The sequence below is a fragment of the Bacteroidota bacterium genome, assembly GCA_035506275.1.
Classification (GTDB): Bacteria; Bacteroidota; Ignavibacteria; order UBA10030; family UBA8401; genus JAGVPT01.
In genome coordinates this window covers 346,029-403,699 of sequence record DATJPT010000008.1, presented here as the reverse complement: position 1 = coordinate 403,699, position 57,671 = coordinate 346,029, and the positions used below count along the sequence as shown (strand labels likewise).

Below are 57,671 nucleotides of genomic sequence, written 5' to 3'. Positions count from 1 at the left end.
CCCCAGCACTCTGTACCCTTTCGGAGAGGAAAAGATTCGGCTCAGCTCCCGCGGGTTGGGGGAGAGCGGAGCCTTGCCGGGAGAATGGCAGGCAGTGCATGCTTCAGCGGTCATGTCGACGTTTGTGCCAACTTCCCCCGGAACGGTCGAAAGAGTTATTTCTCCTTTTTTGTTGTAAATGCGGATCGCCTCGATGCCCGGTTCGTTGCCGATCGTGTTGATGATCTGATGAATATCCTCCCGTCGGTTCAGCATCATACTGTAGTTCGTCGAGCGTTTGATGACATCGCCGATCCGATTTGCGCCGACAATAGCGTCGCGCAGATATTGCTCGGCTTGATGGTCGATGCTGAGTTTTGTGAGGACCGCCGTTCCGACAAGCATGACAAAGAGGATGATCAAGAACACGCGGAAAGCGAGCAGGTTCAGAACTTTCATAGTTTTCTCTCCCCAAAGGAAGACAAGTACCGTGCCATTTCTACTTTTTGGGAAAAGCTGGCGGAAAGGCTTAAAAAACGGGGGGAGTGGGAGGGGAATTTTACGCAAAAATGCGAAATAATCCACGCGATTTTTGCTTTTCGAGAGAGAACGGCGGCGTGAGATTATTTCATGCCTTTGAAAAAATCCTGCTTATGATTTCAAAATATTTCTTCCGTCCAAGTATTTCATGAATGCTGATGACGGGTTCGCCCCCGTCGTACATTGTTGCTCCAACACCGGGCTGCAATCTGCCGTATGCTGCGGAAAATCTCTCTTTCATCGCTGCGATTTCCTTATTGACAAGCTGAGAGAATTCATCCGCGTTCAGGAGTGCGGCGTCCGATGGTGCCGTGTCGGCAATACGCAGGATCCATCCTGATGAATACGGATCGTCGAGAAGAAGATAAGGATGGTCGACGAGGTCTGTGTTGGCATCGATTCCGGCGCCCGAAACCGCCGGCCGGAGGGCGATCGTTCCTTCGCGCATGGCGAGCCATGCGCACGGTGAATTGTGTTCGACGCGGCAGGGAGTTTGCGGCAGCACAATGCTGACAACCGGCCGCAAGAAATAAGCGCCGATGTGGTCGAGGCCTATTGTCGCTGTCGTTGCAGAATCATTTTTTATCCAAAGATGCCCTTTGTTGTATCGTCTGTCGTTAGGCAGCGGGATCTCTAACAACGGCCGGAAGAATTCTTCCAAGCTTTGCTGGAAATGATTGTGTGGAGCGTTCACGTTTTCCATGGAGTCATCCGCAAAAGTGTTATGAAATAGTTCGGTCGGAAACTTTCCGGCTGCATCATCTGGGTTTGTGCAGCCGGAGTTCATGACGACAGCAATGCTTGTTTGATCCTGCCGAAATCCATCCGTCGTATCGCAGGAAGGCTATTGTATCACCGCCCCTTCGATGCCACTTCCAGGTCTTTCATCCATACGCGGTCGGCCGATTGAGCCTCCGCGTGTCTTTCATGATCGACGAAGACAGGGAAGTTTTTCGCCACATAATAGAACGCGACAAATCCAGCCGTGCCCAGCGCAACCGTAATCGAAACCTCCTGCCATGACGGAAGGTACGTCCGCTGCGGCCAGTGTTCCATACTGGTGACCGCAGTGTTCATCCTGTTCGCTACGAATCCGAGTATGACAAGGATCGACGTATAGAACAGCCCCTTCTGGCTCATCCTGACCTTCCGGAAGAGAAGGAGGACAACAGGGACGATCACGCCGACCGTAATTTCAAGAAGAAACAGCGCGCTTTGGTAGGTCGGCTGGAAAACGTATCGGAGCGCATCACGGCTCATCAGGTCCTGGACCCGGACCGTGAACAATAATGCAAGCACGACGGTCAACACACGGGCCAGTTCCGAGAAGAGCGGCATCTCGATCCGGCGTCCGAATGCGCGCGCCGACATGAACGACGAGAATATCACCATGGAAATGCCGGCCGCCACGCACGAAATGAAGAACAGAAACGGTACGATATCCGAAAACCAGAGAGGATGCATTCGTTCCGGAACGACAAGGTACAACGAACCGAACGACGATTGATGCAGTGTCGAGAGGACGACGCCGGCGACGACCACCGGCAGGGAAATGGTCCGCAGCACTTTGATCGGAGCGTGCAAATGGAATTTTTCCAGTACCACCGGGGCGAATTCGAGAGTGAGCACGGTGGTGTAGAGAATGATGCACCAGGTGATCTCGAACATCACCGAATGCGGATTCCACATGACCAGCGGATGCCAGAAATTTTGCGGACGCCCGAGGTCGACGACCAGGACCATCACCACCAGCATGTAGCCGATGTACGCGGTGAGAATCGACGGGCGGACAATCGGTTCAAACCGTTCGGCATTCAGAATATGCACGGTTGCAGCGATGGTAAATCCCGCCGCCGCGAGTCCGACACCGATAAAGTCGAATCCGATCCAGAACCCCCAGGGGAATTGATCGCTCAGGTGCGTTGTTGCGCCGAGCCCCATCGTGAACCGCTGAACCGCGGCAACGGCCCCGACCGCCATCAGCATGATCGCGGCGGCCTTCCAAAACGTCACCTTGTGAAAAAGAAATGTTTTCATAATAATTTCGCCCTCTCTCCGTTTCGCTTTGATTCCAGTAGTTTTTGTTTTTCCTCCGCTTCGAACCGTGCAACCTCTGTACGGCGCGCTGTGATCCAGTGGATGCCGAACAGAACAACGCCTGCCGCGACGGAATACTTTGGAACTTGCGAAAGGACCTTCCACGAGAGCTGCGGGATAGGATTATTCGGGAGGTTCATCGGGAGTCCGAGCTTCTCGAACGGAATGCTGGAGATATACAAGACCGATGTTCCGCCCGCTTCGGTAAGCCCGTAGATATAGTTCACGTACGTCGCGGGGCTGGCGTCGATCCGTTTCCGCGCCTCTTTGATCATGTCATCTCTGTCGCCGAAGACTGTTGCGTCGAACATGCATGCTTCTGCGCACGCGGTCTTCCCGCCTGCGGCGATGCGCTCATAGCACATTTTGCATTTCTGGACGCGCGGTGAAACGCTTCCCCATTCGTACCGGGGGACTTCAAAAGGACATGCCTGCATGCAATAGCGGCAGCCGATACATTTGGTCTCGTCATACACGACGGCGCCGGTGTCCGTTTTCTTGAACGCTCCGACGAGACAAACGGAAACGCATGTCGGCTCGTTGCAGTGCATGCACAATTTGCGGACAAAATTCTGGTCATCATTGAGGCTTTGAACGACGGTGTAATGCGTTGCCGAAAGTTCTGCGGCCTCTTCCTGGGGAAGGTGGTTTGCTTCCGCGCAGGCGCGTGCGCATTCCCGGCATCCGACGCACTTCGAAACATCGATCAATAGCGCTTTCCTGCTCATCATGGTCATCTCCGCCAGCGTTATTGGACATTAAGAAATTGGTGTTCGAATTTTTCACACTGTTCAGGCGTGAAGTCATTAAACAGACCGTCAACCGGTGCGCCGCCGTCCTGCAGAAGAACAGGGGAGAGCGAGCCTGCCTGCATCGATTCGGCGATAAAGTCTTTCAGCCGTCCGAGTTCCTGCTGAATCCAAGCGCGGCTCCGTTCGCCGAGCAGAAATTGCGTCAATTCCGATGCCCGCTGCGGCTTCATGGTGTATGCCCAGCCGTTGACAAAAAGCTCTTCCTTCATTTTTTCCGGTTCCTGTTGAAGGTCTTCATTCACCGCGACGACTTCTCCGTCGATCGGTGATTGAACCGTGAGCGTTCTCGTCCCTTCCTGCAGCCGGAAGAGAGCTTCCCCCTTTTTCGCCGACGAACCGGGAGCTTTGAGAAACGAGATCGCGGGTTTTTTCATCATCCGCAAAACAAAATCATCGGCACCCACGCGGACATTACCGGAGGGGAAGAGATTGAGCCACGTATGCGACGGCGCGAAGAAAATTCCGGCCGGCACACGCATCGGCGATGGCGTGAGGGGTGCTTGAGCCGCGGCGAGAGCGGTTTTCTTTTTCCGTTGGACGACATAATCGATTCCGAGGAAAAGGATGATCATCGTTAGAAATAATAGGACTGTCATAGGAGTTGCCTTTTTCAAGTATTGAGTGTTGATTGATCGTTGTTAGGGAAAAATTCTTCAATTAAGATCCGCCATTCTGCGCTGCTCGTCATATCGCTGACGCTGTCGATAATTTCGCCGCCGTCCTGCATTACGATGCCGAGACGGGGGGAGAACCAATGAACGAGATGAGCGCGGGTTGCTTCCTGCCATCGGTCGGCCGTGACCCCCTTAAACAGCCCCTTCAACTCGACTCCCAGGTTTTGCGGAGCGATCTTTGCAATCCATCCCCTTTCCAACGGGGAGTTGTTGACGATTGAAGGGGTGCCGGCAAGGTGTTTGTTGATCGCAACGATCGTTCCGGAGATCGGGGCAATGGCGGGGAGTGATTTATCGCCGTGTTTCAGGGTGGCGAGAACTTCACCCTGACGAATTATCGATCCGGCCTGAGGAAGTTCAATGTTGTTGATGTTCCCGATGAACCTCTGGGAAAAGTCGTCCACTCCTGCAATCACATCGCACGAAGGTTGAACGAGCGCCCACATGTGCCCGCGGTGGAAGTAGCGTTCTACGGTCTCGGTTGCAACCGGTAAACCGGCTTTCACGGTGGCCGATGATTCGGCGGAAATTTTCTTTGAAAAGGAGAGGTACTCCGCTGTCAGGAGTATAACCACCATCAAGATGAAGAGTATGGCGACCATTTCAATTCCTCTTTCGATGTTTTTCTGCCAAAAGTAATTGAAATAATCATGCCAAGAAACATCATCATTAGATGAGATTCTCTAACACTGTTTGAATCAGCGGCTTAACGGAGATGAGGCGGAAGGTTGTAGAGATTTGGGAGGGAGTAAATGTATATAAATTCAACAACCGTTTATCTATACATTGAGTAAATACACCAATTTTTGCAACAATAGGGAAAAAGAAATTGTAGAAATACAAAACACTATACGTTGAATATTTCAACAAATACTACGGCTAATCTTTTTCCCAGAGCGAATCGAGCATGTTGGGGTCACTAATAAACAATTTTGCGCAAAATTCACCGGCGAATTTACCGCTCTTCTTGCACTGTGCTAGAGTCTTTTTGATCGATTCTGCATCTTCTATTCCGCTTGAAAAACAATAGTTCTCCAGGGAAGTACTGCATTCAGTGCAGAAAATTGTTTTTGATGATTGACTCTCTCCTTTGTTGTCGGTTTTAGACATAAAAATGCAACTGTTCTGTTTGTTGATCTTTCTTCTTCCCCAGTCCGACTGCAACTAACAAAATTTTGCCGTCAGAGTCAATCAAAGCGTGCGTCTGCCGCAAGTCGCTTGAAGATCACGAAATGTTCTCCAAACGGGATCGGTTCCGTATACCCGTCCCCTTTAAGCGCCGTAAGAACCCGCTTCACGCTTTCCCCGTATCGCGAAATGTCCACCTGGCCTAATTGGCCGTGGTTTTCTTTCGATTTCGATATTGAAAAGCTGGAGACAAGCGAATCGAAATTTCCTCCGGCCTGAAGCATTGCAAACACTGAATCGGCAACTTCGGCGGTTTCGCACTCTATTTCCGCCAGCCCGATGTAGACAGGGATCTCAAATTTCACATGCGCGTGGAAATTGATCCACATTGCGATCGGTTTCCCATTATGAATTGCCGGAGAAAACTTCCATTGTTTCATCCGTTCGCCGGCAAGCGAATCCCATACTGCATCATTGGTCGGGTTCATCAATTGAGCTCTAAGCACCGAACCATCCGCGGCGATCAGGATCCTAAGGTCGAGCTCGGAATGGCTTAGAAAAAGCGCTTCGCTCATAGGGGGAAAAGGCTCCTGTTCTATTAGCCGCGGCAATATTTCCGGCATATCGACCGACCCGGTCGAACCACATCCCCATAACAGGAAACAGGCGAGAAAATACAACCCTGCAAGTTTCATATGGCACCTCCTAAAATAAAAAAACCTCATTCGTCCATGATCGCTGGAGTTCCGAGGTTCTTTATTTTTTCATCGCCGATTCCATGCCTCCTCCTTATGGAGTTGGAATCATATGGACAATCATCAGAAGTGTGCACTAGCGGGCACACGCCCAAACTCTAGCGGAAAGATGGAGATCTTTCCGGACAATGTCAAGAGACCGTTGGCCATGCCGCCGGCCCGCTCCAGGAAAGTTATTTCTTCCTTTCGCCAAATTTTACTACAAACTCTTCAATTCCTTTTTCGATCTGACCTGCAATCCGTGACCTGAAATTGTCGTCGAGCAAAAGCATCTCGTCCTCTGGGTTCGACATGAACGCAGTTTCCACCAGCGCGTTGGGAGTTTGGGTCAGCGAATTAAGGTTGAAATTAAAGCTGCCGACGACTCCAAACTGGTCGAGCCCGAGCTCCAGCATTTTGCCGTACAGGATCTCCGCCAAGGGGGCGAAACCGATATGACGATAATATGCGCTTGTCCCCTTAGAAATATCGGGGTCTGCAGACGCGCTCGCCGAGTTTGCATGAATGCTGACCAGCAGCTGCGCCCCGGAGCTGAGGATCTTTTCGGTCCGGTCCGTCATCGAAACAGTTTCGTCGGTTGTTCGTGTCATAACGACCTTCGCTCCTTTTTGACGCAAAAGCGTATCGAGATGCTGGGCGACGGAGAGCGTTATTTCCTTTTCCTTTCTTCCCGTTGCGCCGATGGCGCCATCATTGTCCCCGCCGTGACCGGCATCGACCGCGATGATCAATCCGGCGATGGCGGAGTCGGCGGAATGGATCACCGGGGGGCGGCGGACCGAAATTCGCATCGTAGAACCGTTGTCGTAATTGATGTCATATCCCCAATGCTGCTGGTAGTTCAACGCAATGGTAAGGCGGTATTGACCCGACGCGGCCTGGCTCCATGTCACGTTCTTTATGCCGCTTCCCGAAAGTTGATGCGTGATCCAATTGGTGTTCGAGGTCGCTCCGAAAATGTCGACGACGATCGCTGCCGGGTCAACAAGCTGCTGGCTGAGGTAAGGGAGGCGCTGGTCGAGCGCGACGGTGACGATGTCTTCCTTATCATTGCCCGAAATGGAAAGGGCCCCGATGAGGGAACGCGGGCGAGGCGTTTCAAGCGGAAGAAGCTGTGCAAACTCTTCAGGAAGCCACCCCTCCATTTCGTCCCCGAGTTTCACCTGATATTGGTCCCCGAGCTTTCCAGTGACGACGACTCTGATGCCGGGCTTGAGGAATCCCAGTTTCGCGCCTCCCAGTCTATCGGTCCCGACGCTGGCATTTAAGTACGGCCGTTTGCCGATCAGCTCTGCCACGCGGGGAAGTTCTTTGGGGAGGATGGTTACCTTTCCTTTCGAATATCCTTTTTCGCTTGAGAATATATTTTTGGGAATCCGAAATTTTATCTGCACTCCTCTTGCCTCGTCATCGTCTTTCACTTTGTAGCTGCCGGCATAGATCCCCCCCACTCCGCCGGCTTTCGAGACGGGAAGCTCGGACATCGCAATGCCCGACTCCACTCCCGGAATGTCGAAGTATGCTTTGTGCCCGGGACTTCCCTTGAATTTGACCTCAAGGATTCCGTCCTTTCCCAGCCAAATATCCTCGGAGGGTTCCATCATGATTGTATCGATGGAAATCGGCTCCTTCGGCGATGTCTTCGGCGGCTCCGGTCTTTGCATGAAAATATTTTCCGCAGCCGAATCCCCGTTCGCCGAACGAACGACGAGCCTGAGGACGGAGGATCCGACCGGAACGTTGACGATACCGCAGAACGCCCCGCTGGCGTACACCCGGGTTTCTTTGCCGTTGATGAATGCCTTTGCATTCGGAAGAGTGGAGGCCGCAATGCGCTGGCGCGGAGCGGTCGTCACCAAAGCGCTGCTGTCGGGGACGACGACGCGGAGGAAGAGGGAGTCACCTGTCTGGGCATTCTGCGCATAGCCGATGCATGCCGGGAGAAGAACGAGTATGACCGAGTTGACGAGAGATCGAAGGTTATTACGCATCAGCATGCTTTCTTCCGTTTGTAAACAGCAATAACATCGGGTTCAAAAAATGTAATATAATAGAGCGTGAGGAGATTTGCACCACAGTTCTTTGGGAAGTATATTTGGAAAATTTTTCGTGGCCGATAAGGCCGAAAAGACCTTGGCGTGCGTCGCGCGGCGCAACTTTTCGCTCCCGGCGCCGTATACATGAAATCCCCCAAACTTCGTTCACTCTTACAAAGGTGCCGTTATGAGAAAAATGTGTTTGATGGTCCTTTTTACCGCCGCGGTGACCGCGGGCGTGTTCTCCCAGCAAGAAGCGCGGTTGCTGAGATTCCCCGCCATTCACGGCGATAAGATCGTATTTACCTATGCCGGAGATCTCTATACCGTCTCCTCGGCAGGCGGTGTTGCCCGGAAGTTGACGAACGATGTGGGATATGAAATGTTCGCTCGATTTTCTCCCGACGGTAAATGGATGGCGTTCACCGGACAGTATGACGGAAATACCGAGGTCTATCTGATGCCCGCAGAAGGGGGCGTTCCGAAACGATTGACGTTCACCGCAACGCTCGACCGCGACGACGTATCCGATAGAATGGGGCCGAACAATATCGTCATGGCATGGAAAGATAATTCTCATATCGTCTTTCGCTCGCGAATGAACGAACCGAATGACTTTAAGGGGCAGCTGTTCACGGTGTCAATCGACGGAGGGCTTCCGGAACAACTGCCGCTTCCCCGCGGGGGATTTTGCTCGTTCTCTCCGGACGGGAAAAAAATGGTCTACAACAGAGTGTTCAGAGAGTTCCGGACGTGGAAACGATACCGCGGCGGACAGGCGGACGACGTCTGGCTGTACGATTTCGACACAAAGACGACGACCGATCTTACCAACAACCCCGCGCAGGATATTATCCCGATGTGGAGCGGGAATAAGATCTACTTCACCTCCGACCGTGATGAGAACAAACGGCTCAATCTCTATTCGTATGACCTGACCTCGAAAGAAACGAAACAACTGACAAGCTTCGCCGATTTCGACGTGAAATTCCCTTCGCTCGGGGACAACGCGATCGTCTTCGAAAACGGCGGTTTTATTTATCGGTTCGACCTCGCCACAGAAAAGGCCGAGAAGGTAAGCATCTTCCTCGATGAGGATCTCGCCATCGGCCGGACAAGCGTTGTGGATGCGAGCAAGAGCATTGCAAATTACGAAATCTCGCCCGACGGGAACCGCGCTCTTTTTGGCGCCCGCGGAGAGATATTCACGGTGCCGGCGAAATACGGCAACACCCGCAACCTCACGAATACTTCCGGCGTGCATGAACGCAATTCAAAATGGTCCCCCGACGGGAAATGGATCGCCTACATTTCGGACGCCTCGGGAGAAGACGAGATCTATATGATGCCGCAGGATGGAAGCGCTCCGGGAACACAATTGACAAAGAACGGCGACACCTACAAATACCAGTGCTACTGGTCCCCCGACAGCAAAAAGATCATGTGGGCCGATAAGAAACTCCGGTTGCAGTACGTCGATATCGAGTCGAAGAAAGTCACACCGGTCGCTCAAGCCTCGGCATGGGAGTTCACCGATTATGCCTGGTCGCCGGACTGCAAATGGATCGCCTTCGCCAAGCCCGAAGACTCATCGATGACGAATATTTATCTTTACTCGCTGGAAAAGAAGGAAGCTGTCGCCGTCACCGATGGATGGTATTCTTCGTATGACCCCGCATTCAGCTCGGACGGAAAATTTCTCTACTTTGTTTCCGACAGAAGCTTCAACCCGACGCTCGGGCAGACAGAATTAGACCACGTCTACAACGACATGGCGAAGATCTATTTCGTAACGCTCTCGAAGGAGACGAAATCCCCCTTCGAGCCCAAAAGCGACGAAGTGAAGATCAAGGAAGCCGGCAAAGATCCGGAAAAATCGGATAAGAAAAAGGACGATAAGGAAGAATCGAAGCCTCAGGTGAAGGTCGATATCGACGGCCTGCAGCAGCGCATCGCGGGGATTCCGGTGACCGCGGCAAATTATGGGAACCTGACTTCATCGGGCGACAAACTGTACTATATCCGCAACGGAAGCAAAGATGAAAAGGCGAAATTCCTTTTCTATGATTTTGAAAAGCTGAAGGAAACCGAGCTCGGCGAATTCAACGGCTTTGAGATCTCGGCCGACGGGAAGAAGGCGATCGTCGGTCAGGATGGTTCGTATGCGATCATCGATGTGCCGACCTCGAAGATCGAGATCAAGGAAAAATTGAATCTTTCCGACATGAAGGTGAAGGTCGATCACCATGCCGAATGGAATCAGATCTTCAACGAGGCATGGCGGCAGATGCGCGATTTTTATTTTGCACCGAACATGAGCGGAGTCGATTGGGAAAAGGTCCGCAGGAACTATGCGCAGTTGGTGCCGTACGTGAACCACCGCGCGGACTTGACCTATATTCTCGGCGAGATGATCGGCGAGCTGAGCACCGGCCATACCTACGTCGGGGGAGGCGAGATGCCGCACGCGGAGCGGATCAAAACAGGTCTTCTCGGCGCAAAGATCGAACGGGATCCCGTGTCGAAATACTATCGGATCGTAAAGATTCTTCGCGGGCAGAACTGGGACAACACGCTCCGGTCCCCGCTGACGGAAATCGGCGTGAATGCGAAGGAAGGGGATTATATCATCGCCGTGAACGGGAAACCGGCTACGGAGATCAACAATATTTATGAGTCTCTTGTCGGCACGGTCGGCAAGCAGGTCACGCTGACGCTCAACGGCGAACCGAAGGAAGAAGGGAGCCACGAGACCGTCGTTGTACCGACCGGCGACGAGCACGAGCTGTATTATTTCAATTGGGTTCAAACGAACATCGATAAGGTATCGAAAGCCACGAACGGAAGGGTCGGGTACGTGCACATTCCCGATATGGGATTCCACGGCTTGAATGAGTTCGTGAAGTACTATTATCCCCAATTGACCAAGGAGGCGCTGATCGTGGACGTCCGCGGCAACGGCGGCGGGTTTGTTTCGCCGATGATCATCGAGAGGCTCGATCGGAAGATCGCAATGATCGACATCGCGCGCAATACTTCGTTCAGCGCTGACCCGTCTGGGACCATGGTCGGCCCGAAGGTCATGCTCCTCGACGAATTTTCCGCGTCGGACGGAGACATCGTTGCCTACCGGTTCAAGCAGTATAAAATCGGACCGGTGATCGGAAAGCGTTCCTGGGGCGGCGTCGTCGGTATCCGCGGAACGCTTCCTTTCCTTGACGGCGGTTTCCTGAACAAACCGGAGTTTTCGCGGTACGATATTGAAGGGAAGGAATGGATCATGGAAGGGCACGGCGTTGATCCGGATATTGTCGTCGACAACGATCCTGCGAAGGAATATATCGGCATCGACGAACAGCTTAACAAGGCGATCGAAGTGATCCAGGAGCAAATGAAAACCCACCCGGCAAAACTTGCTCCTCCGCCGCCGTATCCCGACAAGCACAAATAGCCAAGACGTTCTTCAGCGAGCTCCAGAGTCTTTTTTGATCTGGAGCTTTCTTTTTATACAGTGTTAGTCCCCGCGGTTGGATTGATTTTCCCTCGAATTGTTTGTATCGTGTGTGGAACAGGATTGTCATGGCCGTACAGCATTCAAAATTTGAAACCGAGCTCCAGGTCCGCCCCGACGACATCGACATGAACAATCATGTTCATAATACCCGTTATCTGGATTATGTCCTTGCGGCCCGCTATGACCAGATGGACCGCTGCTATAAAATGAACATGGACGAGTTTCTCAAACTCGGCTACAGCTGGGTTGTCAACACGACCCATGTTGAACATAAACGCCCGCTCAAACTTGGGGAAAAAATTATTGTGCGGACCTGGATCGAAGACCTGGTGAAAGACGGCGTCAAAGTTTGTTTTGAGATATTCAAGAAAGAAAACAACAAGCTTTCTTGCGAAGGGTATATCCATTACACGATGGTGAACCGGAAAACGGGGCGGGGGGAAATCATCCCTGAATGGATCGTTGCAAAGTATTCAATTTGAATACAGCAGAGGGACGGATCAACAGGTTTTGTACGTCAGCCAAGGGGGATGAAGATGCAGCCATCGATATCCAAACTTTTCCCGGTTTGGATATTTTGTTTTAGAAACTTTTATCGCCGATTTTATTTCTCAGCGACGCCGCATGGCTTCCGGTCGAAATGACAGATCAGAGTTCCGTTTGCCGGCCGTGACAGTTCTTACTGCCTCCGCCGGCGCTGGGAAGACGTATGCCCTGACGCATCGGTATGTCCGGCTGCTCCTGAGTAATTCGGTCCCTCATCATGCGCTCCAAAATGTCCTTGCAATAACGTTCACCAATAATGCGGCAGCGGAAATGAAGCAGCGGATCCTCACGCTGCTGAAGCTTGCGGCCTTGGGCGACACAAAGACACTCGAGGATCTCGGCGAAAGCCTTTCGAGCGAGCCGGGGGAGATTCAATCGAAAGCGGCTTGGCTCGTCGATTCCATCCTCGATAATTTTTCCGATTTTCAGGTGAAGACGATCGACAGTTTCATGTCGACCGTGTTCAAATCCTCTTCGCTCGATTACGGCTATCATCCCGATTTCGAGATCCTGCTCGACGCGGACCGCATTTTTGACCTTGCGTTCTCTCAGTTCTCAAAAGAGGTGAAAGAAGATACTGCGCAGGCGCGCGTCGTCGAAAATATCGTCAGACTTGTTTTGGAGAACAGGAGGGGAGACGGAAATTTTGTTTGGAATCCTTATCGCGATATCGTTTCTCAGGTAAAGAACATCTACAGGGCGATCAACGGGAAGGCAAAACCTCTTGTCGCGGGGAGCGTATCGGCCTCGACTCCATCGCTGTCGAATGAAATAGAAAAGCAGGCCAAGAAGGTCGAAAGGCTCATTCGCGCTTCCGGTGTTTCCATCAATGCGCTGTTTGCAGCCGACCTCGCGCTTATCAACTCCGGCAATATTCACGCGTTGATCGAAAGGAAACTGAGGCCGACGCCGGTCAACAAGCCGAAGGGAAAGGGAGAAACCGCCGCGTATGGAAAATGGATCGGTGAAATCGAAACGGAACATCAGCAATTGAACGAACTGCTTCGCCGGTTCATCAAGTCCTATGCTGAAGAGTACTATCGTCCCTATGCAGAAGCTTTTGCGATGATGCAGCCGGCCGTTGAGAAGCTGAAGAAGCAGGAGGGGCAGATCTTCATCGACGATGTCTCCCGAACGCTTGCACAGCATCTCACGGATCAGGCCGTCCCCGAAATCTATTTCAAGATCGGCGAGACGATCTATCATTACCTGATCGACGAATTCCAGGACACGTCACAGATCCAGTGGAATAATTTGTTCCCGCTCGTCGAGGAGTCGCTTTCGAAAGGGGGAAGCCTTTTCGTGGTCGGGGACACCAAGCAATCGATCTACGGCTTTCGTGATGCGGATTGGCAGATCATGAAGGATCTTGCCGAAAAGAACCCCTTTCCTTCGGCCTTCCACGAAGTGAAATCGCTCGAAATGAACTACCGGAGCTTCGAGAAGGTCGTCTCGTTCACGAAAGACGTATTTCATGCAGCCATTCCCGCCGCGGGTTACGGGCCCGAAGCTGCGGCGAGCGGCTTATCGTCGTTTCGACAACGGGTGACCGAAGAACATTCCGGCAAGGGGTATGTTGAGGTTGATATTGTTGACAACGTGGAAGACAATCCCTACGAGCGAGAATCGCTTTATGAGATCGTCCGGGATTGCAGGTCGCGGGGATACCGGTACAGCGACATCGCCGTTCTTACGCCGACAAACGCCCACGTCATTGAAGTGAGCGGATGGTTGAACGAAAAAAAGATCCCGATCATTTCCCATTCGACGCTCGATGTCCGCCGCCGCAAAAGCGCCGGCGAGTTCATCGCCCTGCTGCGGTTCCTCGATTCGCCTGTTGACGACCTCTCGTTTGCGACGTTCCTTCTCGGCGATGTGTTCCGCCATTCTTTGGCAAAAAAGGGGTCTCTTCATTCGCACGATGAGTTCGCGCACGTCATCGCTGAAGCGAGAATGCATAACCGCAGCCCGCTCTACACGGAATTCCGCGCTCAATTCGGGCATCTCTGGGACGAATATTTCGAGCATCTTTTCAACGTCGTCGGCTATTTCCCCTTGTATGATCTCTTGTCCGAGGCATTCAAGATCTTCGACGTTTTCCACTCGTCGCCCGACGAGGAAGCCTCGCTCGTCAAGCTCCTCGAAGTCGTGAAGACGTTCGAGCAGCAGGGGATGAATACGATGAAGCATTTTCTCGACTTTTCCTTGGATGATTCGGCAGACGATGTCTGGAAGATCACCGTCCCGAAAGATCTCGACGCACTGCAGGTGATGACGGTTCACAAGGCGAAAGGGATCGAATTCCCGGTGGTCATCGTTCTGTTGTACGACCGCTCCCCAAGAGGAAAAAGCTTCGTCCTGCGGGAGAATGAAGATTCAATCTCGATCGTACGAGTCAATAAAAAGATCGCAGAGAACGTTGACGATCTCCGCGCGCTGGTCGAAAAGGAGGATTTCAGGGACAGGGTCGACGCGTTCAATCAATTGTATGTCGCTTTTACCAGGGCAGAGGAAGAAATGTACGTGATCGGCGTGTATAAAAAAGAGCCCAAGGAGCCGACAAGCTTTCTTCCCCAAACAGGGTACCGGCCGGGACCAAAACCGTCCGTCGCAATGAAGACATTCAGCCCCGAAAATGCCGTTCCATCGTTTCATCACACGATACGGAAAGCGCTCGACGTTCAGTCGTACCGAAGCTTTGGCGCCGCAGAAACGAAGAGAGGGGATTTTGTCCACCGCATTTTCTCTTTGATTGAGTTTATTGATAACGACGTCGACAGACAGCTTGACGCGCTTCTTGCCCGCGCCGGCAGAGAAATGACCCTGCAAATCTCGCCCGATGAAATACGGCCGCTCATCCTCGAATGCCTGCGAGACGGCACGATGCGAGAATGGTTTGTCAAAAAAGAGGGGCGGCGGGTCTTGCGGGAGCAGGATCTCGCGAACCGGGACGGGGTTCTCTATCGTGCCGATCGGATCGTCATCGACCCGAACGCGGTGACGGTCATCGATTTTAAGACGGGAGGGGACGAATCCGAGGACGAGTATATTGTTCAGGTCAGGAATTACATGGGAATGTTGAAGGAGATTTATCCTGCGAAGGACGTCCGTGGAAACCTTCTCTATGTCGATCTCAAAAGAGTCAGGAGTGTCTCATGAGCGAAGTGCTCCTGATCTCTGCTCAGGCGGATATTATCTCCGAAGTCGCGTCGCGCCTCGTCGCCGACGGAAAGGACCTTTCAAGGAACATTGTCGTTTTTCCGGGGAAGCGTCCGGCACACGCATTGCGAAGGGCATTATCGAAAACGACCGGGACCGGATTTCTCCCTCCTCAAATCTATTCCATCGACAATTTTGTCGATGCTGTGTGGAAGGATAAACTTGCCCGTTCTGAGAAGACGTTAGAAGCGTTGGATGCGGCGGTGCTGCTTCATGAGATTCACGTCAATGACGCGCGGCGGATCGGCGGAAACAATTTCACTTCACTCGATTCCTTTCTGCCCCTCGGGATGAAGATCTTTGGAGAGCTTGAGGAGGTATGGATCGCGGACATTCCGATTTCAAAAGTGCGGGAAGCGCTCACCGGAATCGAGTACAGCGGGGTCACGTCTCTCCTGGTGTTTTACGAACAATTTTATGCTCTCGCTGCTGAGCGGGGGTTTGCCAGCCGTTCAACGAAGTACCGGGCGGTGGCCGAAAAGATCGGGACCCTGGATTTTGCAGAATGTTCGAAGATCGTCTTTGCGGGTTTCTTCGCGCTCACGACCTCCGAGCGGGCCATTCTGCAGCACATGAGCCGGCTTGATGCAGTAGTGCAGATCTTCCAGAACGGTCCGGGCATTGCAGGCCGTTTGAAGGAGCTCGGAGTATCGCCGGAACTCCCGGCGCATCCATCGCACGCTCCCTCGTTCCATTTCTACCAGAGCGCCGATGCGCACGGCGAAGCCTTTGCCCTCACGAAGAAAATCGATGAGGCGAGGCGGGGGAACGGCTTCTCGCCCGAACGGACCGCTATCGTGCTCCCCGCGCCGGAAAATCTCTTCCCTGTTTTTCATCAAACGCTCGCGCTCATTCCCGACGACGACTATAATATCTCTCTCGGGTACCCGGTCATCCGGACGCCGGTTTACGGATTTCTGGAAACGCTGCTCCAATTGAGAGGGTCGAAGTACGAGGATCGTTACGCATCATCGGAGTATATCAATTTTGTCCTTCATCCGTACACGAAGAACATTCAGTATGAAAAGCGGTCGGATATTTCCCGCATCTTGTTCAACACGATCGAAGAGTTTTTTGTCAAGGAACACCGTGCTGATTTTTTTTCACTGGATGAACTGGAAGACAATGCTCCACTCTTCGAGCGCGCTGCTAAGCGCGTCGCCGCTCTTGGCGAGGGCATTTCGGCCCAATCGTTGAAAGAGCATCTCGCGTCGATCCACGCGCATACCCTTCGGGCATACGACACCGTCGAGAATATCGGCGCGTTTGCCGCCAGTACGGTGGACCTTCTCACCTACATCAATACTCACAGCACGGCGCAGCTCCATCCTTTTTTCCATCCTTTCGCCGAAGCGGTGGTTGAATTCCTGGAGAGTCTTTCAACATCCCTCCTTGCCGGCCGGCATTTTGATGAATTCACGGAATACAGCTCTTTCCTTCGGAATGCAATAAGGGCTGCCGATGTTCCTTTTACGGGTACGCCGCTGCATGGACTGCAGGTGCTCGGGTTCTTGGAAACACGCAACCTGCAATTTGACACCGTCTTTATTCTCGATGCCAATGACGATGTCCTTCCGGGGAACAAAGGGCAGGATGTCCTCCTGCCGGTACGGCTGCGCGAGTCGCTCGGGCTGTCGACATTCCGGGAGAGAGAACGGATGGCTGAATACTATTTCAGCTGCCTCATTCAGGGGGCGAAAGAAGTGCACCTCTTTTTCGTCCAGGACGGGAAGCGGGAGAAAAGCAGGTATGTGGAAAAGTTGCTATGGGAAAAAGAACAGAAAGAAAAACAGATTCAACCGACCGAATCGATTCAAACGCTCCGGTACAAGATCGCCCTTGCAAATACAACCCCCGCCGCGGTTCCCAAGACTGAAGCGATTGCCGCTTCCCTGAAAGATTTTGTCTTCAGCGCGACTGCGCTGGATATGTATTTGAAATGTCCGTTGAAATTTTATTATTCGTATGTCCTGCGCCTGCACGAACGGGAGGAGGTTTCGGGAGAACTGGAGTCTTCGGATGTCGGCGTCATCGTTCATCGCGCGCTGGCCGAATATTTCCGTCCGCTCAAAAACAAGCTGTTGGAAAGTAAAGATCTCTCCGTTGCCGCCCTTGAACATGCTATCGATGTTCTTTTCACAACAATGTACGGCGGCAGCATTTTTGGACCCGTCTACCTGCTGAAAAAGCAGGTGACCGCGCACCTGGAGAGTTTTCTTACGGCATATCAACTTCCTTCCCTGGCGAAGAAGATCGAACTGATCGAACTCGAACTTCCGCTTGAATCGCCGATCGGACCGTATCAGTTCAAAGGGAAGCTGGATCGGGTGGAGCGGCGGGGGGGGAACGTCTATATCCTTGACTATAAGACCGGCGGCAGCGAAAAATACTCGCACATCAATTTCAAAAAGCTCGTCCTTGATGACCGGGATACGTGGAGCGACGCCATCGGCTCGCTTCAGCTTCCCCTTTACGCAATGCTGTACGCGACGGCCTCGGGGATCCCCGTTCAAGAGATCGTTCCCGCATATCTTTTTCTCGGCCGTCACGATATTGATGAGACGATCGAGGCGCCGCTCGTTGACGGGTCCGCTTCATCCGCCGAGTCGTTCGCGGTCGCGGGGAAAATTATCGAGAGGTTGGCCGGGGAGATTGCAGACGTTGAACGGCCGTTCGCGCCGACAAAACATTTTGAACGCGAATGCCGGGCGTGTGCTTTTAAGTACATGTGCGGCACGCAATGGGCAGTCAACAGCAAACAGTGAACAATGAGCAATCAACAATGAACAGATGAACTAGAATAATTGTTGTGCAGAAGTACTGATCTTATTTACTATTGGAGGTCGTTCAGGATGGCGAAAGCGCGGAAATCAAAGATCGACTGGAACAAGGCCTTCCAGCCGGTCATCAAGAAGTACAAAAGGAAGAAGCATCCGTTGGACTACAAGAACCGGTACGAATTGCTGGTGATGGTGGTACTTTCTGCCCGGGATTCCGATAAACACATCAATGAGATCGCGCCCGCGTTGTTCAAAGCCTTCCCCTCCATGAAAGACCTGGCAAAAGCGAAAGCCGGCACATTGCGTAAATATATCGGCCGAGTCCGGAATTACGCCAACAAGACGAAGTGGCTGATGACGCTTTCAAAAGCTGTCGGAAGCGATGATAAGATCCCCACTACCCTGAAGGAGCTGACATCCCTTCCCGGCATCGGAAGAAAGTCTGCCAACGTCATTATTAGGGAATCGGGGGGTAGGGCTGAGGGCATCATTGTCGACCTCCACGTACTTCGCGTCGCGCCGCGGATCGGCGCCGCCGCGGGATCGGATCCGAAAAAAATCGAAGCGCAGCTCATGGAAAAAGTCGACCAACGATCATGGAACGACATCGGCATGGCGCTCTCTTTTCTCGGGAGAGAAACATGCCGTCCGACCAATCCCCATTGTGAAGAGTGTCCGGTGAACTCGGTTTGCGCCTTTTATAGGTCTATGAAATGACGCAAGGGGGTAAAGAACGTTCTCCAGCGGTTCCCGGCATCGGTCCATCCTTTTCTCTTTTCTGACCGCAGTACGCCTGTCGCGGGGTCTTGTGCTTTGAGCGGCACATACCGCTAAAGTTCGCGCTGATCCCGCCACAAAGTGCGGCAGAATCGGAGTGCTGCACGTTGCCCTGTTTTCTTCGCTCCGTTCGGCGTTTCAAAAAAACACACTGATTCGAACTCCCGGCTTGCTTTTGTCCCTTTTTTCGACTATTTTACCAATACAGTCGAAAGGACGATTTTGACGGAACAGCTGACAACGGATAAAGAAGAGATCATTTTGCGTTCCGCGCAGCGGAGGTTCGCCTCGTACGGCTATTCCAAAGTGACCATGGACGAGATCGCGGAGGATGTCGGGATGGCGAAAGCCTCCCTGTACTACTACTTTCCGACGAAAGAGGCCATTTTCCGGTCCGTCGTCCAGCACGAGCAGAGGGAATTTCTGACGCAGACCCTGAGAACCCTTGAACAGCGGCCGACGGCAGGCCAGAAGCTCATCGAATATGTCCAGCTCAGGATGAAGTTGATCGAGCGCCTCACCAGCATCGGCCATTTTCACCAGCAGGGATGGCATGACGTGAAGCCGATCGTCAAGGACGTCTTCGCGAGTTTTGCGGAACAGGAAATTCGCTGCGTGACGCACATTCTTCAGGAAGGAAAGAAAGCCGGAGAATTCCACATAGATCATCCGCAAAAGACCGCGGGGATGATCCTCCACGCCGTGCAGGGCTTCCATATGCGTTTCTCTCGCGTGTATGATTTACAAACGGTGACGGCGTCCGACCGTGAATCCTTCGAACAAGAAGTGTTTCTTTTTGTAAATACCGTTCTCCGCGGTATTTGCAGGAACAAGTAATTTTATGTGATGAAAGGGAACAGGTAATGCCACAGCAAGACGAGCAAGCGCTCAAACAGAAACAGCCTGCCGCCGACCAGCCGTCAAAGAACGGCAACGGTGATGCAGAAGAGATCGACTCCATGCCTTTATACCGGAATTTCAAGATCGTCATTCCGTTGTTCATCGTTCTCTTCGGCCTCGCCTTCGTAACATGGCAGTATTATATCAACACGCGGGACTATGTATCGACGGACGATGCGTACATCGACGGGAACAGGATTTCCATCAGCTCCAAGATCCTCGGGCGGATCGACCAATTGATGGTCGACGAGGGGGACACAGTGAAGGAAGGCGAGGTCCTTGTCAAGCTCGACGACAGCGACCTCCGTTCGCAGGAGGAGCAGGCAAAAGCTTCGCTGGCCCTTGCCGAACAGAATATCACCCTTGCCGACGTCAACCTCGACAAGGCGCAGACAGATTTCGACCGCGCCTCGGCCCAGTTTAAGGAGAACATCATTCCGAAGGAACAATTCGACCATGCAAAGAGCGAGCTTGAATCAGCGAAGGCGCGGAAAGGGATCGCGGGCGCGCAAGCGGTCGCCGCGCGAGCGCAGCTCGGAATCATCGAAACGCAGCTGAACAACACGGTGATCACTTCCTCGATGAACGGCGTTGTCTCCAAGCGATGGGCGCTTGTCGGCGATGTGGTGCAGGCGGGACAGTCGATCTTCTCGGTGTACGACCTGAAAAATATCTGGGTGACGGCGAACCTGGAAGAGACAAGTCTCGAGGCGCTCCGTTCGAGCGACAAAGTGGAGATCACGGTCGATTCGTATCCGGACATCAAATTCTCGGGAAGCGTCTTCCAGATCGGGTCGAACACCGCGTCGCAATTCTCGCTCATCCCGCCGAACAACGCGTCGGGAAATTTCACAAAGGTCACCCAGCGTGTTCCCGTAAAGATTTCCATTATGCGGGATGGTGCCGTCGATCCGCGGCGGCCGATCGATCTTTTGCCGGGAATGTCCGTCGAGATAAAGGTTAAGGTGCGCTGACCGTGGCCATGAAGTTGCATCATCAGATGAGGCAGGGGGTCGTCCGGCGCGTTCCGTCCCTCCACCATGAACATGAGACGTACAAGTGGTGGGTGCTGGCGAACGTCATGATCGGGACCTTCATGGCCGTGCTCGACGCCACGATCGTGGACGTCTCGATGGCGAAGATCATGTCGTCGTTCGGGATCACGGTCGACAAAGCGGAGTGGGTGATCACCGCCTACATGCTTGTCTTCGCTGTCATGCTGCCGACGTCGGGATGGATCGCGGATCATTTTGGGTTTAAGAGAACGTATTTTCTGGCCCTCTCGTTGTTCACGGTGGGATCATTCCTTTGCGGCATGGCATGGAACGAGAACGCGCTCATCACCTTCCGCATCATTCAGGCGAGCGGGGCGGGGTTGCTGATGCCGACGGGAATGTCGATCGTCACGAGGGAATTTCCCCCCGAACAACGGGGCGTCGCGCTCGGATTCTGGTCGATCGCCGCTGCCGCATCGGTCTCGCTCGGGCCGATGATCGGCGGGTACCTGATCGACAACATCAACTGGAATGCGATCTTCAACGTCAATGTGCCGGTCGGGATCATCGGCCTGACCGCAACGTACGTCATCCAGCGGGAATACAAGACGGAGCGTGCACGGTCGTTCGATGTCGTCGGATTCATCTCGATGGCGGTTTTTCTTTGCTCGCTGCTTCTCGCATTGACGGACGGGAATGCCTCATGGAATACGGGGGGCTGGTCGTCGCCGTTCATTATTTCATGTTTCATCCTTTCCGCGTTTTCGTTCACCCTCTTTTTGGTGACGGAGCTCACGATCGAGCATCCGCTCGTGGATCTTCGCTTGTTGAAGGATTTTAATTTCAGCATCGCCAACGGCATCCTGTTTATTTTTGGGTTCGGGATGTTCGGCAGCACGTTTTTGCTCCCGCTGTATCTCCAAACATCTCTTGGGTACACGGCGTTTCAGGCGGGCTCGCTCTTTCTGCCGGTCGGCCTTCTTCAGGCCTTCACCGCGCCGATCTCAGGAATGCTTGCGGACAAGATCAACCCCAAGGTACCTGCCGTCATCGGCATCACCCTGCTGGCATCGAGTCTGTTCATCAACAGCTCGCTTTCCCTGTATTCTGAGCACCATCAGATCATGCTCGCGCTGTACATCCGGGGGTTTGCAATGGGGTTGATGTTCACGCCGCTCAGCATGGCGGCGCTTTCAAATATCCCGAGGCATAAAGTCGGACAGGCCTCAGGGCTTTTCAACGTGATACGGCAGCTCGGGGGAAGCTTTGGCATTGCATTCATGAGCACGATGCTTTTGCGTCGGACCATCTATCACATGTCGACGTACGGCCAGGCAACGAACCCGCAATCGGACGCGTATCACCAGGTCGCCGGGCATTTGACGAGATTCAGCATGGACGCGGTCGGAGGGAATCAAGCAATGGCGGCGATGCGGGCCAATGCGTTGATCGCTGCGCATATTTCAACTCAGGCCTTTATCCGGGCGGTCTGCGACGATTTTTTGATAGCCTCGGTTATCACCATCGCAGCGCTCGCCCCGATCATGTTCCTCCGGGTGAAGAAAAAGAAGAAGACCTCCGATCATGTTGTTGCCATGGACTAAACATTCTTAACAGTGACGAACGCACCACAAGGACGAAGTATGACGAATAGCGTAACGTTGGTATTGTTGTCCCTCATGATTGCCAGCGCTTCAACGGCCGGACAGGATTCATTGACGGTGGACCGGGCGGTGCAGCGGGTTCTACAAACCCACCCGGCGCTCGACCAGGCTCGGGCAAATATCCGGGCCGCCGAAGCGCGCACGCTGCAGGCCTCAAGCGCAAAATTGCCAGACGTGACTACGGAAGCCACGTACGCCCATATCGGGCCCGTTCCGGCGTTCAGTTTTCCTGTTTTCGGCACCATCGTGCTGGCGCCGCAGGACAACTACAACGCGCACGTCGCCGGACAGTACACCGTGTATGACTTCGGCAAGACCAGCAGCGCTGTCGATGTGAGCAAGTCGCGCGAGCAGTCATTCCGCGATGTTCTTGAATTGACGAAAACGAATCTGGCGCTGCAAACGATTCGCGTATTCTATACGATCGTTCTGCTGCAGAAAAGCATGAAGGTGCAGGATGAACAGATCGACGCCCTCAACCAGCATCTTTCAATGACGCAAAAACGGGTCGCGGCCGGGACCGCGACGAATTTTGACGTGCTGACCACACAGGTCCGGGTCGCTGCGGCGCAAAATCAAAAGGTCGACATTCAGAACTCCCTTCAAAAGCAGGAAGCGATGCTGTGTCAGCTGCTCGGCATCGCAACGCAGGATCTACCGGAGGTTCGAGGATCGTTCCAGGAAACCGAGCTGCAGCTCAACATCGATTCGCTCTATGCTCTCGCCCTGCAGCAGCGGACCGAATTGAAGATCGCACGCGACGCCGAACGATCGGCGGAACGCCAGAAGGCGATGAGTTCGCTCGGCAATATGCCGACGCTCAAGTTGAACGCGGTCTATGCGCTCAACAACGGGTACGAGCCGAACATCTATCCTCTGCGGGGCAACTGGGTATGGGGAGCGCAGGCGCAATTTCCGATCTTTGACGGCGGCAAGGTTGGTCATCAGGAAGAAGAAGCGCAGGCCGCCGTGGAGGCGGAACAGGCGCACAGCCGCGATATCGAAGCGCAGGTCCGTTCCGATGTGGAACAGGTTGCCGCCGATGTGCAGGCGGCGGAATCGAAAGTAAAGATTTCAGAACTGCAGCTGCGGCAATCTCACGATGCGGTCATCATCGCGCGGACGCAATATGAAACAGGCTCGATCACAAACCTCGACCTTCTCGACGCTGAGACTGCCGAATCCGCTGCAAAGCTGACGAACCTCCAGGCCCTGTACCGCTTTGTCATCAGCAAATATGAGCTTGAGCGGGCCGTCGGCGCCCCGCTTGTTGACTGATGCCTGAAGATCTTGGCGATAAAAAAGCCTGACGATGTTCTCGTCAGGCTTTTCTTTTGTCCGTTGTCGTGAATCGACCGGAATTCATTCCTGCAGTACGGCTTCTTTTTCCTGTTCCTTTCCGTTCGTCGGCCACACAAAGAGTCCTCGCTTGGTATAGGTTGTATGAAGGAGATGGTGCGACATTTCCCCCAACGGTTCCTTCAGGAATTCCTTGTACAGAACCGCGACCTGCTGGTTCTCATGCGATTTCCGGACCGGTTTGCCGGCGTCTTCCTTGTAGATCGACTCCGCCCTCTTTTTCCTGATATCCCATGTTGTCGGAATCGGCTGGCCGCCGCCGCCGAGGCATCCGCCGGGACACGTCATGATCTCAATGAACGCGTACGGCGATTCTTTCCGCTCGATCTGCTCGAGGAGGATGCGCGCGTTCTTGAGCGTATGAGCGACCGCCACTTTTAGCTTCAGGCCGTTCAAGTCGACCTCCGCTTCCTTGATCCCTTCCATACCCCGCACAGCGACAAAGTTGATGTCCGGCAGACTTTTTCCTGTAACAACTTCATACGCCGTCCTCAATGCGGCCTCCATGACTCCGCCGGTGGCGCCGAAGATCACCCCGGCTCCCGTCGACTCGCCGAGAGGGCTGTCGAAATCCTCGGGTTGCAGTTTAGCGAACCGAATACCGGTCTGTTTGAACATCCGCGCCAGCTCTCGCGTGGTCAATACGTAATCGACATCGTAGAATGCGTCGGCGTTGGACCAGCCCTTCTTTTCCTTCCAGTATTCGAAGGCGCCCATCATTTCCGGCCTTTTTGCCTCGTATTTTTTGGCCGTGCACGGCATGACGGAGACGACGACGATCTTTCTCGGATCGATCCCCATCTTTGCTGCGTAGTATGTTTTCGCCAATGAACCGAACATCTGCTGCGGCGATTTGCACGTGGAGAGATGCGGGAGCGAGTTAGGGAAAAAATGCTCCGCAAATTTTATCCATCCGGGAGAGCATGACGTGATCATCGGAAGCACTCCTTTCGACGTGAGCCGTTTGATCAGTTCATGTCCTTCCTCGAGGATGGTGAGGTCGGCGGTGAATTGGGTATCGAAGACCTTCGAGAAGCCGAGCCTCCGCAGCCCTGCGACCATTTGCCCGGTCACGAGGCTGCCCGGGTCCATCCCCATCGCTTCGCCGATGCCGACGCGGATGGCCGGCGCCGTTTGCACCAGCACCACCTTCTCCGGGTCGGCGATCTCCTCAAAGACCATTGCGGTATCGTCCCGTTCGACGATGGCGCCAGTGGGACAGACGAGGGCGCATTGTCCGCAATTCGTGCATGCAACGTTGCCGAGGCCTTTCTCCATGTAGGTCGAGATCTTCGTGCGAATGCCCCTCTGGGATAAGCCGATCGCCGAAACGGTCTGTATATTCTGACAGACGGCGATACATCTGCCGCAGAGGATGCATTTATTCGGATCCCGGGTGAGGGATACGGATGTTGTGTCCAGCGGCTCCTTCTTTTTCGTCCGCACAAAACCGTTGTCTTTGATGCCGAGGTCGCCGGCGAGCGATTGCAGTTCGCAATTCTGGTTGCGCAGGCACGAGAGGCAATCTTTAGGGTGGTTGGCGAGGATGAGTTCGACGCTCGTTTTCCGCGCATCGCGAATGCGGGCGGAGTTTGTGATGATCTCGATCCCTTCCCGAACGCACGACGAGCAGGAGCGGACCAGCGACCGCGCCCCTTTCACTTCGACGACACAGACGGCGCACGATGCGTTTGTGGCAACGTCTTCGAGGTAGCAGAGTGTCGGAATTGAGATCCCCGCACGTTTGCACGCGTCGAGAATTGTCACGTTCTGCGGGACCTGGAAATCGTTCCCGTTGATCTTTATGTTGACCATTGCGTTAGTCATTGAGTTCTCCTTGGCCTAGTTCTTCGTGGCATTTAACGTCGCAGCGCAAACAACGGGTCGCTTCGAGCAGAGCTTCTTCGCCGGTGAATCCGGAAAGGACTTCCTGGAAGCTCGAGATCCGTTCCTTCACCGGAATTTTCTTCGGGTCGATTTTCGGGATCGCTTCCGGTTCCGGCGCTATTTCGTCCTTATAGTTGAAATCGCGGAACAGCTTGCTGAAGCGTTTCTCTTTCATCAGGTCCCGGTCGATCGCTTCCGCCGCCTGCCGGGCAATGCCCATCGCCTCGGCGACCGTCGCCGGGCCGGTCACGGCGTCCCCTCCGGCGTAGATATTCGGGAGGTTCGTCCGGTAACTCGGATGATGCACTTTGATCGATCCGCTCGCGCGGAGTTCAAGGCCGATCTCTTTCGCCTGGGTGAATTCCACTTTTTCGCCGACCGCTAAGATGACGGTGCTGCATTCGATGACCGCCGTTTCACCCGTCTCGACAGGTTTCTTTCTCCCGGCGTTGTCGACGCCGTCAAACTTCATCTTGTGAATTTCCAGCCCCGTGACTTTTCCGTTGAGATCGCCGAGAATGCGGCTCGGTGCGGAAAGATACATGAAGTTGATCATCTCATCCGTCGCGTCCTTTATTTCCTGGGCATTTGCTGGCATCTCATCCTTGTCGCGGCGATAGACGATCGTAACATCGGCGCCGAGCCGGAGGCACGAACGGGCCGCATCGATCGCGACGTTGCCCGCGCCGACAACGACGACCTTCTTTCCGATGCGGAGTTTTTTCCCGAGGGCAAATTCCTCGAGAAACTCATAACCGCGAAGGACGCCGATCAGCCCTTTGCCCGGAATGTCGAGCTCGATGTCCTTTTGCGCGCCGACGGCGATGAAGACCGCATCGGCCTTTTTGGAAAGGGCTTTCAACGAAATGTCGCTTCCGATGCGCGTGTTGAAGACGAATTTCACTCCGAGCTTCTTGAAGAGCTCGAGTTCTTTGTTGAGACCGTCTTTCGGCAGCCGGTATGCCGGGATTCCGTACTGAAGGATGCCGCCTGCCTTGGCATGGCTGTCGTAGACCGTCACGCTGTGGCCGAGGCGAACAAGATAATACGCCGCGGTCAGCCCCGACGGTCCTGCCCCGATAATGGCAACGTGTTTGCCGGTGGGGGAGAGTTTCTCTTTGATCAGGCGCTCGTAGATCATTCTCTCTTTTCCCATTTTGTACATGATGTCCGCGAGGTAGCGGTGGATCTCCCCCTGATTCACCGGCTCGTCGACCATTTCCCTGCGGCAGCGCATCTGGCAGTGGAAATAACAGATCCTCCCCACGGTTCCCGGAATGGGGTTGTCGCGCAGCGTGAGTTCGAACGCTTCCTCGATCCTTCCTTCTTTTAAGAGCTGCAGGTATCCGGGAATGTTCATATGGAGCGGACAGCTGTTCTCGCACAGTGCAACGAAAAGGTTCTCGCAGACGCCCGCTTTGCACCGCTTGTCCAGGATATGCCTTTCATACTCGTCGCGGAAATAGCGGAGAGTGGTTAGCACCGGATTGGCGCTAGTTTGCCCTAACCCGCAGAGCGACGAATCTCTGATGACGTAGGCAAGCCGTTCAAGTTCGTCAAGGTCGTTCATCGTTCCTTCGCCATGGGTGATCTTGTTCAGCAGCGCGAGGGCCTGGGCCAATCCTTCGCGGCACGGCGTGCATTTTCCGCATGATTCTTTCGACGTCACCTCGACGAAATATCGCGCGACGTCCACCATGCAGTTATCCTGATCCATCACTACCATGCCGCCGGACCCCATGATCGTGCCGAGCTTTGTGAGCGATTCGTAGTCGACGGGCGTATTGAAATACTCGACCGGAACGCATCCTCCGGACGGGCCGCCCGTCTGGACGGCACGGATTCTCTTTTTATTTCCGGTACCTTCCCCCATTTGAAAGATGATATTCTGCAGCGGCGTGCCGAGAGGAAGTTCAACGAGGCCGGTATTCTTGATCTTACCGACAAGTGAGAAGACCTTTGTTCCGGTGCTGTTCTGCGTGCCGAATTTTGCAAATTCATTCCCGCCGATCGTGACGATGACGGGGATGTTGAACCATGTCTCAACGTTGTTGATGTTCGTCGGTCTTCCCCAAAGGCCCTTCTGAGCGGGGTACGGGGGACGTGGGATCGGCCGCCCGGCTTTTCCTTCTATCGAGACGATGAGAGCAGTTTCTTCCCCGCAGACAAACGCTCCGGCCCCTTCCACGTGGGATAGTGTGAAGTTGAACGACGAGCCGAAAATGCCCTCGCCGAGGATGCCGAATTGTTTCGCAGCTGCGACAGCTTTCTTAAAGCGCTCGACAGCGAGGGGGTACTCGGCGCGGACATACATGATCCCTTCCGGCGCCCCCATCACGAACGCGCCGATCAGCATTCCTTCGATGAGCGAATGCGGGTCGCTTTCGATCTCGTTCCGGTTCATGTATGCGCCCGGGTCGCCTTCATCCGCGTTGCAAATGATGTATTTTTTATCGGTCTCAACTTTCTTCATCATTTCCCACTTGATCGCCGTCGGGAAACCGGCTCCGCCGCGTCCGCGAAGTTTCGATCTTTTGATTTCTTCGAGTACGGAGTCCGACGTCATTTCTGTGAGCACCTTCATGAGAGAGCTGTAGCCGCCGACGGCGAAATAATCTTCGATATTCTCCGGGTCGATCAACCCCGATTCGCGAAGGACGATCTTCTTCTGTCCCTTGAAGAAGGGGATCTCATTCCACAATGGAACACCGGGAAGCCCCGTCCCGAACTCCATCTTCGACGTGAAAAAATCCCATCGCTCGATCTTGCACAGCGCCTTCCGGACTGGCATGATGCCTTTCGCGAGGCACGACACGATATTGTCGGCGTCCTTTGGCAGGACCTTGTGGAGGATCAGGAGTGGCATTCCGGGAATGTAACAGTTCACGAGAACCTCTTCGGCGCAGAATCCGAAGCATCCCGTCATGCTCAGCTGGATGGCAGCGTTCTTCGATTTGATCGTCTTTTGGAGGTTTTCATAAACTTCTTTTGCACCGTTGCCGATGCCGCATGTCCCCATTCCGACAAAGATCTTCGGTACGTCGGGGTACAATTTCTTCATTCCTTTTTTTCGGAGGTCGGCAAGCATTGCCGGATCGATTGTCTTCATGATCATTTCCTCCCTTTTGAAGCTTTGTTGACGAGCTTTTGGAGCTTCGACGTGCTCATGTTGCTGTAAATAACCTCGTCGAGCGCAATGACCGGGGCGAGCGCGCACTGACCGAAACACGCCACGGTGGAAATAGTGAATTGCCTGTCCGGCGTGGTGAAATACGGCTCTCCTTCCTGAAGTTCTTTGCTGCATCCGAGCATCAATCCCAGATCGTCGTGAAGGGCCTTTGAACCTTTGGTATGGCAGGCAGTACCGCGGCAAACCGTGATCGTGTGTTTCCCTTGCGGTTTGAGGTTGAAGAATGAATAAAAGGTCACAACGTTATAGACTCTGGAGAGAGGGACTCCGGTCTTCAGCGCGACATGATTCAAAGCCTCCTCGGAGAGATACTTGTGTTCGTTGAGAAGCTGAGTCTCTTCGAGAATGCCTAACAATTCTCCATGTTTGCCTTTATGTTCCTGGACTACGGCATCAATTTTTTGCAGCTCAAGCGGTGAGACATGAGTTTGATCCATAACTGCTCCTATTCGGGAATGGAAAGAAATCAGAACGGAAACATTTCAAAGGATTAAGGGGGTCGCGGAAACGAACTGAGGCAAAGCCCGCCGCGGTGTTGTTGCGTCGGAGGCTGTAGAATAAACTTTTTGTGATGAACGTGCTGACCGGAGGCATATCAACGATCCTATGCCCGGCACTTAGGGAAGTAAAGCGGCTGATCATTCATACCGCAGTCCCATGCTGCTGCAGTTCTGCGGCGACCGTGAAGAGAAGAAATGTCGGTCAGAAACTATCTAACCCGTGATACCACTCGTAACTTTTTTGCTGAACATCAAGTGGAAGTTATCTCAAAAATATCACACACCGCCAGGGAGAAAGTTCAAAGTTGCATTAACATGGATTCTTCACTTCCCTTCGCTCCGTTCAGAATGACAATGAGCTGGCTGCGTTCATTCAGAATGACATCCTGAATAGTTTCTGAGATAGCGTCTGAATATTCGAAAGCAAAACCACATCCGTGTAACAACTCTTAAAGACTGATGGGACGAGTAGCTGAATTTTCAATGATGTCGCTTTCAGATCAGAAAGTGCCGTAAGGCACTCATCAAATATAGAAAACAATTCCGCGAAAAACATCAGACATCAAAAAAAAATTTCCTTGAAGTTCGATAGTACGTTCTCTTGCCTTTGGATCAATTGTTGAATAACTTTGTGCCGTCGTTCAGACCACGCTCGCTGGAGATCGAACAAACACGACCTCTCACCGAACCGCCTTCTGAAAAGCGGGGACAAGCCGAATGGATCTTTTTACTTACCTTTCGGCATGAGACTGACAAAATTTCTCATTCTGCTTTATTGAAGCGCGCCTGATATCGTTATTCCAATGAGTGTATGCGGCCAAAGCGAATGCCTTGATATCAACAGCGTTGAATTTTTAAAGATAATTTTATGAAAGCTTGTTGTGGATATTTTCAACAAATTTGTATCATGATTATTTGCTTCCCATTCTGCTTATTTCCAGCTCAATCGCAGACAGTCTCTCTTGTAGGGAAAGTTGTGGACGCGTCATCTCTCCAACCGGTGACAAACGCGGTCGTTGTCGTTCTGGAGCTTGGCGAAAGGAAGAATACCGCTGGCGCAGGGCGGTTTTATTTTGAGCAGCTGGCCCCCGGGAGATACACGATTTCTGTGCATCACATTGCCTACGCAGTTGCCGAAAAGACCATCTTTCTGGCTGCGGGGATTGCCGATAGCGTGGTGATCGAACTGCAGCCGGCCTTGCTCGAATCGGATGAAGTGGTTGTCAGAAGCACGCGGACGTCGGCCACGGCGCAGGGCATATCATATCCATACAGTGTGGAGATGAGCGAGGAGATCGTTCAGCTGCCGAGTGTGACGGTCCCCGACGTGTTGAAAGGATCTCCCGGCGTGACGCTTGTGAGGGACGGATCGTGGGAAACGGACATCTCCATCCGCGGGATGGCCCGGTCGAATATCGTCACGATGGTTGACAACACGCGGATCGAGACGGCCACCGATATAGCCGGGGGCCTTTCGCTTTTCGATGTTCATGACCTTGAGAGGGTCGAGGTCGTCAAGTCTCCCGGCTCTGTCCTGTTCGGAACCGGCGCCTTCGGCGGAGTTCTTCACATGATCACAAAACGAAATTCGTTCACCGAAGAACCGATGATGAATGCTGAAACGACGAACGATGTTTCAAGCGTCGATGGAAAGGTTTCTCAATATGCGGCATTTGAAGGCTCGTCCGACAACTACGCGATGCGTTTCAGCGGAAGTTACCGGCATGCGGGGAATACGATGACGCCGGATGGAGAAATCCCTAATTCGCAATACCACGATTTTAATCTTAACGGTTCCGTCGGTGTAAAGACCTTCGGAGACCAGTCTCTCTTTGTCTCGTATCAGCGCTCTCAGGCCGAAGACACCGGCATTCCGGGCGGATCGCAGTTGTCGGCAGCGGCTGCCGCCCGCTACACTCTCGCCAAGCGCGAATTGTTTGGGTTGGAATATACAATTCCTAACGTCAGCCCGGATGTCCCATTGGTGACGTTTCGTTTTTCGAGGCAAGATATCGATCGTGCGGTCGAAGTTATCCAGAATCCGACGCTGACGTTCACTCCTGAAGCGACGCATTTGACCACGAGCGGACAGGCCGAAGCGAAATTAACGCTGCCGGCAAATCAGCTCATTACTGTCGGAACAGAAGTGTGGCAGCGGGATTTAGACAGCAGGAGGGAACGCGTCAATTCCGCCACGGCCCAGATCGTCGGAGACCGTCCGGTACCGGAGTCGTATTTTTTCAGCGCGGGAATTTACGCGCAGGACGAATGGCCAATCATCCCCGATAAAATAACTCTGACACTCGGCGCCCGGTACGATTGGATCCGTGTCAGCAATGACGAAACGTTGAATCCTCTGTACATCATCAGCGGCGGTGTTTTGCAGACAAACCCGCCGGGGCAAAGCATTCTGTGGAATCAAATGTCCGTGCGCGATAAGTCATGGAGTGCGAACGGCGGCTTGTCGTACGCAGTGACGTCCGAATTCGAGCTGACAGCGCTCGTCTCATCCGCGTTCCGTGCGCCGTCGCTCGAAGAACGCTATGAGTACATTAATTTGGGGAGCATTATCAGGGCGGGAAATCCGAACCTTCAGCCTGAAAAAAGCACATGCGCAAATGCCGGATTCCGTATTCATGCCGGCGGCCTGCAAATTCAGTCCGATCTGTTCTTCAACCATTTGACCGACCTGGTCGCATTCGTTCCGGGGATGTTTGAAGGGGCCAGTGCATTTGTCGAGCAAAATATCGGCGAGGCGAAATTGTACGGTTACGAAATTTCCGTCGAGCAGCGTCTTGCGGAATGGGATGCGCTGAAATATTACGCTGCCTACGTGAGGGGGGAGGATACGTACGATCACACCGATCTCGCTCAGATCGCCCCGTTGAACGGACGCATCGAATCGACCACGATCCTTCGGTCAGCGGGAACGATCATGATCGCCGCTACGGCCTATGCCGAACAGAAGAATCTCGGCGCCGGCGAGATCAGGACTCCCGGGTATGTTATCATTGACGCCGACATTGTCAGCATTCCCATCGTCATTGATCATCTGTCGCTGACCTTCAGGGGAGGGGTCCAAAATATTCTCAACAAGCTTTACGAGGATCATCTTTCGACCTTGCGCGGACTTGTTGTTTACGAGCCGGGCCGGAACTTTTTTCTCTCGACAACAATTGCAATATAAAACTGCTAAAGGAGCGTGATGGAAAGCGAAAATAGAAATACAGGGCCGGTCATCGGCGAATACCAGGGGAAACCGATCATCCGTATCCCGGTTGTTGACAATCCGAATCCGGAGACGACCTGGCATTGGCTTTCGTTCGGCAAGAACAAAGCGAGAGCGATCATCAAATACTACGACGAGATAAAGAAATTCGCAGAGGAATAGGATGTACAGAAGCAACGCGCTTAAATATTGAGTTGCAGTTTCTCAATTCGTCAATTATGGACGAAAAGAGCCACCCTGCTGTTAGCGGTGGCTCGTTCCATTATCTGACGTATCTATGGCTGAGTGTCACGAAGCAATTGGATGACATGAAAGCAATGAAGGCTTCGACCGATCTTAAGTTGATTTATTCTCAGGGCTTTAGTTTTTGGTGTGCTGCGAAGTATCTGCTTAAAAAATACCAAAAAGTTTATGAGGGTAATATTAATGAATCAACTGGAGAGATATACGATATGTGGGTTGGAAGGTATTGGGGCGCTTCTCGGAGCGTAAAGAATGAAAGGCTATACGTTTCGACAAACCCGAAAATTATTAGGTTGTTTCGTAATTGGTTTAGAAACATTATCAGAAAAAGAAAACGATTCAGAATGCGGTTGATATTGAATCCTGAAGAGGCAAGTAGATTATCGGTCTTCTGCCATGATTTAGATAGGGCAAAATATGAAAAATGAGGGAGTTTGTATTATGAACAATTACAATGATTCAAGTTGAGCATGCACAGTAATTTGTTTAAATTCTATAAACGATTTAGGGGTCTCTCCTATGAAGGTTGGGATGACGAAACGGGTTAGGATCAATCTTTTTCTAGCTCTATTATTTCTTTCTTCGGTAACTCTTGCACAGCGACCATTCTACCCCGTCGAGTACTGGAGAGTAAGTGGATCCGGCATGGCGTTCAATGTCGAGGCATTTGACATTAACAAAGACGGAAAGAAGGATATCGTTGTAGGAAATTGGAATGACACATACGTGTATTTTGGTGGTAAGGGAATTCTTGACTCTACGCCCAACGTCATCTACAAAGGGAGGCTGCTTGCCATCTGTGACTACAACGGTGACGGCATAAAGGACATGATTACTATGCACTTCACCAACTATGACAGCACCAGGCATGACTATGATGGTGAGATTCTATTTTACTGGGGGAGCGACACCACAACACTGGCGATCGATACGATACCTGACTACTCGATCCCATTGCCAACTCAATACCCAGTAAGGGATGGATTCTCAGTCGGTGAACCCAAACCTGGTGTGCAGTATGGTGATTTCAACGGGGATGGAAAAGCAGATTTAGTTATAAACTCGCTGGATGCTGCGCCGGGTGTTGGTGTGGTTTCTATTTACATGGGAAGCACCGTTCCTTCCGATACACCAACGTACGTTGTTCGCGGGAGAAGTTACGTTCCCGGAAAGCCGCCAATCGTAACATACGGAACCTTTTTTGAGGTAGGCGACATAAATGCGGATGGATATGATGATTTGTTATTAAGTTATCTTGTGCAAGGTGTGCCCCCCAATGGACAAGACAGCTTAGATGTAATAGACCTCTATCTTGGCGGGAAGAATTTTTCTTTCACCGAGGATGGCGAATCAATGAGGTATGAGTCGAGAGTAAACCCCATGAAGCCAAACACGTCTTATGGATGGGTTAAGAAAGAATTTTCGCTAGGAGACGTAAACGGGGATGGAATTCCGGACCTGATAATAGACCAGTACTATAAGGATTCGACAGAGCATGTTCATTTTGGTTCTGTCAATGGCATTGATACTATTCCGTCGTTTTATCTTGCTGCTCCCGACACGACGAGGTCAGATGTGTATGTAGGAGGTACATGCTTTAACATAGGAGATTTTAATAATGATGGTTATAATGATCTCATCTTAGCTGGTTCATACTTCAATTCGTTCTCTCTACATTTAGGCGGACCACACTTAAGCAATAGAAATCCGTATGGCTTGAGGGGGCTACTAGGACCAGCTTACTTTCCAACGAAAGCAATCAGCTGTGGAGATCAAAACGGTGACGGGGTTGACGATTTCATTGCATTAGGTAGCGCAATCTCTCCTCAAGACGTAGGTTACGCTTTGATATTCCTTGGAGACCCAACAATTGTAGCGGATGTAAATTCGAAAGTATTCGGAGGACCAGAAACATTCCAACTTTTTCAAAACTACCCAAATCCATTTAATCCGAGCACAAAAATTAGTTATCAGTTATCAGCAAATAATTTTGTCACACTAAAGATTTATGACCTGCTCGGCCGTGAAGTCGCTACGCTAGAGAACGGCAATCAAGAACAGGGCCGATATGCCGCTGTCTTTGATGCATCCCGGCTTTCGAGCGGCATCTATTTCTATGAGTTGAGGGCTGGAAATTACAGATCAGTAAAGAAGATGGTGTTGATGAAATAACATACAGGAAAGACGCCATAGCTAATCTGTCGGTCAATTTGATGGAGAAAGAGAATTATTGCAATTTGTAGATTGTTGGGTTACATTTGTAATGTAAATTAATAGTTTTTGTTCCATATTTGTGCCACGCGGTAAGGACGGAGCCTAAATTCTTCAAAAACATTAGTTTTTTTCGCTAAACGACAAGCGGGAGTAATTCAGTGGTACGGAGTCGAACTAATTTTAAGGAGAACATAAGATGACATAAAGTAAGAAATGTTCTTTTTTCTCTTGTTTTTGGCTGGTTGGCAACAAAAGCCAACATGTGGTTGTATGGAGTTGTCTGGTTTTGGCACAAATTTGTTCCGCTAATGTGCCGCAAATTGTTGGCTGATTTTTGCTCGGCTTGGTGCTGAGCTACAACACAAAAACAAGGAAAGAAGAACGCAATGAGTGTTATTCTGCGTAAAAGAACCCATCGTAATGGTAAGGTCGAATATCGCCTCGATATTTACCAGTTTGGCAAAAGACGATTTGAAAGTCTTGGCCTGTTCCTCACCGGCGATAAATTCCAAAACCGCGAAACGTTAAAAGTTGCTGAAGTTGCTCGTGCAAAGAGAGAATTAGAAATTCAATCTTCTCGGTATGGTATATTCCCTGAGTCGAGAAAGAGTGAAAGTTTCAGTTCTTTCGTTGAGCAAATCGGCTCTCAGAAATTCGCTGAAGAAACAAAAAGAAATTATAGGAATGCCGTAAGCCATTTAAGAAAATATGGAAGGGGTGAAGTGTTGTTTATTGAATTGAAGAAATCATTCTTCGAGGGATTTAGAGATTACCTTCTCAAAGAGCTAACACAAAACAGTGCCTGGAAGTATCTGGCAATTATAAAAGGGGCTGTACTGGAGGCGCAGAGAGAAGGGCTAATACCTAATAATCCGGCGCATGACGTTAGAATAAAAAAGGTAGATACACTTCCGAAGTTTTTGACGCTTGAGGAAGTGCGTCTTATGGCGAAAACTGACTGCGAGAACACGAGCGTAAAAAATGCGTTCTTGTTTTCGTGTTTTTCCGGTCTTCGTTATTCCGATGTTGTTAATTTACGGTGGAATAATATCGAGAACGGATGCTTAACATTCACTCAGCAAAAGACTCGCATGGCTGAAAGAATGTTTCTTTCGAAGCAAGCTCTAAAGATTCTAGAGAGTCAGCGGTCAGTAGCACAAAGCGAACGGATTGACAAGGGATTCTGCGAAGGTACGGTGTTTTATCTTCCAAGAAGGTCAACGATCAATAAGGCGGTTCAACGTTGGGCTTCGAGGGCTGGAGTGAAGAAAAGCATTTCGTTCCACTGTGCAAGGCATACATTTGCTACGTTGTCGCTTACAAGCAATATCGACATTTATACGGTGTCGAAGTTACTAGGTCATAGAAATCTGGTGACGACGTTAATCTATGCGAAAGTCATCGACGAAAAAAAGAGAGAAGCGGTTGACTTGTTGCCGATGATTTAGATTCTCAATGTTAAGCTATGTTTGGCTTTTGTTATCACAATAGAAAAATAAGTTGCGTCAAATGTTGAGAAATCATAGTTTTGGAAAAACAATTGGAGGAAATATGACATAACGATAAATGCCTCAGTTAGAATCTCTTTGAGATTTGGTGTTGTATGGTGGTGTTAGGTGTATGTTGGCGGGTGCTGCCCGCGTGATGGTTTATGACGGTGTTGAGGTTGGTCTCGGATATGATCGAGACCAGACTCAGCGGTGTGGGTATACCAAACTTAAAGAATCTAACAATCTGTATTTACAGAACGAGGGATTTATTAAAATGAAAACTGAATTAGAAGAGATTAATAGAAAGCTGGATGTATTACTAAATCTGATTAAAGAAAAACTGCCGCAACCTCTCCCCTTTAAAGAAGCCGCAAAATATTTAAGCATCTCTGAGAGTTACCTTTACAAGCTCGTTAGTAAGGGTCAAATCACGGGACATCAACCTGGTGGGAAACGTCTGTTCTTTCGAGCTCAGGAGTTGAATGCGTGGGCTTTCAGCAATGAAAAAAAGACGTTGGAGGAAATAAAAAAATGCGCTTAGCCAGGAGGAGCGTCCTATATCAGAGGCGTCGTCGTTCACGCTTGTTATATTTAAACATATCTCATCATCAAAGGGGCGAAGGTCGTGCGGTGCGGTCTTCGGTTGTATGGGTTCCTTTGTTGAAGTAAATAAGCGTTCGGTTGTTGTTCGGACTGAGAATAGGTATTTGAAGAGATTGGGACTTACTCATAAGAGGAGAGGAGAGATAAAGGAATTTTCAACGGGTTCACAACGAAGGCTAGCTCGGCTATTGGTAAATAATGCAGAGCAGTTCAAATATTTCTTTACACTTACATATGGAAGGAACAATCGTAATTGTAAAATATCGAAACGCCATCTTGATTACTTCTTGACACGGTTTAGAAAAAGTAACGGCAAAAATGTCGGCTACGTTTGGGTGCTGGAGTTTCAAAAACTTGGTGCGGTTCACTTTCATATTTGGTTTGAAGATATAAAGACCGAAGGTTTTACGGATTGGCAATTGGTCCAAGTTAGAAAACAAATACAACTGCGTTTTAAGGACTCTGTTGAAGACTTAAATCGGTTTAAGTATCTAACATATCTTTGGTTGCTCGTTACTGAACAATTGGGTGACTTGAAAACGATGAAAGCATCGACGGATTTGAAAGCTATTTATTCAAAGGGCTTTGCCTGTTCCTATGCAACGAAATATCTGACGAAGAAAGAACAAAAGGTATATCCGGGGAACGTGAATGAAGAAACCGGTGAAATATGTGATCCGTGGATTGGTAGATATCGGGGAGCATCCGGTAGTGTAAAAAATGAGAAGGTGTATTGGTCAACGAATCCCAAAACTGTGCGGATATTTCGTAATTGGTATAAAAAACAGCTTGGGTATAAGAAGTTCTCTGGGTTACGCCTGATGTTTAAGGATTCGGAAGTTGCTAAAGTGTCGACTTTATGTGATGATTTGGATAGAGCAAAAATTGAGTGTGGTCGGGAGGGAAAGCCCCCTATTCCTAGGGACGTATTGAATTATGAATAAATAATAGATAAATTAAACATCACGGTTTAGGTTAGCATTAATCGGCATACTTAAAAGGTGAAACAATGGCTGAAAAAGAAGTGCCAGATGCGATTTGGAAAGCTATCTTTTTTTTAGCGGATTTGCCTCAAGATCAGATGAATTCTCTGATTAGCGAATTTGAGAAGCCGACTCAATATATATCGCATAACGCGATTGCTAGGGCGATGTCAAAAAAGATCGGTCTACCTCGCGAAGACCTGAATCTGGTTTTAACATTTGTGCTTACATTCTCAGGAATACAACAAGAAAAGTCTTTAGACGTTAATGGGATTTTGGAGCCCATGATTAAGTCTCTATCAGAAGAGAAGAAACTAACACCTGAACAATTGGGAAGGCTTAGAGAAAGAATTCCGAAACTTTTGGAGATTAAAACTGTAGAAGTTATAAATGAAGGGCTTAAAGCACATTCCAATCAGGCCTTGATATTGCGAAGGGCTGAGATTAGATCGAAAATATTGCCGATGACAAGTGATGTGAACTCAGGATTGGTCTTACATGAACTCAAAATAATGTATAAAGAATCTAACATTGATAAAGATATATATTTTACTTTGGGTTCGTATGACATAAGGAAGCTAATAGACCTATTGACTGGCGCTGAACGTAAGAACGAGCTTACAAGAAAGAACTTAAAGGACAAAGGTTTTGAACTAATAGACTATAGATGACCATATGAAAGTTGACCCATCTGGATTACTAGTCGAAGCAGAAGAGGATGGAAATGTCCAAGACATTTTGAAATCCTCAAGTAAGGGAAAACCTAAGGACACATCTTCGTTCGCAAGGTATATTAGAAGCCTTTCGGAAGAATTATCATCTTTATCTGAAAAGGTTGACGAAGACAAGGAAAATGAGCTAAAGAATTGGAGCAAGTCGCGATTCGAAAGCGGCGTTGTAAATGCGTATTTATTTAATCTTCAAAAGCTGTTTGATGTAAGCAAGCTTTCTAGCTGGTCTCCAAAAATGAAAATTGAATCCTTAGATGACTTCATAAAGGAAATATCCAGCTTTGAGAGAGAAAAAAACATTCGAATAAAATTGGATGATATTACTTCGATTGAGATTTCGCGTGAGTTAAAGGGTATTGCAGAGGAAATTGAACGGTCCAGGTATGTTTACTCGTTGAAAGATAATTTTGATGAGGACGGAGGTAAAGGTTATTTGAGAGAAACGTGGGGACGTGCGATCAGGTTTCTCTGCTGGTACGCTGAGGAAATATATGGCAAGTCTGCGACAATTCTGCGTACTCCTGACATATCGGGAGGTCCAGGTGGGAGTATTGATATATGGTGGAAGTTAAAGGATTTTCGATTGCTGATTAATATTCCAGAGAACGTTAATGACAAGCCGTCGTTTTATGGCGATGACAGAGGGGAAAGTGAGATAAAGGGAAAATTCGAATTGGATAGAATAAATGTGGGATTGTTAATGTGTTTGGCGAACTTAAGATGAAGACGGAAGATTGGCTTGTAGAAATAATACCGGATGGAGATTTGCTGTATATGCGAATACATGCTGATTTCGTAGAGCGGAATTCTGGGGATGTTAGGCCGGGGGCGTTTAGAGATCACGGAAATGGGATGTCGACGAATTGGAATAAGTATGCGGGTCCTGAAGAAACAAGAAATCGAGGGGTTCGGGAACCGGAAAAAAACGGCGTAATATCATTCAATGTCGGTCGAACTAGAGCGATAAATAGTCTAATTGTCACTCATTCACCAGATGTACTAAAGGGCAATAGGGCACATACAGATGTGATTGGTGAAAAGAGTGTACAAGTGAGGTTAATGCTGAGTGAAATTTATACATGGGAAATTAGAACACCATAACAGATTCTAAATTTTGTTAATGACTTTAGAATTTGTTCCGCTAATGTGCCGCAAGGCGGAAATCAAGAGAGAAAACCTTATAATTAGTTGGATTTATTGGTGATTTTTGACTGCGGGAGTAATTCAGTGGTAGAATGCCAGCTTCCCAAGCTGGACGTCGCGGGTTCGAGTCCCGTCTCCCGCTCAACTAAATCGACGCTTAGCTCAGTCCCCCCGAAGGGGCTTCGCTGGAGGATTTACAAAGTTTAATACAGGACGCTTAGCTCAGTCCCCCCGAGGGGACTTCGCTGGAGGAGCTACAAAGTTTGTTATGGACGCTTAGCTCAGTCCCCCGAGGGGACTTCGCTGGAGGATTCACAAAGTTTAATACAGGACGCTTAGCTCAGTCCCCCGGAGGGACTTCGCTGGAGGAGTTACAAAGTTTAATACAGGACGCTTAGCTCAGTCCCCCGGAGGGACTTCGCTGGAGGAGTTACAAAGTTTAATACAGGACGCTTAGCTCAGTTGGTTTAGAGCGATGCCCTTACAAGGCATAGGTCGTAGGTTCGAGCCCTACAGCGTCCACAACTTGGTCGCGATATTTTGTCGAATCGTCATGGTTCGATCTCATATCACAAACTTTCATAGCATCACTAAGTATTTTCATTCGTCTTAACAGCCCCCCCGTTAACATGCATTCTCCAATGGGAAAGCTGCAGCGCATTGGTTTTTAGGTCTATTAAACTTTCGAGGCTGACTGGTGTCGGACATGACAGTGCATCAAAGCCTTTTGAAGGAAATATCTATGCGCGTGTATTACCTCTCCCTTCTATTGATCGTTTCCTATGCCGGTTGCGATTCGAACGCGGGCGTACCGAATAACGGCCTCACCACCACTACGACGGGGCCGGCACCGACAGTTATTTGGACTGACCCGCTTCCGGGTGCGGTCGGACCGAACATCATTTCCAACAACACGGTGAGAATGAGTTTCAGTACGCTGATGGATACGCGGTCAGTAATTCGCGGCGTCGCAATTTCGCCGTTGAACGAAGGGGTGTTCATAGACACCAATGCGGCGACGCCGTTGGATGGATACACATTCTGGTTTCCGCTCACGCCGACCCCTGCATGGCTGGTTTATGCGACCGATACCTCTCTCAATTCTCGTTTTCCGTCTGGCCATCGAACGTTTACTCCGTACTACAAAGTAGGACAGCAATACACGATCACGCTGGATTCACTTATCCACGACATCTATGGGGATTACTTTGTGCCCGCCAGTTTTTATTTTACCCCGGAACCGAGTTTGCGGGTAATGGACACATATCCGGAGAGCGGCGACACCGCCGTTTCGCCGGGCATTTCGTACATCTCGATCCGCTTTAATTCGCCGATCGACTCGACTTCTGCGCGAAATTCCTTCGTTCTTTCTCCGCCGGTCGCAGGAACTGCAAACGTCTATTATAGCACGTGGGGATTGTCCTGGTCCCCACCTTCCGGTGTCAAACTGGCTTCTGCAACGGTATACACGGGGACGATCGCCGCATCGGTACAAGACGTATACGGAAATGTCCTTTCATCGCCGTACTCTTTTTCGTTTACAACAGGAAATTAATCTGAGTGCAATTCCGGCCGCCGATCTTCCTTCTCTTTTTTTTTACCGCCGCTCCATTGTTCCCGCAAATACCCGAATGGGCCTCATCTCATCAAGACCCAAGCTATCCCGAAAGCGAGTTTCTGATCGGTATAGGCGTTGCCCCCGGCAGCCGGGGGGAAGAATCTGCAAGGCGCGGGGCACGATCCGACATCGCCGCACAGCTCCGCGCAAAACTGCAGTTGGAGTCTAAGAATATCCGACAGGTCTACAATCTGGAGCAGAACCAGGAATTGTACGCTGATTTTAAGATCATGGTCTCATCGGTTGCCGACGAGGAGCTCGGGTGGATTGAGATCGCCAGGACAGCCCTCGACACTTCCACAAATACAACGTACGTCCTAGCGACGCTGCCGAAGAAGAAGATCGCCGACACGATTGCGGCCGGATTGTCGGCCGGCTGGGGAGACGTGAGAGCATTACGCCGTGGGGCGAGGTCGCTGCTCGAAAAAGGGAGGCTTGCGGCGTCCGTCCGGAATCTCTCCGATGCGAGAACAGCTGCGACAGGTCTCCTTCCAAAGCAGGCGCTTTATGACGCGCTTGCTCGCGGTCATTTTCCCGGAGACCTCTCGCTCGGACCAGTTCAATTGACAGCGGACATTCTGGAGATCCTCTCCGATGTGCATGTCGAAAAGATCAGAGGAGACAAACAAAAAGGGAAGATCGGAGAAAAATTTTTAGAACCGTTTGTCGTTCGGGTCACGATCACGATAAACGGAAAATCGACGCCCGTCGACGGCGCATCGGTCGTTTTCCTGAATTTGTCCGGCGAGGAATATGGCGAAGCTGTGACCGACGCCGGAGGGATCGCCTCCTGTGTGATCCAGGCCCGGGGACGCATCGGGCGGCAGCTTCGCGCACGGCTTTCGCTCCCCCTCGCCGGCAGGGAATTTTCTTCCTCTCTTAATTCCGCCTCCGCCGTATTTGAATGCACTCCGCTTGAAGCCGATGCTGCGTTCAGCCTGAAAGTATATGGATCTTCCTCGACGGTCGGCGATCTTCTCCGAAACCGGATGGCCGATGCCGTAAGCCGCGCAGGCTATCGCATTGTGGATATGTCCCGTTTTGTCCTGAGGGTGGAGATTCAATCCACCCGGCCCGAACTCGTTGAAGGGAACGACGAACCTGTCTACAGCGTTTCATCAAACATCACCATTACTTTGATAGACAAAGCATCGAATACAACGCTCGGCTCGCTGACCGTGAAATCTGCAAGAAAGTCGAAATCACAAAGTGCAGCGCTTGAAGAATCGGTCCGCGGGTCAAACTTCGATGAAATTCAGCTCACCTCGTTGCTGGAAAAAGCCAGGAATTGAGCCGCCGGGAGCATTGCTTTTCCTTATTGTTGAGATGCTTATCAGAAAAAGTTTCTGGGTTTCTTCTTTGGGCACAAGAATATTCCCCCCACTCTCATCTGTCGTAACACTACTGACGAATTGATATCCTGAAGGCATGACCGACCGTCACCATGATCCATACGCAGCATTACGCTTCGGAGAATTCCGCGACCTCGTTCTTTCATCATTTTTGCTGACGATCGCGTTGATGATGCAGGAGGTGGCGATCGGCTACGAGCTTTACCGGATCACCCACGACCCGCTGGCGCTGGGGATGATCGGCCTCATCGAAGCAGTTCCCTTCATCTCCTTCTCGCTGTTTGGGGGACATTTTGCCGACCGATACAGCAAACGAAAGATCCTGTTGTGGAGCGTCGGCTGTATCGCGCTTTGTTCGACGATCCTGCAATTCTTCTCCCGGGACCAGGGATCACAATCATCGGCCGGGCTGCTGTTCACCATTTACGCGACCATTTTCGTCATCGGCGTTTGCCGTGCATTCCAATCGCCAACGGCAACGTCGCTTCGCGCCATTCTTGTCCCGTTCGAACATTATGAGAACGCTGCAACATGGAGCAGCTCTGCCTGGCAAATCGGCGCTGTTGTCGGACCGGTGATATCGGGATTTTCATACGCGTGGTTCGGGTTCTCGAACACACTGCTCGTCGTTGTCGCCTTAGTCATCGCCACGTTTTATCTGTATTCGAGGATCGGCGACAGACCGGTGCCGGCGAAAAAAGAAGAGATCAATCTGGCCGAGAGCATCAAAGAAGGGATCGGGTTCGTCCTTAAAACAAAGGTCATCCTGTATTCGATCTCTCTCGACCTATTCTCAGTGTTGTTTGGGGGAGTGATGGCGATCCTTCCCATCTATGCTCAGGATATCCTGCGCGTCGGGCCGCAGGGACTTGGTATTCTGCGGGGGGCTCCGTCGCTCGGCGCCGTCATCACTCTTCTGATCCTTGCGCGAGTCTCCGCCATGGAACACCCGTGGAGAAACTTATTGATCGCTGTGACAGGCTTCGGCGTGTGCATTGTCGCCTTTGCCGTATCGCCATGGATGCTGTTGTCGGTCATCATGCTCTTCTTCAGCGGAGCATTCGACAGCGTCAGCGTCGTGATACGCCACACGCTGCTTCAGACCCTGACTCCCGACGAGCTGCGGGGGAGAGTGATGGCCGTGAACGGGATCTTTCTTGCCGCTTCGAACGAGCTGGGCGCTTTCGAATCGGGCGTTGCCGCCAAACTTATGGGAACGGTCCCGTCGGCTCTCTTCGGGGGCCTGATGACCCTCGCCATCGTGACGTGGGTTTACAGGGAGTCGAAAGGTTTATTCACCATTCAACTTTCGAAGCGGAAAAAATAACAAAGCCCCCCTGTTCGGAAGACCATATTCGCTGTTCTTCCTCGCGACAATCGTTTTCCAGCTCGTATTTTTAATACCGCATCAAACGAGAAGGTTCACACTGCTCCCGGTTGAACTGCTGCTGTCGAGGGGAGCCGTGACGCCGTTCGTCGAAGCCGTTGTGCTGCTTGGAGCCGCACCGCCGTGATGATGGTGGTGATGACGGGCTTTGCCCGCTGATTGCATGTCCTGCCCCAGCTTTTTCAAAGCATCCTGGGCCCCGCTGACGTTTCCCGATTGGAGTGCGCTGCCGAGAGCGGCAAGGTCTGTGCTGAACTGACTTTGCTGGCTTCCGTTTTGCTGCGTCCCCTGGACAGACTGCATGGCGCTTTGAATTTGTGAAAAGTCGCTCTGCGCGCTTTTCAGGTCGCCCGATTGAATCGCGGTGATCAGATTGTTAAAGTCACTCCGGAGGTTGGATGAGCTGGCTTGAGTGGCGGAAAGGTAAGGGTTGGTACTTGACGAAACGCTCTGCACTGACATGGTGCTCCTCCTCACAAAATAAATTCGGCAGGCAAGTTTGTCCCGCCCGCCAATGAGTACTATCGGCATAATACATCTGAATCTTCAGGGAGTCTGAGAAATAATCTTGCCGCATTATTTGCTTCACACAATGCCAAGGAGCAAAAAAATGATTGGAAATAATGGCAAAAAATTCATATATAAATCGTGTCAGAACAGGGTTGAAACGGTTTATTTGTCCATTGCGTCATACATGAAAACGAGAAAGCAGCCGTGACATCAAAATCATTCGGTAAATTAGCTGATGGTAAAGAAGTTGAACTATTTATCCTCAAAAATAAATCGGGGGCAGAGGTCCGCCTTACGAACCTTGGGGCGGCAATAGTCTCCATCGTCGTTCCCGATAGGGGAGGCTCCTTTGGCGACGTTATCCTTGGCCACGATGACCCCCAGGGATACGTTGCCGATCATTCCTATCTGGGATTTATTGTCGGAAGGTATGGCAACCGCATCGGGAAAGGAGAATTTTCGTTGAACGGCAAGGTCTATCAGCTCGGCATCAACGACGGCGAACATCATCTGCATGGAGGAGTGAACGGGTTTCATCGGAAATTATGGAACGTCCCGGCCAGCACGGATTCTTCCGTATCGATGCGATGTATCAGCCCGGACGGCGATGAAGGATATCCTGGAAAGGTTACGCTCGATGTGACATACACATGGAACGACAACAACGAGCTCGTCATTGATTACAAAGGAACCTCCGACGCTCCCACAATTCTCAATCCGACGAGCCACGGATATTTTAACCTCACCGCGGACCCGCGAAATACCATTCTCGATCATGAATTATTGATCGAGGCGGATCGTTTCACTCCGTCTGGCTCCGGGAGCATTCCAACCGGAAAGATTGAAAAGGTCGAAGGAACGCCGTTCGATTTCCGCGCTTGGCGGAAAATTGGAGAACGAATCGATGCTCCCTTCGAACAGCTCCAGCTCGCCAGAGGTTATGACCATAATTTTGTGTTGAATCGCTATGACAAAGCAATTCACCGTGCGGCGGCAGTCTACGAGCCAAAAGGGGGCCGTTTGATGGAAGTGTTCACCGACCAGCCCGGGATTCAGTTTTATTCCGGAAATTATCTGGACGGATCGCTCAAAGGGAAGGGGGGTATTGCTTACCAACGCCGGTCCGCCCTGTGTCTCGAGGCGCAGCATTTTCCGGATTCTCCCAATCAACCCCAATTTCCATCCGTGGTTCTGCATCCTTCAGAGACGTATCGGCAAACCACGACATACCGTTTTTCGGTCAAGAAGTAATCGGGGCTGAATATTTTCTAACCCTCTCAATGGGAATACAACCACATGGGCAAGTACGCTATCGGTTTAGATTTTGGGACTAACTCCTGCCGTTCACTCATCATCGACGTTGCAAACGGCAGGGAGCTTGCAACGCACGTTTTTCCGTATCCTTCCGGAACGGACGGAGTCATCGTAGACTCCTCCGACCCGAACCTCGCACGGCAGAACCCCGCCGATTATCTGCTCGGCATAGAAGAATCTATTAAGCAGGCTCTCCTCAAAGCGAAAAGGGCGGAATCGAAATTTTCTCCCGACGATGTCATCGGTATCGGCGTCGATACAACGGGGAGCAGTCCGATGCCGGTCGACGCGCACGGGGAGGCGCTGTGCTTTGATAAGAAATTCAAAAACGATCCGTCTGCGATGGTGTGGCTCTGGAAGGACCACACAAGTTTTGCCGAGGCTGCCCAGGTCACCGAGACGGCGGCCAAATTGCGTCCTCAGTATTTGGCAAAGATCGGAGGGACCTATTCCTCGGAATGGTACTGGAGCAAAATTCTCCACCTCAAAAACACTTCGCCCCAGACCTTTGAGGCGTCCGACAGCTTTGTGGAAATCTGTGACTGGATTCCGGCAGTTCTTTCGGGGGTAAAGCATCCACAAAAAATAAAAAGAAGCATTTGCGCTGCCGGCCATAAGGCGATGTTCAACGCTCAGTGGGGAGGACTTCCTGACGAGGAGTTTCTTAACGCGCTCTCGCCCGGATTAGGGAAACTGCGGAACAAGTTGTATTCCCAGGCTTATTCTGCGGACGAAAAGATCGGGAACCTTTCTCCGGAATGGGCGAAGAAACTAGGATTGCCCGAAACCGTGGCGATCGCGGTCGGCGCGTTCGATGCGCATATGGGCGCGGTGGGGGCGGGCATTCAACCCGGCACCCTTGTGAAAATTCTAGGAACGAGCACCTGCGATGTCATGATCCAGCCGAGCAGTTCTCCTCTGGCCGACATTCCGGGGGTGTGCGGGATCGTCAATGGCTCGGTGATGAACGGATTTTACGGGATCGAGGCCGGCCAATCCGCTGTCGGCGATATTTTTCTCTGGTTCATCAACAACCTCGTCCCTGAAAAATACGGTACGACCACCGACGAAAAATTCCGCACCCTTGAGAAAGCGGTGGCGGAGCTAAAGCCCGGTGAAAGTGGATTGATCGCCCTCGATTGGAACAACGGCAACCGGACGATTCTCGTCGATGTGCGGTTGTCGGGGCTTTTGATCGGGCAAACCCTCCACACGCAGCCCCATGAGATCTACCGCGCGCTGGTCGAAGCGACGGCGTTCGGTGCGCTGCGGATCATCGACCGCATTGAAGAGTACGGTGTTCCGGTAAAAGAAGTCGTCAATTGCGGAGGACTTGCATCGAAAAATCCGCTCCTCATGCAGATCTATGCCGACGTGACCGGACGTCCGATGAAGATCTCGCGAAGCGAGCAGACGCCGGCCCTCGGAGCTGCGATGTTTGCCGCTGTTGCCGCAGGAAAAGCGTCCGGGGGATACGCGACGATCCAGGAAACGCAAAAGGCGATGACGGGCGTTGAAAAGACGTACTCGCCCTCCGAAAAAAATCACCGGACATACTCGACCCTCTATAAATTATATCGCCAACTGCACGACGGCTTTGGAACGAAAGACTGGAGCGGGTCGATGCATGGGGTGATGAAGGAATTGCTGACACTGCGGGATTCAGTGCGAAAGGAAAACTGATGGTCGAACAACTGAAGAAACAAGTACTCGAGGCAAACCTGGCGCTCGTTAAGTATAACCTCGTGACCCTGACCTGGGGCAACGTGAGCGGCATCTCCCGCCGCGATGGCTTGGTGGTCATCAAACCGAGCGGCGTGGAATACAAGAAGCTAACAGTGAAGGACATGGTGGTGGTGGATCTGAAGGGGAACGTCATAGAAGGAAAACGGCGCCCGTCATCCGACACCCCGACCCACATAGAACTCTATAACGCCTTTCCTTCCATCGGAGGGATCGCGCACAGCCACAGCGAATATGCGACGATCTTTGCCCAGGCCTGCAGAGAGATTCCCTGTTTCGGGACGACGCATGCCGACGCATTCAACGGACCCGTTCCGGTCACGCGCAGTCTGACCAAGCAGGAAGTCGAAAAAGGCTATGAGATCAACACCGGGAAGGTGATCGTCGAGCGGTTCATGAAACTCGATCCGATCGCGGTTCCCGGAGTCCTTGTCTCCGGCCACGCGCCGTTCACATGGGGGAATGATCCGGGAGACGCGGTGAAGAATAATTTAATTCTTGAAAAAATCGCCTCGATGGCGCTTCATTCACTCGCACTGAATCCGTCACTTCGTCAACTTCCCGATTATCTCCTCGAAAAACATTATTCGAGAAAGCATGGCCCGGACGCGTATTATGGACAGAAGAAGTAATAGTTCAAAGCATCAGTAATTTTTCGGATTTCCCTCATCCTGCCACATACCATTGAAGAAAGGTTTTTATGATCGACCTCAAGCAATACGAAATCTGGTTTCTGACCGGAAGCCAGCATCTTTATGGCCCGGAAACCTTGAAGCAAGTGGAGAAAGACTCTCAAAATGTCGTCGCCGGATTGTCACAATCGCCTCATATTCCGGTAAAGATCGTCTTCACGCCGGTCCTCACGACGCCGGACGCGATTACAAAAATTTGTCTCGAGGCGAATAACGCCCCTTCTTGCATCGGCATCGTTGCATGGATGCACACGTTTTCTCCCGCAAAGATGTGGATCGGCGGACTGAAGGTACTGAACAAGCCGTTGCTCGATTTCCACACGCAGTTCGGACGGGACATTCCCTGGGGGGAGATCGACATGAATTTCATGAACCTCCATCAAACTGCGCACGGGGGACGAGAGTTTGGTTTTATGACTGCCCGGATGAAGAAGCCCCGTAAAGTTGTCGTCGGGCACTGGCAAGATGAAAACGCTCAGAAAAAGATCGGCGTCTGGTCGCGCGCCGCAGCGGGCTGGGCCGACAGCCAGGGAATGAAGGTTGCCCGGTTCGGGGACAATATGCGAAGTGTCGGCGTGACGGAGGGGGACAAAGTGGAAGCCGAGATCCGTTTCGGGTATTCGGTGAACGGCTACGGTCTGGGGGATCTGGTTGATGTCATGAAGAAGGTCAGCGATACGGAAATTGCCTCGCTTCTCTCCGAGTATGAGGCAAAGTATGAACTCGTCCCGTCCCTCCGAAAGGACGGGGAAAAACGCCGGTCGCTGCAGGAAGCCGCCCGTATCGAGCTTGCGATCCGCGCCTTCTTAAAGAACGGGAATTTCAAGGCGTTCACGACAACGTTCGAAGACTTACACGGACTCGAACAGCTGCCAGGATTGTCGGTGCAGCGAATGATGGCCGATGGATTCGGTTTCGGCGCGGAGGGGGACTGGAAAACCGCTGGGTTGCTGCGTGTGATGAATGTGATGGGGAGCGGTTTGAAAGGAGGAACTTCGTTCATGGAGGATTACACGTACCATTTCGACCCTTCCGCCAAGCAAGTTCTCGGAGCGCACATGCTCGAAATTTCCGAGGCGATCGCCTCCGGGAAACCGAAGCTGGAGATCCATCCGCTCTCCATCGGCGGAAAAGCCGATCCGCCAAGACTGGTCTTCGACGTTCCTGCCGGACCGGCGATCAATGTGACCTCGGTGGATATGGGAAATCGTTTTCGTTTGATCATCAACGAAGTAGAGACGATCGCCCCCGCCAAGCCGCTTCCACGGCTTCCCGTTGCGCGCGCGCTGTGGAAACCGAAGCCGGATTTTGAAACTGCGGTCGGAGCCTGGATCCTCGCAGGCGGCGCGCATCACACTGTCTTCAGTCAGGGAGTCTCGACGGAATGCGTCGAGGATTATGCGGAGATCGCCGGCGTTGAATGCCTGGTCATCGACGGGAAAACGACGCTCAGCGAGTTCAAAAAGGAACTGCGCTGGAACGACGTCTATTTCCAGCACGCAAGGTAGGAAAAGTTGTTGATTCCGGTTCCTGACTTCGTCAAAGGATTGATCTTCGATTGCGATGGAACGCTCGTCGACTCGATGCCGCTGCATTTGAAAGCATGGGAAGAAGCAGTTCGCTCTTATGACGCGCCATACGATCATGAGTTCTTTTCATCCAAAAAGGGGATGAGGGATGCTGACATCGTTGTGCAGTATAATGCCCATTTCGGGAGATCGTTGAGCTTCAAGGAAGTGATTCAGGCAAAGGACCGATTTTTTCTTCAAAGGATCAGCGAAGTCAAACCGATCCTTCCTGTCGTCGAGATTGCCCGCCGTTACCATAAGCTTCTTCCGATGGCGGTTGCATCAGGCGGTGCAAAAGAGATTGTGCACAAAGAATTGCACGCGATCGGCGTTGTGCATTTCTTTGAAGTGATACTGACCGCCGATGATCCATTCAGACCGAAACCTCATCCCGATCTTTTTCTTGAAGCAGCGAGACGAATCAACGTTGAACCTTCCTTGTGTCAGGTCTTTGAAGACGGGGATCTTGGTTTAACGGCTGCGCGTAATGCCGGGATGCACGCAACCGACATCCGCGCTTTTCTATAGAAGCTATCTCAAAAATATGTCACCTCATCCTTCCCAACGGGTCTGCGACCCGCAGGGTCGTTGACGATGCGCTCTCCCGCTCTTCGAGCGGGATCGCTTACTCCCCGAAGGTGTCCTTTGGGGACAGGATGATCCACTCACTTATTCACCCTGAGCAAGTCCCCCAAAGGTCGCCTAACAAAAGCGACTCTTTGAGGGGACGCGTCGAAGGGTCAATCTAATTTCATTTTTGAGATAGCTTCTAGTCATTGATTGTGTCTTCCCGTCTTTGTGGAAGAAAACCGTTCTGTTTTTTTAAAGTGTCCACGTTTAAGAGGTGCGCTTTATGAAGAAGTATTTCCTCGAACTCGTACTTGGCTTCTTATTTTTCACTGCGCCAACTTTTGCCCAACCGCTCAACCCGGTTGCCGACCCCGGTTCGGTCATAATAGAGGGAAACGTCCGATTTACCATCCTCACTCCTGAGCTGATTCGGATGGAATGGAGCAATGCGAGGGAGTTCGAGGACCGTGCGTCGCTCGTTTTCATCAACCGTAAACTCGATGCGCCGCATTTCACCACCCGCCGCGACAGCGGATGGCTCTTCATTCAAACCGACCGGCTGCGGCTTGCATACCATCCTGACGGTGACTCTTTTTCCTCCTCAAATTTGAATGTCAGCTTTGACCTGAAGGGCAAGACCGTGCGATGGCTTCCGGGGTTGCAGGATTCCGGGAATCTGGGGGGGACGATCAGGACCCTGGACGGGGTGCGTGGAGAGACGAAACTCGAGCCGGGCATTCTTTCGAAGGATGGCTGGGTTCTGGTCGATGACAGCGAGCGTCCGCTTTTCGACAATTCCGATTGGCCGTGGGTCACAGTCCGCCCATCGACAAAGCATCAGGATTGGTACTTTTTCGGTTACGGTCACGATTACCGGAAAGCCTTGTCTGATTTCACAACGGTTGCAGGAAAAATTCCAATGCCTCCCCGATTTGCCTTCGGGTTGTGGTGGTCGCGATACTGGGCATACACCGACGAGGAATTCAAGGACCTGGTCGAACAATTCAGAATTCACGACGTGCCGCTCGACGTGCTCGTCATCGATATGGATTGGCATCAGACCTTTGATCTGCGGTGGGGGCGGTCGCGGACCGACCAGGCGGGACAAACGCTCGGCTGGACCGGCTACACATGGGATCGAAACTATTTCCCCGATCCGCAAGGATTTCTCGCGTGGTGCGACAGCGAGGGGCTTAAGACGCCTCTGAATCTTCATCCCGCATCAGGGATTCAACCGCACGAGGATCACTACCCGGAGATGGCGCAGGCGATGGGGATCGATCCGGCGACAAAAAAATATGTTCCATTCGATATCGTCGACAAGAAGTTCGCGACCAATTACATGAATCTGATCATTCATCCCCTCGAGCGTCAGGGGGTCGATTTCTGGTGGCTGGACTGGCAGGCGTGGGGAACGACAAAGATTCCCGGCGTGACGCCGACCTGGTGGCTCAACTATGTTTTCTACACGGACATGGAGCGAAAGAACGCCGACCGTCCCCTCCTTTTTCATCGGTGGGGAGGGCTCGGCAACCACCGCTATCAGATCGGGTTTTCCGGGGATGTCGTTTCGGTGTGGGAATCGCTTGCGTTTCAGCCGAGGTTTACGGCCACGGCGGCTAATGTCGGATACGGCTACTGGAGTCATGACATCGGCGGACATATGCCGGGGGAAATTTCCCCGGAGCTTTACGCACGATGGATCCAGTGGGGAATCTTCAGTCCGATCCTGCGCACACACGTCACCAAGAACGGCAAAGCGGAGCGAAGGATCTGGGCGTATCCGGACGATCAATTCCGGATGATGCGCGATGCGATCCTTCTTCGATACTCGCTCATCCCATACATCTATTCCGCATCATACAAGACCTATCGAACCGGCGTCTCGATCGTCCATCCGATGTATTACGATGATCCCGAGGCTCCCGAGGCATATGAGTTCAGCGGCGAGTACCGGTTTGGCGACGACATGATCGTCGCCCCGGTCGCCGTTCCGGTCGACTCGACGAGCCTGCTTGCTGAAAAGAAAGTATGGCTCCCGGCCGGCGGATGGACCGAGTGGTTTACGGGAAGTCATCTTACCGGTCCGGGGATTTTCGCAAGACATTATGCGGAAGATGAAATTCCGGTTTTTGTGAAAGACGGAGCGATCATCCCGATGCAGCCCAAAATGCGTTCGACCCATGCATTGCCGGTCGATCCGCTGATCCTGACGGTTTTTCCCGGCGATTCCGGCTCATGCGATGTCTATGAGGATGAAGGCAATTCGCTCGGTTATCAGAAGGGAAATTTTGCAACCACACATGTGGCAATGAGGCAGACTGCGACGGGGGGCGTTGACGTCCGAATTTCTCCTGCGCACGGAAGTTATCCGGGAATGAATAAAAATCGTGCGTACGAACTTCGGTTCGTCAATTGTGCCAATCCTAAGACCGTATCGTGCAATGGCGAGACGGTTCTATTCAATGATGAGGAGTCAAAAGAAGGATGGAGGTACGACGGTGAGACGATGACGCTGATCGTGCGAACGCGTTCGTTCAGTACCGATCGATCGGTTGACATCGCTGTGTCGAGGGAATATCTCGACGGCGCAATTTCGGGAGTCGCGGACGGTTTCAGGAATAAGATCAGCCGCCTGCGGAAGGTCTCTCAATTCATCAATGCAACGTCATGGCCGGGCGATTGGTCTCCCGATGTGTTGATCCACGCGGAGCAAACCGGGAACAGGATTTCGGTTCACCCGGAAGATCTGAATAAGGAATTAGCCGGCTTAAAATCCGACCTGCGGGCTCTGCCAGCCGCTCTTGACTCCCTTAAGGTGAGCAGTGAAGTACTTATTAAGGCCCGGGCACAGCTTCGCGACATTCTCGCTCCCTGAACGGATCCTATTTCGCATGAAATAGAAGGTCCGCGCTCACAGGAGTCTTCGGACGGTCGGGGCCTTCCAATTGGAGCGACAATCCGCTCCCTCCGCCTGCCTGGAAGAAATCGACTTCGATTTCATGGTATCCTTTTTTCAGATACGTCGAGCCCGACTGCTCCACCATCGCATGCGTTCCGTCGTTGACGACAATGTCCGCACCGTCAACCGTAAGCTTCGATCCGTCATCGGAGGTGAGAGAGAATTGATAGACCCCGTCCTTTTCGACCTTTAGGTAACCTGCGAACTGCAGCCCAAAATTCGTGACCGCCGCATCTGCCGGAATCTCAATACTCGTTGCCCTTTGCGTCCTGACCGGCGAAAGCTCCGTAAAATCAGGGAGCCTTCTCCAGCTCCCCTCAAAATAATTGCAGCGCAGTCCCGGCTCTAAGGCGGCAGGATCGATCTTTGCCGTCTTCACCTCCGACGTGCCTTCGACCTCAAGGACTACGACAGAATGCCTCGGAACCGTAACCGTAATGGCATGCGGTGCCGACGTAAAAGACCCGAAGGAACGGATCGTGACGTTTTCCGGCTGATCGAATGTATTGTGCGCATTCAGTTCCTTGGATGTCAGGACCTGCCCCGTGACGCTCTTGACGCTGAACGATTCGACGTTGCAGACAAGGCGTTCATCTTTTGAGACATCGAGGTTGCAAAGTGAAATATGAATTTTTCCGTTTCGATCCAGCGACGACGACGCGCTGAGCGCCGGAATTTTATTCTTGTCAACTGCAATGCTGTCGGTGCTGAGCGTCGAAGGAATAAGGATGGCGTCCTGGTGCACTTTGTACATATCGAAGATATGATACGTCGGCGTAAGGACAAGCGAGTCTCCGCTCGTGAGGCAGACAGATTGCAGCACGTTCACCGCCTGGGCGATGGCCGCCATTTTTACTCTGTCGCAATGGTTGTTGAAAATGTTGAGGTTGATCCCCGCAATGAGCGCATCCCGAAGGGTATTCTGTTGGTAGAGGAAGGAAGGATTCGTTCCAGGCTCCACTGCGTACCATGCTCCCCATTCATCGACGACGAGCGCAACACTCTTCCCCGGATCGTATTTGTCCATCACGGCTGAATGCCCCTTCACGATCTCTTCCATACGAAGCGTCTTGGTGAGGTCGGCATACCAGCTTTTCTCCGTCACGTTCGTGGCATTTTCGTCGTTGCACCAGGTATAATAGTGGAGAGAAAGGCCCCAAATGGAATTTCCTGTCTGATGCATGACGACGTCGGTCCAATGGTAGTCGTCATCGGACGGGCCGACGGCAATCTTTTTCAAGTGGGATGCACCGTAGTCGTGCATGAAACTTCCGTACCGGAGCGCAAGGTCGGAGTAATACTCCGGCTTCATGTTCCCGCCGCAGCCCCATGCTTCGTTGCCGAGCCCCCAGAAGAGGGCTTCCCACGGAGCTTCGCGGCCGTTCTTTTTCCGCAGGTCGGTCATCGGGCTCTTGTTGTCCGAGTTGACATACTCCACCCACTCGGATAATTCCTGCACCGTCCCGCTCCCCAGATTTCCGCTGATGTATGGCGCACATCCGATCTGGCTGCAGAGGTCGAGATATTCATGCGTGCCAAAGCTGTTGTCTTCCGTGACGCCTCCCCAATTGGTATTGACGAGCGAAGGCCTCGATGAAACCGGGCCGATGCCGTCTTTCCAATGATAGCCGTCCGCAAAGCAGCCCCCGGGCCATCGCAGAAATGGAGCGTTTATTTTTTTCATCGCTTCGACGACATCCTTGCGGATGCCGCGCACGTTGGGGATCTTTGAGCCCTCGCCGACCCAGAATCCCCCGTAGATGCTGTGCCCAAGATGCTCAGCGAAATGTCCGTAGATGTTCTTGCTGATGATCCGTCTGGCTTTTGCGAGGTCGAGTGTAAGAGTATCGGCTGCATCTTGTCCCTGCAGTGCAGGGGAGCATAGCGCGGCGATGAAAAGAAGCAAAGTCCACTTTATCGTTTTCATGAGAATTGTGAAATGGTGAAGGATAGACGTTTGTTTTGGATGACAATGACAATTACTTAGCAATTTTTTGGAAGAATTGCAAGGCACAGCGCCTCCATTAACAAAGTTGCCAAATCGTCATCCGTTGACTATATTATCCAACGGCTTCACCTTCCTGGTAGGAGGGAGGGCGAAGAGGCTGTTCCGGCGATCGATCGGCCCCCATAAATTTCTTTAAGGATGATGTGTCTCGTATGTCTTTTCTTCTGAGCGATTCGCTTCAATATCTCTCCAAATTGACGCCGCGCCGGACGCTCAATATCGCCCAGGTTATTTCCTCGTACTTTGTTTCCAAGTATACAAAAAAGCCGGTGCAGTGGGGAATGCCTGTTTCCGTCTTTATCGAGCCGACAACTTCATGCAACCTGAGATGCCCCGAGTGCCCCAGCGGACTCCGGTCGTTCACTCGTCCGACCGGGATGTTGAAATCCGATCTGTACGAAAAAATGCTCGATGAATTGGCTCCAACCCTGTCGTATTTGATCTTCTATTTCCAGGGGGAGCCATATTTGCATCCAAAATTTTTGGAGATGGTCCGGTACGCGCACACGAAGCGGATCTATACGGAGACAAGCACCAACGCGCATTATTTGAACGATGACAACGCCCGGCGCACGGTTGAGAGCGGGCTGGATCGGTTGACCGTTTCGATCGACGGAACGACCCAGGAGACATACGAACAATACAGGGTCGGCGGTTCGCTCAAGAAGGTCATCGAAGGGACGACGAATGTCATCGCATGGAAGAAGAAACTGAGATCCAAAACTCCATGCGTCATCTTTCAGTTTCTTGTCGTAAAGCCGAACGAGCATCAGGTGGAAGACGCGAAGCGGCTTGCGAAAGAACTCGGCGTCGACACCGTGCTGTTCAAGACGGCGCAGATCTACGATTATGAACACGGCAGTGATCTCATCCCAACGCTGGATGATTATTCCCGCTACAAAAAGAACGACGACGGTTCATATTCGATCAAAAATAAGCTCCTCAATCACTGCTGGAAACTGTGGAAAGGCTGCGTCATTACCTGGGATGGGACGGTGGTGCCCTGCTGCTTCGATAAAGACTCTCAGCATGCCCTGGGGGATCTTTCGACGACGACGTTCAAGGAGGTGTGGCAGGGGGAAGGATATCAGCAGTTCAGAAGGTCGATTCTCAGATCGCGGAAAGAAATCGATATCTGCAAAAACTGCACCGAGGGGCTGAAAGTGTTTGCTTAGGATCCCGCGCGCAGTCGCCGAAAGTTTCCCGAATTCTTCGGTTCTCAACCTTGTCTCCGCCCGTTCCGGAAGCCCGACTGGCCTCCTCCTCCCGGCAGTTGAGGATTCACCATCTCAATTCCCCACCGCTATCTCCGTCGCGGATTTGTCATGCGGTAGAAGAAAGAAAATAAAAAAAGGCACGCGATGGTTGCGTGCCTTTGGTCTTTGCATACGAGAGGGGTGATAGTCGATTACTGATTGATCGCCATTTTCGCTGCTTTGCTTCTCACGAACGCATAATTCAACGACGGCAGCCCGTAAAAATCCGCCGCCTTCTTGCTGTATTCCTGAGCGTGTTCCTTGTCTCCTTTTAACTTATACGCCTGGGCAAGACGGTATAAATTGTACGCGTCCTGCAAGTTCGATTGCAGGAGTTCGTTGACCGCCTTATTGCCGTCCTTTTCCGCAAGCGCAATCGATCCCGCCAGCTCGTGGGTGAACCGCATTTGGCCCTCGTTCTTTGTCTGCTCCGTCATGCTTACAAAAATATCTTTTTCCTCCTTCGCCTTGCTCAGGTCTCCTTTCGCGAGTGCTGCGTACGCTTCGTTGTAGTGGCTGATGCGTACCGCGTTTGCCTTGATCTCCGGCGAGAGGTCAGACTGCATGATGATATGAAGCGACCTGCGAAAGGCGGCAATGGCATCGTCCGGTTTCCCTGATTCAAGCAGAACATTTGCCTGCGCGCCGACATCGCCCGCCATTCCGACAATGTCGTTGATCTTCTTGCCGACAGCGAATTCTT

The 57,671-nt window shown here is 51.7% G+C and carries 42 protein-coding genes and 2 tRNA genes (2 of these 44 cut by a window edge); 30 read left to right on the top strand and 14 right to left on the bottom strand.

Features of this window, described 5'->3' with window-relative positions; translation table 11 throughout:
- From VMF88_07090 to VMF88_07055, 8 genes are all read right to left on the bottom strand, one after another.
- A protein-coding gene (locus VMF88_07090; GenBank protein HTY10820.1) for a HAMP domain-containing sensor histidine kinase crosses the window boundary here: on the bottom strand, positions 1-438 show its start. The gene continues 1,212 nt to the left of window position 1, outside the view; only the first 438 of its 1,650 coding nucleotides appear in the window; it begins with the start codon at positions 436-438; its stop codon lies off the left edge, out of view.
- Positions 439-607: 169 nt separating this feature from the next.
- Positions 608-1,222: a hypothetical protein gene (locus VMF88_07085; GenBank protein HTY10819.1), complete on the bottom strand. Its 615-nt coding sequence runs from the start codon at positions 1,220-1,222 to the stop codon at positions 608-610.
- Positions 1,223-1,371: 149 nt separating this feature from the next.
- Positions 1,372-2,556 carry a Ni/Fe-hydrogenase cytochrome b subunit gene (gene hybB / locus VMF88_07080; protein HTY10818.1) on the bottom strand — a complete coding sequence of 395 codons (1,185 nt, stop codon included), beginning with the start codon at positions 2,554-2,556 and terminating at the stop codon, positions 1,372-1,374.
- Positions 2,553-3,347 carry a 4Fe-4S dicluster domain-containing protein gene (locus VMF88_07075; GenBank protein HTY10817.1) on the bottom strand — a complete coding sequence of 265 codons (795 nt, stop codon included), beginning with the start codon at positions 3,345-3,347 and terminating at the stop codon, positions 2,553-2,555. The genes hybB and VMF88_07075 overlap by 4 nt, the downstream gene beginning before the upstream one ends.
- Positions 3,348-3,364: 17 nt before the next feature.
- A complete protein-coding gene (locus VMF88_07070; protein ID HTY10816.1) occupies positions 3,365-4,024 on the bottom strand; it encodes a hypothetical protein in 660 nt (219 codons plus the stop codon).
- 14 nt (positions 4,025-4,038) lie between these two features.
- Positions 4,039-4,704, bottom strand: coding sequence for a glycine cleavage system protein H (locus VMF88_07065; GenBank protein HTY10815.1), 666 nt, complete (start codon positions 4,702-4,704; stop codon positions 4,039-4,041).
- 585 nt (positions 4,705-5,289) lie between these two features.
- On the bottom strand, positions 5,290-5,925 hold the full coding sequence (locus tag VMF88_07060) for an energy transducer TonB (GenBank protein HTY10814.1): 636 nt from the start codon (positions 5,923-5,925) through the stop codon (positions 5,290-5,292).
- 233 nt (positions 5,926-6,158) lie between these two features.
- Positions 6,159-7,976 (bottom strand): N-acetylmuramoyl-L-alanine amidase, encoded by a 1,818-nt coding sequence (locus VMF88_07055; protein HTY10813.1) that lies wholly within the window; start codon positions 7,974-7,976, stop codon positions 6,159-6,161.
- Between the two features lie 232 nt (positions 7,977-8,208).
- Between VMF88_07055 and VMF88_07050 the strand changes: the two genes are divergently transcribed.
- The 9 genes from VMF88_07050 to VMF88_07010 all read left to right on the top strand — a co-directional run bounded on the left by VMF88_07050 (position 8,209) and on the right by VMF88_07010 (position 23,694).
- Positions 8,209-11,472 carry a PDZ domain-containing protein gene (locus VMF88_07050; protein ID HTY10812.1) on the top strand — a complete coding sequence of 1,088 codons (3,264 nt, stop codon included), beginning with the start codon at positions 8,209-8,211 and terminating at the stop codon, positions 11,470-11,472.
- 128 nt (positions 11,473-11,600) lie between these two features.
- Positions 11,601-12,017, top strand: coding sequence for an acyl-CoA thioesterase (locus tag VMF88_07045; protein HTY10811.1), 417 nt, complete (start codon positions 11,601-11,603; stop codon positions 12,015-12,017).
- A gap of 187 nt (positions 12,018-12,204) precedes the next feature.
- The gene (locus VMF88_07040; protein HTY10810.1) at positions 12,205-15,240 is read left to right on the top strand and encodes a UvrD-helicase domain-containing protein; all 3,036 of its coding nucleotides are present in this window, start codon (positions 12,205-12,207) and stop codon (positions 15,238-15,240) included.
- Positions 15,237-18,065 carry a PD-(D/E)XK nuclease family protein gene (locus VMF88_07035; GenBank protein ID HTY10809.1) on the top strand — a complete coding sequence of 943 codons (2,829 nt, stop codon included), beginning with the start codon at positions 15,237-15,239 and terminating at the stop codon, positions 18,063-18,065. The genes VMF88_07040 and VMF88_07035 overlap by 4 nt, the downstream gene beginning before the upstream one ends.
- Positions 18,066-18,152: 87 nt before the next feature.
- Positions 18,153-18,797 (top strand): endonuclease III, encoded by a 645-nt coding sequence (nth, locus tag VMF88_07030; GenBank protein ID HTY10808.1) that lies wholly within the window; start codon positions 18,153-18,155, stop codon positions 18,795-18,797.
- A gap of 282 nt (positions 18,798-19,079) precedes the next feature.
- A complete protein-coding gene (locus VMF88_07025; GenBank protein HTY10807.1) occupies positions 19,080-19,694 on the top strand; it encodes a TetR/AcrR family transcriptional regulator in 615 nt (204 codons plus the stop codon).
- Between the two features lie 26 nt (positions 19,695-19,720).
- On the top strand, positions 19,721-20,731 hold the full coding sequence (locus VMF88_07020; GenBank protein HTY10806.1) for an HlyD family secretion protein: 1,011 nt from the start codon (positions 19,721-19,723) through the stop codon (positions 20,729-20,731).
- A gap of 8 nt (positions 20,732-20,739) precedes the next feature.
- Positions 20,740-22,356, top strand: coding sequence for a DHA2 family efflux MFS transporter permease subunit (locus VMF88_07015; protein ID HTY10805.1), 1,617 nt, complete (start codon positions 20,740-20,742; stop codon positions 22,354-22,356).
- Between the two features lie 39 nt (positions 22,357-22,395).
- Positions 22,396-23,694, top strand: coding sequence for a TolC family protein (locus tag VMF88_07010; protein HTY10804.1), 1,299 nt, complete (start codon positions 22,396-22,398; stop codon positions 23,692-23,694).
- An 84-nt stretch (positions 23,695-23,778) separates the two neighbouring features.
- Here VMF88_07010 and VMF88_07005 read toward each other — a convergent pair whose 3' ends face one another.
- From VMF88_07005 to VMF88_06995, 3 genes are read right to left on the bottom strand one after another with little or no spacing between them, the layout of a single operon-like run.
- Positions 23,779-25,602, bottom strand: a complete 1,824-nt coding sequence (locus tag VMF88_07005) for an NADH-dependent [FeFe] hydrogenase, group A6 (GenBank protein ID HTY10803.1) — start codon at positions 25,600-25,602, stop codon at positions 23,779-23,781.
- Complete coding sequence (locus VMF88_07000; protein ID HTY10802.1) at positions 25,595-28,771, bottom strand: FAD-dependent oxidoreductase; 3,177 nt, start codon at positions 28,769-28,771, stop codon at positions 25,595-25,597. Before VMF88_07000 ends, VMF88_07005 begins: the two co-directional genes overlap by 8 nt.
- A 2-nt stretch (positions 28,772-28,773) precedes the next feature.
- A complete protein-coding gene (locus tag VMF88_06995) occupies positions 28,774-29,289 on the bottom strand; it encodes an NAD(P)H-dependent oxidoreductase subunit E (protein ID HTY10801.1) in 516 nt (171 codons plus the stop codon).
- 931 nt (positions 29,290-30,220) lie between these two features.
- Between VMF88_06995 and VMF88_06990 the strand changes: the two genes are divergently transcribed.
- The 14 genes from VMF88_06990 to VMF88_06925 all read left to right on the top strand — a co-directional run bounded on the left by VMF88_06990 (position 30,221) and on the right by VMF88_06925 (position 44,285).
- Positions 30,221-32,539: a TonB-dependent receptor gene (locus VMF88_06990; protein ID HTY10800.1), complete on the top strand. Its 2,319-nt coding sequence runs from the start codon at positions 30,221-30,223 to the stop codon at positions 32,537-32,539.
- An 18-nt stretch (positions 32,540-32,557) separates the two neighbouring features.
- On the top strand, positions 32,558-32,743 hold the full coding sequence (locus VMF88_06985) for a hypothetical protein (GenBank protein HTY10799.1): 186 nt from the start codon (positions 32,558-32,560) through the stop codon (positions 32,741-32,743).
- 146 nt (positions 32,744-32,889) lie between these two features.
- The gene (locus tag VMF88_06980; protein HTY10798.1) at positions 32,890-33,252 is read left to right on the top strand and encodes a hypothetical protein; all 363 of its coding nucleotides are present in this window, start codon (positions 32,890-32,892) and stop codon (positions 33,250-33,252) included.
- 217 nt (positions 33,253-33,469) lie between these two features.
- Positions 33,470-34,996, top strand: coding sequence for an FG-GAP-like repeat-containing protein (locus VMF88_06975; protein ID HTY10797.1), 1,527 nt, complete (start codon positions 33,470-33,472; stop codon positions 34,994-34,996).
- Between the two features lie 428 nt (positions 34,997-35,424).
- A complete protein-coding gene (locus VMF88_06970; GenBank protein ID HTY10796.1) occupies positions 35,425-36,486 on the top strand; it encodes a site-specific integrase in 1,062 nt (353 codons plus the stop codon).
- A gap of 316 nt (positions 36,487-36,802) precedes the next feature.
- The gene (locus tag VMF88_06965) at positions 36,803-37,069 is read left to right on the top strand and encodes a helix-turn-helix domain-containing protein (GenBank protein ID HTY10795.1); all 267 of its coding nucleotides are present in this window, start codon (positions 36,803-36,805) and stop codon (positions 37,067-37,069) included.
- A gap of 349 nt (positions 37,070-37,418) precedes the next feature.
- Positions 37,419-38,075 (top strand): hypothetical protein, encoded by a 657-nt coding sequence (locus VMF88_06960; GenBank protein ID HTY10794.1) that lies wholly within the window; start codon positions 37,419-37,421, stop codon positions 38,073-38,075.
- 65 nt (positions 38,076-38,140) lie between these two features.
- Positions 38,141-38,785: a hypothetical protein gene (locus VMF88_06955; protein HTY10793.1), complete on the top strand. Its 645-nt coding sequence runs from the start codon at positions 38,141-38,143 to the stop codon at positions 38,783-38,785.
- A 4-nt stretch (positions 38,786-38,789) separates the two neighbouring features.
- Positions 38,790-39,569, top strand: coding sequence for a hypothetical protein (locus VMF88_06950; GenBank protein ID HTY10792.1), 780 nt, complete (start codon positions 38,790-38,792; stop codon positions 39,567-39,569).
- A gap of 489 nt (positions 39,570-40,058) precedes the next feature.
- Positions 40,059-40,130 (top strand) — tRNA-Gly (locus VMF88_06945).
- 305 nt (positions 40,131-40,435) lie between these two features.
- Positions 40,436-40,510, top strand: a tRNA-Val gene (locus tag VMF88_06940).
- Between the two features lie 220 nt (positions 40,511-40,730).
- Positions 40,731-41,543 (top strand): Ig-like domain-containing protein, encoded by an 813-nt coding sequence (locus tag VMF88_06935; GenBank protein HTY10791.1) that lies wholly within the window; start codon positions 40,731-40,733, stop codon positions 41,541-41,543.
- 5 nt (positions 41,544-41,548) lie between these two features.
- Positions 41,549-42,898, top strand: coding sequence for a hypothetical protein (locus tag VMF88_06930; GenBank protein HTY10790.1), 1,350 nt, complete (start codon positions 41,549-41,551; stop codon positions 42,896-42,898).
- A gap of 136 nt (positions 42,899-43,034) precedes the next feature.
- On the top strand, positions 43,035-44,285 hold the full coding sequence (locus VMF88_06925) for an MFS transporter (GenBank protein HTY10789.1): 1,251 nt from the start codon (positions 43,035-43,037) through the stop codon (positions 44,283-44,285).
- Between the two features lie 81 nt (positions 44,286-44,366).
- On the opposite strand, the gene VMF88_06920 is transcribed toward VMF88_06925, so the two are convergent.
- Complete coding sequence (locus VMF88_06920) at positions 44,367-44,807, bottom strand: hypothetical protein (GenBank protein ID HTY10788.1); 441 nt, start codon at positions 44,805-44,807, stop codon at positions 44,367-44,369.
- Between the two features lie 252 nt (positions 44,808-45,059).
- On the opposite strand from VMF88_06920, the gene VMF88_06915 reads away from it, so the two are divergent.
- From VMF88_06915 to VMF88_06890, 6 genes are all read left to right on the top strand, one after another.
- On the top strand, positions 45,060-46,106 hold the full coding sequence (locus tag VMF88_06915; protein ID HTY10787.1) for an aldose epimerase family protein: 1,047 nt from the start codon (positions 45,060-45,062) through the stop codon (positions 46,104-46,106).
- Between the two features lie 45 nt (positions 46,107-46,151).
- The gene (locus tag VMF88_06910; GenBank protein HTY10786.1) at positions 46,152-47,852 is read left to right on the top strand and encodes a ribulokinase; all 1,701 of its coding nucleotides are present in this window, start codon (positions 46,152-46,154) and stop codon (positions 47,850-47,852) included.
- Positions 47,852-48,544, top strand: a complete 693-nt coding sequence (locus VMF88_06905; GenBank protein HTY10785.1) for an L-ribulose-5-phosphate 4-epimerase — start codon at positions 47,852-47,854, stop codon at positions 48,542-48,544. The genes VMF88_06910 and VMF88_06905 overlap by 1 nt, the downstream gene beginning before the upstream one ends.
- 68 nt (positions 48,545-48,612) lie before the next feature.
- Positions 48,613-50,112: an L-arabinose isomerase gene (gene araA, locus VMF88_06900; protein ID HTY10784.1), complete on the top strand. Its 1,500-nt coding sequence runs from the start codon at positions 48,613-48,615 to the stop codon at positions 50,110-50,112.
- Positions 50,113-50,121: 9 nt separating this feature from the next.
- Complete coding sequence (locus VMF88_06895) at positions 50,122-50,700, top strand: HAD family phosphatase (protein HTY10783.1); 579 nt, start codon at positions 50,122-50,124, stop codon at positions 50,698-50,700.
- Between the two features lie 325 nt (positions 50,701-51,025).
- The gene (locus tag VMF88_06890; GenBank protein HTY10782.1) at positions 51,026-53,620 is read left to right on the top strand and encodes a TIM-barrel domain-containing protein; all 2,595 of its coding nucleotides are present in this window, start codon (positions 51,026-51,028) and stop codon (positions 53,618-53,620) included.
- Positions 53,621-53,627: 7 nt separating this feature from the next.
- Here VMF88_06890 and VMF88_06885 read toward each other — a convergent pair whose 3' ends face one another.
- Entirely contained in the window at positions 53,628-55,631 is a 2,004-nt protein-coding gene (locus VMF88_06885) for an alpha-L-arabinofuranosidase C-terminal domain-containing protein (GenBank protein ID HTY10781.1), read from the bottom strand.
- A gap of 233 nt (positions 55,632-55,864) precedes the next feature.
- On the opposite strand from VMF88_06885, the gene VMF88_06880 reads away from it, so the two are divergent.
- Complete coding sequence (locus tag VMF88_06880) at positions 55,865-56,887, top strand: SPASM domain-containing protein (GenBank protein HTY10780.1); 1,023 nt, start codon at positions 55,865-55,867, stop codon at positions 56,885-56,887.
- Positions 56,888-57,120: 233 nt separating this feature from the next.
- On the opposite strand, the gene VMF88_06875 is transcribed toward VMF88_06880, so the two are convergent.
- Positions 57,121-57,671, bottom strand: the 3' end of a protein-coding gene (locus tag VMF88_06875; protein ID HTY10779.1) for a tetratricopeptide repeat protein. It continues 907 nt past the right edge of the window; only the last 551 of its 1,458 coding nucleotides appear in the window; its start codon lies off the right edge, out of view — the gene reads right to left on this strand; the stop codon is at positions 57,121-57,123.

Bases quoted from the DNA above. Each gene is read 5' to 3' on its own strand.
- VMF88_07085 (HTY10819.1), bottom strand. From the start codon at position 1,222: ATGGAAAACGTGAACGCTCCACACAATCATTTCCAGCAAAGCTTGGAA.
- hybB (HTY10818.1), bottom strand. From the start codon at position 2,556: ATGAAAACATTTCTTTTTCACAAGGTGACGTTTTGGAAGGCCGCCGCG.
- VMF88_07075 (HTY10817.1), bottom strand. From the start codon at position 3,347: ATGATGAGCAGGAAAGCGCTATTGATCGATGTTTCGAAGTGCGTCGGA.
- VMF88_07070 (HTY10816.1), bottom strand. From the start codon at position 4,024: ATGACAGTCCTATTATTTCTAACGATGATCATCCTTTTCCTCGGAATC.
- VMF88_07065 (HTY10815.1), bottom strand. From the start codon at position 4,704: ATGGTCGCCATACTCTTCATCTTGATGGTGGTTATACTCCTGACAGCG.
- VMF88_07060 (HTY10814.1), bottom strand. From the start codon at position 5,925: ATGAAACTTGCAGGGTTGTATTTTCTCGCCTGTTTCCTGTTATGGGGA.
- VMF88_07055 (HTY10813.1), bottom strand. From the start codon at position 7,976: ATGCGTAATAACCTTCGATCTCTCGTCAACTCGGTCATACTCGTTCTT.
- VMF88_07050 (HTY10812.1), top strand. From the start codon at position 8,209: ATGAGAAAAATGTGTTTGATGGTCCTTTTTACCGCCGCGGTGACCGCG.
- VMF88_07045 (HTY10811.1), top strand. From the start codon at position 11,601: ATGGCCGTACAGCATTCAAAATTTGAAACCGAGCTCCAGGTCCGCCCC.
- VMF88_07035 (HTY10809.1), top strand. From the start codon at position 15,237: ATGAGCGAAGTGCTCCTGATCTCTGCTCAGGCGGATATTATCTCCGAA.
- nth (HTY10808.1), top strand. From the start codon at position 18,153: ATGGCGAAAGCGCGGAAATCAAAGATCGACTGGAACAAGGCCTTCCAG.
- VMF88_07020 (HTY10806.1), top strand. From the start codon at position 19,721: ATGCCACAGCAAGACGAGCAAGCGCTCAAACAGAAACAGCCTGCCGCC.
- VMF88_07015 (HTY10805.1), top strand. From the start codon at position 20,740: ATGAAGTTGCATCATCAGATGAGGCAGGGGGTCGTCCGGCGCGTTCCG.
- VMF88_07010 (HTY10804.1), top strand. From the start codon at position 22,396: ATGACGAATAGCGTAACGTTGGTATTGTTGTCCCTCATGATTGCCAGC.
- VMF88_07005 (HTY10803.1), bottom strand. From the start codon at position 25,602: ATGACTAACGCAATGGTCAACATAAAGATCAACGGGAACGATTTCCAG.
- VMF88_07000 (HTY10802.1), bottom strand. From the start codon at position 28,771: ATGAAGACAATCGATCCGGCAATGCTTGCCGACCTCCGAAAAAAAGGA.
- VMF88_06995 (HTY10801.1), bottom strand. From the start codon at position 29,289: ATGGATCAAACTCATGTCTCACCGCTTGAGCTGCAAAAAATTGATGCC.
- VMF88_06990 (HTY10800.1), top strand. From the start codon at position 30,221: ATGAAAGCTTGTTGTGGATATTTTCAACAAATTTGTATCATGATTATT.
- VMF88_06985 (HTY10799.1), top strand. From the start codon at position 32,558: ATGGAAAGCGAAAATAGAAATACAGGGCCGGTCATCGGCGAATACCAG.
- VMF88_06980 (HTY10798.1), top strand. From the start codon at position 32,890: ATGAAAGCAATGAAGGCTTCGACCGATCTTAAGTTGATTTATTCTCAG.
- VMF88_06975 (HTY10797.1), top strand. From the start codon at position 33,470: ATGGCGTTCAATGTCGAGGCATTTGACATTAACAAAGACGGAAAGAAG.
- VMF88_06970 (HTY10796.1), top strand. From the start codon at position 35,425: ATGAGTGTTATTCTGCGTAAAAGAACCCATCGTAATGGTAAGGTCGAA.
- VMF88_06965 (HTY10795.1), top strand. From the start codon at position 36,803: ATGAAAACTGAATTAGAAGAGATTAATAGAAAGCTGGATGTATTACTA.
- VMF88_06955 (HTY10793.1), top strand. From the start codon at position 38,141: ATGGCTGAAAAAGAAGTGCCAGATGCGATTTGGAAAGCTATCTTTTTT.
- VMF88_06950 (HTY10792.1), top strand. From the start codon at position 38,790: ATGAAAGTTGACCCATCTGGATTACTAGTCGAAGCAGAAGAGGATGGA.
- VMF88_06935 (HTY10791.1), top strand. From the start codon at position 40,731: ATGCGCGTGTATTACCTCTCCCTTCTATTGATCGTTTCCTATGCCGGT.
- VMF88_06925 (HTY10789.1), top strand. From the start codon at position 43,035: ATGACCGACCGTCACCATGATCCATACGCAGCATTACGCTTCGGAGAA.
- VMF88_06920 (HTY10788.1), bottom strand. From the start codon at position 44,807: ATGTCAGTGCAGAGCGTTTCGTCAAGTACCAACCCTTACCTTTCCGCC.
- VMF88_06910 (HTY10786.1), top strand. From the start codon at position 46,152: ATGGGCAAGTACGCTATCGGTTTAGATTTTGGGACTAACTCCTGCCGT.
- VMF88_06905 (HTY10785.1), top strand. From the start codon at position 47,852: ATGGTCGAACAACTGAAGAAACAAGTACTCGAGGCAAACCTGGCGCTC.
- araA (HTY10784.1), top strand. From the start codon at position 48,613: ATGATCGACCTCAAGCAATACGAAATCTGGTTTCTGACCGGAAGCCAG.
- VMF88_06890 (HTY10782.1), top strand. From the start codon at position 51,026: ATGAAGAAGTATTTCCTCGAACTCGTACTTGGCTTCTTATTTTTCACT.
- VMF88_06885 (HTY10781.1), bottom strand. From the start codon at position 55,631: ATGAAAACGATAAAGTGGACTTTGCTTCTTTTCATCGCCGCGCTATGC.
- VMF88_06880 (HTY10780.1), top strand. From the start codon at position 55,865: ATGTCTTTTCTTCTGAGCGATTCGCTTCAATATCTCTCCAAATTGACG.